Source organism: Phycicoccus mangrovi (assembly GCF_018729305.1).
Lineage (GTDB): Bacteria > Actinomycetota > Actinomycetes > Actinomycetales > Dermatophilaceae > Phycicoccus > Phycicoccus jejuensis.
This window is the reverse complement of the sequence record NZ_JAHHWP010000004.1, coordinates 111650-167962: the sequence shown is the minus strand read 5'-3', so window position 1 is coordinate 167962 and position 56313 is coordinate 111650. Positions and strand designations below refer to the sequence as shown.

The 56313-nt window shown below is 73.6% G+C and carries 53 protein-coding genes and 2 tRNA genes (2 of these 55 only partly in view); 19 read left to right on the top strand and 36 right to left on the bottom strand.

Annotated elements, in window-relative coordinates; all coding sequences use genetic code 11:
* Positions 1-1159: the 5' portion of a 3-isopropylmalate dehydratase large subunit gene (gene leuC, locus KMZ30_RS01860; protein ID WP_215511141.1), read on the bottom strand. It extends 254 nt beyond the left edge of the window; the window shows 1159 of its 1413 coding nt (coding positions 1-1159); the start codon lies at positions 1157-1159; the stop codon falls past the left edge of the window.
* Between the two features lie 152 nt (positions 1160-1311).
* Between leuC and KMZ30_RS01855 the strand changes: the two genes are divergently transcribed.
* Together KMZ30_RS01855 and KMZ30_RS01850 are read left to right on the top strand one after the other, a co-directional pair.
* The gene (locus tag KMZ30_RS01855) at positions 1312-2055 is read left to right on the top strand and encodes an IclR family transcriptional regulator (protein ID WP_030527924.1); all 744 of its coding nucleotides are present in this window, start codon (positions 1312-1314) and stop codon (positions 2053-2055) included.
* Positions 2056-2164: 109 nt separating this feature from the next.
* Positions 2165-2503: an NAD(P)-dependent oxidoreductase gene (locus KMZ30_RS01850; RefSeq protein WP_215511140.1), complete on the top strand. Its 339-nt coding sequence runs from the start codon at positions 2165-2167 to the stop codon at positions 2501-2503.
* A 4-nt stretch (positions 2504-2507) separates the two neighbouring features.
* Here KMZ30_RS01850 and KMZ30_RS01845 read toward each other — a convergent pair whose 3' ends face one another.
* Positions 2508-3005 (bottom strand): monooxygenase family protein, encoded by a 498-nt coding sequence (locus tag KMZ30_RS01845; protein WP_215511139.1) that lies wholly within the window; start codon positions 3003-3005, stop codon positions 2508-2510.
* An 87-nt stretch (positions 3006-3092) separates the two neighbouring features.
* On the opposite strand from KMZ30_RS01845, the gene KMZ30_RS01840 reads away from it, so the two are divergent.
* Entirely contained in the window at positions 3093-3722 is a 630-nt protein-coding gene (locus KMZ30_RS01840; RefSeq protein ID WP_215511138.1) for a MerR family transcriptional regulator, read from the top strand.
* 62 nt (positions 3723-3784) lie between these two features.
* Here KMZ30_RS01840 and KMZ30_RS01835 read toward each other — a convergent pair.
* The 4 genes from KMZ30_RS01835 to gltX all read right to left on the bottom strand — a co-directional run bounded on the left by KMZ30_RS01835 (position 3785) and on the right by gltX (position 6418).
* Positions 3785-3857, bottom strand: a tRNA-Glu gene (locus KMZ30_RS01835).
* A gap of 104 nt (positions 3858-3961) precedes the next feature.
* A tRNA-Gln gene (locus tag KMZ30_RS01830) sits at positions 3962-4036 on the bottom strand.
* Between the two features lie 97 nt (positions 4037-4133).
* Entirely contained in the window at positions 4134-4874 is a 741-nt protein-coding gene (locus KMZ30_RS01825) for an HAD family hydrolase (protein WP_215511137.1), read from the bottom strand.
* Positions 4871-6418, bottom strand: a complete 1548-nt coding sequence (gene gltX / locus KMZ30_RS01820) for a glutamate--tRNA ligase (RefSeq protein ID WP_215511136.1) — start codon at positions 6416-6418, stop codon at positions 4871-4873. The genes KMZ30_RS01825 and gltX overlap by 4 nt, the downstream gene beginning before the upstream one ends.
* Before the next feature lie 68 nt (positions 6419-6486).
* Here gltX and KMZ30_RS01815 point away from each other — a divergent pair, with 68 nt between their 5' ends.
* Complete coding sequence (locus tag KMZ30_RS01815) at positions 6487-7191, top strand: DUF2306 domain-containing protein (RefSeq protein ID WP_215511135.1); 705 nt, start codon at positions 6487-6489, stop codon at positions 7189-7191.
* A 32-nt stretch (positions 7192-7223) separates the two neighbouring features.
* On the top strand, positions 7224-7523 hold the full coding sequence (locus tag KMZ30_RS01810) for a DUF1905 domain-containing protein (protein WP_215511134.1): 300 nt from the start codon (positions 7224-7226) through the stop codon (positions 7521-7523).
* An 18-nt stretch (positions 7524-7541) separates the two neighbouring features.
* On the opposite strand, the gene KMZ30_RS01805 is transcribed toward KMZ30_RS01810, so the two are convergent.
* The 3 genes from KMZ30_RS01805 to KMZ30_RS01795 form a co-directional block, all read right to left on the bottom strand.
* Positions 7542-7820 (bottom strand): hypothetical protein, encoded by a 279-nt coding sequence (locus KMZ30_RS01805; protein ID WP_215511133.1) that lies wholly within the window; start codon positions 7818-7820, stop codon positions 7542-7544.
* An 85-nt stretch (positions 7821-7905) separates the two neighbouring features.
* Positions 7906-8676, bottom strand: coding sequence for a fumarylacetoacetate hydrolase family protein (locus KMZ30_RS01800; protein ID WP_215511132.1), 771 nt, complete (start codon positions 8674-8676; stop codon positions 7906-7908).
* Positions 8677-8705: 29 nt separating this feature from the next.
* Positions 8706-9632 carry an SGNH/GDSL hydrolase family protein gene (locus tag KMZ30_RS01795; RefSeq protein ID WP_215511131.1) on the bottom strand — a complete coding sequence of 309 codons (927 nt, stop codon included), beginning with the start codon at positions 9630-9632 and terminating at the stop codon, positions 8706-8708.
* 130 nt (positions 9633-9762) lie between these two features.
* Here KMZ30_RS01795 and KMZ30_RS01790 point away from each other — a divergent pair, with 130 nt between their 5' ends.
* Positions 9763-10683, top strand: coding sequence for a 3-methyladenine DNA glycosylase (locus tag KMZ30_RS01790; RefSeq protein WP_372447487.1), 921 nt, complete (start codon positions 9763-9765; stop codon positions 10681-10683).
* Here the strand turns inward: KMZ30_RS01790 and KMZ30_RS01785 are convergent.
* Positions 10636-12012, bottom strand: a complete 1377-nt coding sequence (locus KMZ30_RS01785) for a 13E12 repeat family protein (protein ID WP_215511129.1) — start codon at positions 12010-12012, stop codon at positions 10636-10638. The genes KMZ30_RS01790 and KMZ30_RS01785 overlap by 48 nt on opposite strands.
* A gap of 164 nt (positions 12013-12176) precedes the next feature.
* Between KMZ30_RS01785 and KMZ30_RS01780 the strand changes: the two genes are divergently transcribed.
* From KMZ30_RS01780 to KMZ30_RS01755, 6 genes are all read left to right on the top strand, one after another.
* Positions 12177-12596: a hypothetical protein gene (locus tag KMZ30_RS01780; protein ID WP_215511128.1), complete on the top strand. Its 420-nt coding sequence runs from the start codon at positions 12177-12179 to the stop codon at positions 12594-12596.
* 108 nt (positions 12597-12704) lie between these two features.
* Positions 12705-14015, top strand: coding sequence for an MFS transporter (locus tag KMZ30_RS01775; RefSeq protein WP_215511127.1), 1311 nt, complete (start codon positions 12705-12707; stop codon positions 14013-14015).
* A 128-nt stretch (positions 14016-14143) separates the two neighbouring features.
* Positions 14144-15397, top strand: coding sequence for an ABC transporter substrate-binding protein (locus KMZ30_RS01770; protein ID WP_215511126.1), 1254 nt, complete (start codon positions 14144-14146; stop codon positions 15395-15397).
* On the top strand, positions 15394-16332 hold the full coding sequence (locus tag KMZ30_RS01765) for a carbohydrate ABC transporter permease (protein WP_030527908.1): 939 nt from the start codon (positions 15394-15396) through the stop codon (positions 16330-16332). The genes KMZ30_RS01770 and KMZ30_RS01765 overlap by 4 nt, the downstream gene beginning before the upstream one ends.
* Positions 16329-17168, top strand: a complete 840-nt coding sequence (locus tag KMZ30_RS01760; protein WP_215511125.1) for a carbohydrate ABC transporter permease — start codon at positions 16329-16331, stop codon at positions 17166-17168. Before KMZ30_RS01765 ends, KMZ30_RS01760 begins: the two co-directional genes overlap by 4 nt.
* 32 nt (positions 17169-17200) lie before the next feature.
* Positions 17201-18385, top strand: a complete 1185-nt coding sequence (locus KMZ30_RS01755; RefSeq protein WP_215511124.1) for an ABC transporter ATP-binding protein — start codon at positions 17201-17203, stop codon at positions 18383-18385.
* 6 nt (positions 18386-18391) lie between these two features.
* Here KMZ30_RS01755 and cimA read toward each other — a convergent pair whose 3' ends face one another.
* Positions 18392-19984 carry a citramalate synthase gene (gene cimA / locus KMZ30_RS01750; protein ID WP_215511123.1) on the bottom strand — a complete coding sequence of 531 codons (1593 nt, stop codon included), beginning with the start codon at positions 19982-19984 and terminating at the stop codon, positions 18392-18394.
* A gap of 386 nt (positions 19985-20370) precedes the next feature.
* Here cimA and KMZ30_RS01745 point away from each other — a divergent pair, with 386 nt between their 5' ends.
* Complete coding sequence (locus tag KMZ30_RS01745; protein ID WP_215511122.1) at positions 20371-21174, top strand: LLM class flavin-dependent oxidoreductase; 804 nt, start codon at positions 20371-20373, stop codon at positions 21172-21174.
* 22 nt (positions 21175-21196) lie between these two features.
* Here KMZ30_RS01745 and KMZ30_RS01740 read toward each other — a convergent pair whose 3' ends face one another.
* Positions 21197-22321, bottom strand: a complete 1125-nt coding sequence (locus KMZ30_RS01740) for an MBL fold metallo-hydrolase (RefSeq protein ID WP_308279524.1) — start codon at positions 22319-22321, stop codon at positions 21197-21199.
* Positions 22322-22342: 21 nt separating this feature from the next.
* On the bottom strand, positions 22343-23485 hold the full coding sequence (locus tag KMZ30_RS01735) for a phosphotransferase (protein ID WP_215511121.1): 1143 nt from the start codon (positions 23483-23485) through the stop codon (positions 22343-22345).
* A 49-nt stretch (positions 23486-23534) separates the two neighbouring features.
* Here KMZ30_RS01735 and KMZ30_RS01730 point away from each other — a divergent pair, with 49 nt between their 5' ends.
* Positions 23535-23954, top strand: a complete 420-nt coding sequence (locus tag KMZ30_RS01730) for a MarR family winged helix-turn-helix transcriptional regulator (protein ID WP_215511120.1) — start codon at positions 23535-23537, stop codon at positions 23952-23954.
* Positions 23955-23967: 13 nt separating this feature from the next.
* On the opposite strand, the gene KMZ30_RS01725 is transcribed toward KMZ30_RS01730, so the two are convergent.
* The 11 genes from KMZ30_RS01725 to KMZ30_RS01675 form a co-directional block, all read right to left on the bottom strand.
* A complete protein-coding gene (locus tag KMZ30_RS01725) occupies positions 23968-24714 on the bottom strand; it encodes a gamma-glutamyl-gamma-aminobutyrate hydrolase family protein (protein WP_215511119.1) in 747 nt (248 codons plus the stop codon).
* An 8-nt stretch (positions 24715-24722) separates the two neighbouring features.
* Positions 24723-25490, bottom strand: a complete 768-nt coding sequence (locus KMZ30_RS01720) for a 3-oxoacyl-ACP reductase (protein ID WP_030527902.1) — start codon at positions 25488-25490, stop codon at positions 24723-24725.
* A gap of 51 nt (positions 25491-25541) precedes the next feature.
* On the bottom strand, positions 25542-26927 hold the full coding sequence (locus tag KMZ30_RS01715) for an aldehyde dehydrogenase family protein (RefSeq protein ID WP_215511118.1): 1386 nt from the start codon (positions 26925-26927) through the stop codon (positions 25542-25544).
* A 10-nt stretch (positions 26928-26937) separates the two neighbouring features.
* On the bottom strand, positions 26938-28323 hold the full coding sequence (locus KMZ30_RS01710) for a glutamine synthetase family protein (protein ID WP_215511117.1): 1386 nt from the start codon (positions 28321-28323) through the stop codon (positions 26938-26940).
* Positions 28324-28337: 14 nt separating this feature from the next.
* Positions 28338-29060, bottom strand: a complete 723-nt coding sequence (locus tag KMZ30_RS01705) for a FadR/GntR family transcriptional regulator (RefSeq protein WP_215511116.1) — start codon at positions 29058-29060, stop codon at positions 28338-28340.
* An 83-nt stretch (positions 29061-29143) separates the two neighbouring features.
* On the bottom strand, positions 29144-31609 hold the full coding sequence (locus KMZ30_RS01700; protein ID WP_215511115.1) for a GcvT family protein: 2466 nt from the start codon (positions 31607-31609) through the stop codon (positions 29144-29146).
* Positions 31606-32505: a phosphotransferase gene (locus KMZ30_RS01695; RefSeq protein WP_215511114.1), complete on the bottom strand. Its 900-nt coding sequence runs from the start codon at positions 32503-32505 to the stop codon at positions 31606-31608. The genes KMZ30_RS01700 and KMZ30_RS01695 overlap by 4 nt, the downstream gene beginning before the upstream one ends.
* An 11-nt stretch (positions 32506-32516) precedes the next feature.
* Positions 32517-34172 carry an amino acid permease gene (locus KMZ30_RS01690; RefSeq protein WP_215511113.1) on the bottom strand — a complete coding sequence of 552 codons (1656 nt, stop codon included), beginning with the start codon at positions 34170-34172 and terminating at the stop codon, positions 32517-32519.
* Positions 34173-34294: 122 nt separating this feature from the next.
* The gene (locus tag KMZ30_RS01685; RefSeq protein ID WP_215511112.1) at positions 34295-35389 is read right to left on the bottom strand and encodes a branched-chain amino acid aminotransferase; all 1095 of its coding nucleotides are present in this window, start codon (positions 35387-35389) and stop codon (positions 34295-34297) included.
* Between the two features lie 57 nt (positions 35390-35446).
* Positions 35447-36517 (bottom strand): 3-isopropylmalate dehydrogenase, encoded by a 1071-nt coding sequence (locus tag KMZ30_RS01680; protein ID WP_215511111.1) that lies wholly within the window; start codon positions 36515-36517, stop codon positions 35447-35449.
* 85 nt (positions 36518-36602) lie between these two features.
* On the bottom strand, positions 36603-36698 hold the full coding sequence (locus tag KMZ30_RS01675; RefSeq protein ID WP_030527893.1) for a hypothetical protein: 96 nt from the start codon (positions 36696-36698) through the stop codon (positions 36603-36605).
* A 423-nt stretch (positions 36699-37121) separates the two neighbouring features.
* Here KMZ30_RS01675 and KMZ30_RS01670 point away from each other — a divergent pair, with 423 nt between their 5' ends.
* Positions 37122-37532: a hypothetical protein gene (locus KMZ30_RS01670; protein WP_215511110.1), complete on the top strand. Its 411-nt coding sequence runs from the start codon at positions 37122-37124 to the stop codon at positions 37530-37532.
* On the opposite strand, the gene serA is transcribed toward KMZ30_RS01670, so the two are convergent.
* The 5 genes from serA to KMZ30_RS01645 form a co-directional block, all read right to left on the bottom strand.
* A complete protein-coding gene (gene serA / locus KMZ30_RS01665; protein WP_030527891.1) occupies positions 37519-39105 on the bottom strand; it encodes a phosphoglycerate dehydrogenase in 1587 nt (528 codons plus the stop codon). The genes KMZ30_RS01670 and serA overlap by 14 nt on opposite strands.
* Before the next feature lie 150 nt (positions 39106-39255).
* Positions 39256-39723 (bottom strand): DedA family protein, encoded by a 468-nt coding sequence (locus tag KMZ30_RS01660; protein ID WP_207023333.1) that lies wholly within the window; start codon positions 39721-39723, stop codon positions 39256-39258.
* 90 nt (positions 39724-39813) lie between these two features.
* Positions 39814-40845 carry a ketol-acid reductoisomerase gene (gene ilvC, locus KMZ30_RS01655; protein ID WP_215511109.1) on the bottom strand — a complete coding sequence of 344 codons (1032 nt, stop codon included), beginning with the start codon at positions 40843-40845 and terminating at the stop codon, positions 39814-39816.
* Between the two features lie 61 nt (positions 40846-40906).
* Entirely contained in the window at positions 40907-41419 is a 513-nt protein-coding gene (gene ilvN, locus KMZ30_RS01650; RefSeq protein WP_030527888.1) for an acetolactate synthase small subunit, read from the bottom strand.
* Between the two features lie 9 nt (positions 41420-41428).
* A complete protein-coding gene (locus KMZ30_RS01645; protein ID WP_215511108.1) occupies positions 41429-43309 on the bottom strand; it encodes an acetolactate synthase large subunit in 1881 nt (626 codons plus the stop codon).
* Between the two features lie 264 nt (positions 43310-43573).
* Here KMZ30_RS01645 and KMZ30_RS22200 point away from each other — a divergent pair, with 264 nt between their 5' ends.
* Positions 43574-44365, top strand: coding sequence for an FUSC family protein (locus tag KMZ30_RS22200; protein WP_215511107.1), 792 nt, complete (start codon positions 43574-43576; stop codon positions 44363-44365).
* Here KMZ30_RS22200 and KMZ30_RS01635 read toward each other — a convergent pair.
* From KMZ30_RS01635 to ilvD, 3 genes are read right to left on the bottom strand one after another with little or no spacing between them, the layout of a single operon-like run.
* Positions 44350-45921, bottom strand: coding sequence for a hypothetical protein (locus KMZ30_RS01635; protein WP_215511106.1), 1572 nt, complete (start codon positions 45919-45921; stop codon positions 44350-44352). The genes KMZ30_RS22200 and KMZ30_RS01635 overlap by 16 nt on opposite strands.
* 7 nt (positions 45922-45928) lie before the next feature.
* The gene (locus tag KMZ30_RS01630; protein ID WP_215511105.1) at positions 45929-46702 is read right to left on the bottom strand and encodes an ABC transporter ATP-binding protein; all 774 of its coding nucleotides are present in this window, start codon (positions 46700-46702) and stop codon (positions 45929-45931) included.
* Positions 46695-48395 carry a dihydroxy-acid dehydratase gene (gene ilvD, locus KMZ30_RS01625; RefSeq protein ID WP_226901533.1) on the bottom strand — a complete coding sequence of 567 codons (1701 nt, stop codon included), beginning with the start codon at positions 48393-48395 and terminating at the stop codon, positions 46695-46697. Before ilvD ends, KMZ30_RS01630 begins: the two co-directional genes overlap by 8 nt.
* A gap of 173 nt (positions 48396-48568) precedes the next feature.
* Here ilvD and KMZ30_RS01620 point away from each other — a divergent pair, with 173 nt between their 5' ends.
* Positions 48569-49159: a fasciclin domain-containing protein gene (locus tag KMZ30_RS01620; protein ID WP_215511103.1), complete on the top strand. Its 591-nt coding sequence runs from the start codon at positions 48569-48571 to the stop codon at positions 49157-49159.
* Positions 49160-49513: 354 nt separating this feature from the next.
* Here the strand turns inward: KMZ30_RS01620 and KMZ30_RS01615 are convergent, their stop codons facing one another.
* From KMZ30_RS01615 to KMZ30_RS01600, 4 genes are all read right to left on the bottom strand, one after another.
* Positions 49514-50326: an anti-sigma factor gene (locus tag KMZ30_RS01615; protein WP_215511102.1), complete on the bottom strand. Its 813-nt coding sequence runs from the start codon at positions 50324-50326 to the stop codon at positions 49514-49516.
* Positions 50313-50885 carry an RNA polymerase sigma factor gene (locus KMZ30_RS01610; protein WP_215511101.1) on the bottom strand — a complete coding sequence of 191 codons (573 nt, stop codon included), beginning with the start codon at positions 50883-50885 and terminating at the stop codon, positions 50313-50315. The genes KMZ30_RS01615 and KMZ30_RS01610 overlap by 14 nt, the downstream gene beginning before the upstream one ends.
* Positions 50886-50994: 109 nt before the next feature.
* Positions 50995-51645, bottom strand: a complete 651-nt coding sequence (locus KMZ30_RS01605; RefSeq protein ID WP_215511100.1) for a fasciclin domain-containing protein — start codon at positions 51643-51645, stop codon at positions 50995-50997.
* A gap of 120 nt (positions 51646-51765) precedes the next feature.
* The gene (locus KMZ30_RS01600) at positions 51766-53844 is read right to left on the bottom strand and encodes an MMPL family transporter (RefSeq protein ID WP_215511099.1); all 2079 of its coding nucleotides are present in this window, start codon (positions 53842-53844) and stop codon (positions 51766-51768) included.
* 74 nt (positions 53845-53918) lie between these two features.
* Between KMZ30_RS01600 and KMZ30_RS01595 the strand changes: the two genes are divergently transcribed.
* Both KMZ30_RS01595 and KMZ30_RS01590 read left to right on the top strand, forming a co-directional pair.
* Complete coding sequence (locus tag KMZ30_RS01595; protein ID WP_308279523.1) at positions 53919-54407, top strand: MarR family winged helix-turn-helix transcriptional regulator; 489 nt, start codon at positions 53919-53921, stop codon at positions 54405-54407.
* Between the two features lie 53 nt (positions 54408-54460).
* On the top strand, positions 54461-56313 hold the 5' portion of the coding sequence (locus KMZ30_RS01590) for an acyltransferase family protein (RefSeq protein WP_215511098.1). It continues 247 nt past the right edge of the window; only the first 1853 of its 2100 coding nucleotides appear in the window; it begins with the start codon at positions 54461-54463; its stop codon lies beyond the right edge, outside the window.

Sequence of the window (56313 nt, the reverse complement as noted above, 5' to 3'; positions counted from 1 at the left end):
CGGCCTCGGCCTGGAGGCGGACGCGCGCGGAGCCGGGGACGACGAGCATCCGCACGCCGTCGGCCACGTGGCGACCCTCGATGACCTCGGCCGCGGCGCGCAGGTCCTCGATCCGGCCGTTGGTGCAGGAGCCGACGAAGACGGTGTCGACGTGGATCTCGCGCAGCGGCGTCCCGGCCTCGAGGCCCATGTACTCGAGCGCGCGGCGCGCGGCGACCTTGTCGTTGTCGTCGCCCATCGACTCGGGGTCCGGCACGGCCTCGCCGAGGGGGCTGCCCTGGCCGGGGTTGGTGCCCCAGGTGACGAAGGGGGTGAGCGAGGCGGCGTCGAGCGTGACCTCGGTGTCGAACTCGGCGTCGTCGTCGCTGCGCAGCTCGCGCCAGGCCTCGACGGCGGCGTCCCAGTCCGCGCCGGTCGGTGCGTGGTCGCGGCCGCGGACGTACTCGAAGGTCGTCTCGTCGGGGGCGATCATCCCGGCGCGGGCGCCGGCCTCGATCGACATGTTGCAGACGGTCATCCGGGCCTCCATCGAGAGGGCGCGGATGGCGCTGCCCCGGTACTCGATGACGTAGCCCTGACCGCCGCCGGTCCCGATCTTCGCGATGACGGCGAGGACGACGTCCTTGGCGGTGACGCCCGGCGACAGCTCGCCGTCGACGTTCACCGCCATCGTCCGGAACGGCTTGAGCGGCAGGGTCTGCGTCGCGAGGACGTGCTCGACCTCGGAGGTGCCGATGCCGAAGGCCAGCGCCCCGAAGGCGCCGTGCGTCGAGGTGTGGCTGTCACCGCAGACGATCGTCATCCCCGGCTGGGTCAGGCCCAGCTGCGGGCCGACGACGTGGACGATGCCCTGCTCGGCGTCGCCCATCGGGTAGAGCGTGACGCCGAACTCCTCGCAGTTGCGGCGCAGGGTCTCGACCTGGGTGCGGCTCACCGGGTCGGTGATCGGGCCCGGGGTCGTCGGGACGTTGTGGTCCTCGGTCGCGAGGGTGAGGTCGGGGCGGCGGACCGGCCGGCCGGCGAGCCGGAGCCCGTCGAAGGCCTGCGGGCTCGTCACCTCGTGGAGGAGGTGGAGGTCGATGTAGAGGAGGTCGGGCTCCCCGTCGCCCCGTCGCACGACGTGCTGCTCCCACACCTTCTCGGCCAGGGTTCCGGCCATCCCACTCACCTCTCGTCCACGTGACCGCGGCGGTCGGCCGCGGGGTCGTCGGCGGCGGACGCGGCACCGCGTCGTCGCCGTCGTCCCGAGATTCGCACGGTGATGTCACGGATGGACTTGCGTCTCATCCGATGAGATAGCAATATCAAGACATGGACAACAGCAGTGGGGTCGGAGTGCTCGACAAGGCAGCCGTCGTGCTGTCCGCCCTCGAGGCCGGCCCGTCGACGCTCGCCCAGCTCGTGACGGCCACCGGCCTGGCCCGCCCGACGGCGCACCGGCTCGCCGTCGCCCTCGAGCACCACCGGCTCGTGACGCGCGACCTGCAGGGACGCTTCGTCCTCGGCCCGCGCCTCGGCGAGCTCGCGGCCGCCGCCGGCGAGGACCGCCTCCTCGCCGCCGCCGGTCCGGTCCTCGGCGCGCTGCGCGACCACACGAACGAGTCGGCGCAGCTCTTCCGCCGCCAGGGCGAGTACCGGGTGTGCGTCTCGGCCGCCGAGCGCCCCGTCGGCCTGCGCGACTCCATCCCGATCGGCGCCACCCTCTCGATGCGCGCCGGCTCGGCCGCGCAGATCCTCCTCGCGTGGGAGGAGCCCGACCGGTTGCACCGTGGCCTCCAGGGCGCGGCCTTCACGGCGACGGCCCTCTCCGGCGTCCGCCGCCGGGGCTGGGCGCAGAGCGTCGGCGAGCGCGAGCCGGGCGTCGCCTCGGTCTCGGCCCCCGTCCGCTCCCCGAGCGGGCGGGTCATCGCGGCGGTCTCGATCTCGGGACCCATCGAGCGCCTCTCGCGCCAGCCCGGCCGCCTGCACGCCGCCACGGTCATGGCCGGGGCGAACAAGCTGAGCGAGGTCCTCGCGCGGCACGCCGCGCAGCAGGAGGTCCAGAACAACGCCTGACCGGTGTCGCCCGTCGGCCGCCGCGCAACACGGATGTCACACGCGGCGCGCGCCGGGGCAACACGGCGCGGGCAGGCTGGGCGCACCGTCCATCGCAGGAGGAGCGCCCGTGACCCCGACCGCCGCCTCGCGCATCGCCCGTGACCGCACCCGGCTGCTCGCCTTCCCGCGCCCGGACCGACCGGCGCTCGTCGTCGGCGGCGGCGCGGTCGCGGCCCGGCGCGCGGCGGCGCTGACCCGGGCCCGGACGCCGGTCATCGTCTTCGCGCCGACGCTGTGCGACGACGTCTTCGACCTGCTCGCCGAGCGGCTCGTCACCTGGGAGAACCGCTGGCCCACGCTCGAGGACCTGCGCTCGGCGTGGCTCGTCCACGCGGCGACCGGCGACGCCCGGCTCGACGCCCGGGTGTGCGCGCTCGCCGCGAGCGCCCGGGTCACGGTCGCCTGACGCCTCAGGCGAGCCGGCTGCCGAGCCGCTGGCGGGCCGTCTCGCCGCGCCGACCGAGCGGGAGGACACCGGCGATCGACGCCAGCCCGAGCGGCTTCGGACCGGCGTACGCGCTCTCGGCACCGTGCGGCGTCACCTCGTACGTCTCGTGCCAGATGGTGACGGCGCCGGGGTCCTTCTTCGCGACGGCGTAGAACTCGGTCCACGCCGGCCGGTGCAGGTGGTCGGCGGCGTTCGCGTAGGCGTAGAGGTCCTCGGTGCTGCGCCACCACTGGACCATCGTCGTCGCCATGACGTGCACGGTCGAGCGGCTGCCGAGGTAGCCGAGCGACTCCTCCTCGCCGCGGGCGGCCGCGGCCTTGTTGCGCTCGAGCTCGGCGATCATCCGCGGCATCGCGCTCGCGGCCTGGCGCACGATGCCGACCCGCCAGGGGCGGTGGACGCGCAGGCCGATGAGGAAGACGGTGAGGGGGCCGTCGTAGGCGTGGGTCATGCGATCCATGGGACGCTCCTGACTGGATAGTGTCGCTGTCCGGTGACACCATGGTGGAGAGTGGCACTATCCGGTGTCAAGAGGGAAGGAGCGGGAGTGCGCATCTCGGAGCTGGCGGAGCGGACCGACGTGCCGGTGCACACGCTGAAGTTCTACCTCCGGGAGGGCGTGCTGCCGCCGGGCCGGGCGACGAGCCGGACCTCGGCCGACTACGGCGACGAGCACGTCGAGCGGGTGCGCCTGGTCCGGGCGCTCGTCGAGCACGGCGGCGTCGGCCTCAGCGGTGTGCGCGCGATCGTCGGCGCCCTGGAGTCCCCTCCCCCGTCCCGTCACGACCTGCTCGGCGCGGCCGCGGCCGTCATCCCGACGCCTGCCCCCCGCGGCCCGGTCGACCCCGAGATCACGGGGCTGCTCGAGGAGCTCGGCTGGTGCACGTGGTCGGGGGCCCCCGCCCTCACCGCGCTCGGCGACGCGGTGGCGGCGGCCCGGGCGGCCGGCGTCCCGCTGGACGCGGCGACCCTGCGGCGGTACGCCGCGGGGATGACCGTGGTCGCCGAGGCCGACGTCGATCTCGCCCTCGCGGCGCAGGACCCGGCCGAGGCGATGCGCACCGTCGTCGTCGGGACCGTGCTCGGCGACCCCGTGCTCGTCGCGATGCGACGGCTCGCCCAGGAGGCGGTGAGCAGCCGGCGTCAGGCGGCGGCCGACGGCCACGAGGACGCCTGAGGCGCAGCCCCGCCGAGACACGACGAAGGCCCGGTCCTGGTGGACCGGGCCTTCGCACGATGTAGCCCCGACGGGATTCGAACCCGCGCTACCGCCTTGAGAGGGCGGCGTGCTAGGCCACTACACAACGGGGCCTCGGTGTCGTCCGGACCGCGGTGGGGCGGGCCGGGCAACGAGGAGAAACCTTACCGAACGGGAGGGCTTTCTCCGAAATCGCCTCCGGCCGAAGCCGGGGGCGATGGCTGGGGTACCAGGACTCGAACCTAGAACGGATGAACCAGAATCACCAGTGTTGCCAATTACACCATACCCCATGGGGTATGCCGTCCGATGTCCCGCGAGCGGGCCGACCGAGCGGCGAACCGAGAGAGAACACTACCGGGCCTCCTCCCCCGACCCAAATCGCGGGGCTCACGCCCCCCGCAGACCGGCGATCTCGCGCAGCGAACGCACCACCGGCACACCGTGCTGCGCGACGAGCAGCCGCTCCCGCTCCCCCGGCTGGCCGTCGCGGACGAGCCACGCCGCGGGCATCCCGGCGCCGACGGCGCCCAGCGGGTCGGTGGTCAGCTCGTCGCCGACGTACCCGGTCCGGGACGGGTCGGCCCCGAGCCGCCGCGCGGCCTCGTGGAAGGCGCGCGCGTCCGGCTTGCCGAATCCGAGGGTGTCGCGGCTGCAGACGACGTCGAAGAGGTCCTCCAGCCCCGCGGCCCGGAGCTTGGCCTGCGTGTAGTCGCCCGCCGAGTTGGTGAGCACGCCCACGAGCACGCCCTGGTCCCGCAGCGCCCCGACCGCGGGCCGGACGTCGTCGAAGGCCTCGAGCGCGTCGAGGAAGGCCGGCTCGTAGGCCTCGTCGAACGGCGCCGACCACTCGCCGTCCGGCTGCCCGAGCCACACCGCGAGCTCGGCGAGCCGGGCCCGGCGCATCTGCGCGAAGTCGGTCTCGCCGCGCGTGTACGCGGCGAAGTGCCCCTCGGGGTCGTCGCGGAAGCGCACCCCGGCCATCGCGAGGCGCTCGGGGTCGGCGTCCGGCCAGATGCGCGTCGACGCCGCCGCGCCCGCCCGGTGCATCGCCGTGCGGGTGTCGTAGAGCGTGTCGTCGGCGTCGAGGAGGACGGCCTCGACGCCGAGGCCGTCCCACGCGGCCGTCACAGCGTCGCGCGCAGGGCCGCGAGACGGGCGAGCGTCGAGTCCTTGCCGAGGATCTCCATCGACTCGAACAGCGGCGGGCTGACGCGCTGCCCCGAGACCGCCGTGCGCAGCGGGCCGAAGGCGAACTTCGGCTTGAGGCCGAGGCCCTCGACGAGCGCGGACCGCAGCGCGGCCTCGATCGCCTCGGCGCGCCAGGTGCGCTCGGCGCCGAGCGGCCCGCCCCGCTCGTCCGGCAGGTCGGCCAGCGCGGCGGACGCGGCGTCGAGCGTCGCGGCGGCGTCGTCCTTGAGCTGGGCGCGGGCGTCGTCCGCGACGACGACGGCGTCGTCGGCGACGTAGAACGGCGCGACGAGCGCGCTCGCCTCGGTGAGGTGGGCGATGCGGGTCTGGATCAGCTCGGCGACGAGCTCCAGGCGCGCGAGCTCGGCGAGCGAGGGGTTCTCGCCGAGGACGCCGTCCCGCACGAGGTAGGGCAGGAGCCGGGAGGCGAAGTCGCCGAGCGCGAGCGAGCGGATGTGGACGCCGTTGAGCCAGTCGAGCTTCTTGAGGTCGAAGATCGGGCCGACGGGGTTGACGAGCGACCAGTCGAAGCGCTGCGCGAACTCCTCGAAGGTGAAGAACTCGACGTCGTTGCCCTCGGCGTCCTGGGCCGGCGGGTACGCGAGCAGGCCGAGGAAGTTGACGAGCGCCTCGGGCAGGTAGCCCTCCTCCTGGAACCACGTGAGGCGCGCCTCGGGGTTCTTGCGCTTGCTGATCTTGCTCTTGTTCTCGTTGCGCAGCAGCGGCATGTGCGCGAACCGCGGCGGCTCGAGCCCAAGGCGGCGGTAGAGCAGGACGTGCTTCGGGGTCGAGCTGACCCACTCCTCGCCGCGCACGACGTGGGTGATGCCCATCTCGTGGTCGTCGACGACGACGGCGAGGTGGTAGGTCGGGAACCCGTCGGCCTTGAGGATGACCTGGTCGTCGGGGCGCGGGGCGGTCATCCGGCCGCGGATGAGGTCGTCGAACTCGAGCTCGACGTCGTCCGGGACGAGGAGGCGCACGACGGGCGTCTCGGAGAAGCCGGGCAGCGCGCGCCGCTCCTCCTCGCTCTTGCCGAGGCAGAGACGGTCGTAGCCGGTCGGCTGCTTGAGCCGCTGCTGCTCCTCGCGCATCGCGGCGAGGCGCTCCGTCGAGCACCAGCAGAGGTAGGCGTGACCGTCGGCGAGCAGCCGGTCGACGTAGGGGCGGTAGGTCGTCAGCCGCTCGCTCTGGCGGTACGGCGCGCACGGCCCACCGACGTCCGGCCCCTCGTCCCACGTGAGGCCGAGCCAGCGCAGCGTGTCGAAGACCTGCTGCTCGGAGTCCTCGCGGAAGCGCGTCCGGTCGGTGTCCTCGATGCGCAGGAGGAACCGGCCCCCCTGCTGGCGCGCGAACGCGAGGTTGAAGAGGGACATGTACGCCGTGCCGACGTGCGGGTCACCCGTCGGGGACGGGGCGACGCGGAGGCGGACGGGACCGGGGAGGTCGCCGGCCGGCGGGGCTGCGGGGGTGTGCTCGCTCATGATGGGGCCAGCGTAGTGACGTCGTGGCGGGGGTGGCGCACGGGCGCCGGCGGGCGCAGACTCGCGGCATGGCGGGGGCGACGGCGGAGCGACCGACGCGACGGGTGCGTCCGGTCGGCGTCGTCGTGGCCGTGCTCACGACGGTCGTGCTCGTCTTCTTCGTCCTGCGACTCGTCACCGACGTGCCAAACCTGGTGGACGGCAGCGTCCCGGACGACGACCTCGCCGAGCTCTACGTCGCGCAACCGTGGATCGCCTACGGCCACATGGTGCCCGGCGTCGCCTACCTGCTCGGGACCCCGCTCCAGCTGTCGGCGCGCGTCCGGGACCGCCACCTGCTCCTGCACCGCCGGCTCGGTCGGGTGCTGCTGGCGTGCGGCCTCCTCTCGGGTGTCCTCGCCGTGGTGCTCGGGTTCGTGTTCGCCTGGGGCGGAGGTGCCGAGACGAGCGCGACGCTCGTCTTCGGCGCATGGTTCGTGCTCTGCCTCGTCCTCGCGCTGCGCGCCGTCCGCTCCGGGCGCGTCGCCGACCACCGGCGCTGGATGGTGCGGGCGTTCGCCGTCGGGCTCGGCGTCGGCACGATCCGCCTGTGGGTGGGGCTGTTCACCGGCGTCCAGCTGGGGCTGCTCGGGATGGGCGGGACGACGATGCCGCTGCGGGCCACGTTCGGCGTGGCCTTCTGGCTGGGTCTCTCGATGCACGTCGTCGCCGGTGAGTGGTGGCTGCGTCGCCGACCGATGACAACTGCGGCGTCCGGCGGTCGGTCCACGTGAGCCGGCAGGGAGCCGGCCGGGAGGAGCCCACCATGGACACCACGCACGACGCCACGCGACCGGGGAGGGTCGACCTGCGCTTCGACGCCGAGGTCGTCCGCAGCGACGCCCCGGGCGGCTGGTGCTACGTCGTCTGGCCGCGGTCCGCGGAGGTCTTCGGCACCCGCGGCCTCGTCAAGGTCACCGGCACGGTCGACGGGCACGAGATCCGCACGTCCTTCATGGCGCTCGGCGACGGTCGCCACAAGCTGCCGATGACGCAGGACCTGCTCCGCGCCCTCGGCAAGGACGTCGGGGACACCGTGTCCGTCCACCTCACCGAGCGGCGCTGACCCGGTCGGGCGGCCCGGTCAGGCCTGGTCCGCGGGCCGGGCGTCGCCGACGTCGGGCGAGCCGGCGGTCTCGTCGTCCTTGACCTCGTCGATCTCGTCGACGACGCGCTCGCGCTCGGCGGGGTCCAGGGCGACGCCGGCCTCGTCGAGGCCGCGGTCCAGCTCGCCCTCGATGGTCTCGCGCTCGCCGCTGTACTCCCACGACGTCACCTCGTCGACGACGTTCTGGGCGGCCTCGGTCGCGGCCTCCGCGGCGGAGGCGTCGTCGGTGGTCTCGGGGCGGTCCTGCTCGGTCACGGGATGCTCCTCGGGGGTCGGGACGTCGTCATCCCGACCATGCCCCCTGGCGCCCGGCGCGAAACGCGGCCGGGCGCACCGGCGCTCAGTGCCGGACGAACGGGTTGGACAGGACCCCGATGCCCTCGACCTCGACCTCGACCCGCTGGCCGGCCTCGACCGGCCCGACGCCCGCCGGAGTGCCCGTGAGGATGACGTCGCCGGGCAGCAGGGTGAAGGCCTTGGACGCGTACGACACGAGCGCGGCGACCCCGTGCACCATGTCGCTCGTCGTGCCGTCCTGGACGACCTCGTCGTCGCGGCGCGTGACGACCGAGAGGGACGAGACGTCGAGATCGGTCTCGATCCACGGCCCGAGCGGGCAGAACGTGTCGAAGCCCTTGGCGCGCGCCCACTGGCCGTCGGAGCGCTGCAGGTCGCGCGCGGTGACGTCGTTGGCGCAGGTGTAGCCGAAGACGACCGAGAGCGCGTCCTCCGGCTCGAGGTCCTTGCACATCCGGCCGATGACGACCGCGAGCTCGCCCTCGTAGTGGACCTCGCTGCTCTGCGGCGGCAGGACGACGGGGTCGCCCGGGCCGACGACCGCGGTGTTGGGCACGAGGAACATCAGCGGCTCCTCGGGCACGTCCGTCCCCATCTCTGCCGCGTGGTCGGCGTAGTTCTTGCCGATGCCGACGACCTTGCTCCGCGGGATGACCGGGGCGAGCAACCGCACGTCCTCGACGAGGTGCGTGGCGCCGGTCAGCTCGATCCGCTGGTAGAGGGGGTCGCCGGTGACCTCGGCGATCTTCTCGCCGGCCCCGTCGACCAGGCCGTAGACGGGGTCGTCCCCGGTGGTGAACCTCGCGATGCGCATGGCGCGAGCCTACCGACCGGTCCTGCGGGTCAGGAGACCCCGGCCTTGCGGGCGGCGTCCGCGACGACGCGGCCGACGACGGCCGCGCCCTCGTCGGTGAGGTGCACGTCGAAGGCGGTGCAGATGTAGGTGAGGGTGCAGACCTGCGCGACGTTGGTCGGGACCTCGCGGCCGTTGAAGGTCGTCGGCGACTCGTCGTCGAACGCGAAGGCGGCGTCGAGCCCGACGTAGCGCGCTCCGGCGGCCTTGGTCGCCTTCTCGATGGCGGCGTCGAGCCCGGAGTAGGCGGTCTTCGCGGCGTCGAGCTGGGCCTCGCCGGTGCCGAGGTACGAGGCCGCGAGCCACGGGTTGTAGTAGCCGAGGACGAGCACGGGGACGTCGGGGCCGGCGGCGGAGCGCAGCCGCTCGACGATGGTCGGCAGGTTCCTCGCGACGGTCTGCACGCCCTTCTCGGCGCAGGCCGCGTCGACCTGCAGCCGGGCCGCGCAGCGCAGCAGGTCGTTGCCGCCGATGTCGAGCGTCACCATCCGCACGTCGGAGCCGCGCTCACGGAGGAAGGTCTCGGCCTGGGCCAGCTGGCTGCCCTCGGCGTAGTCGCAGCGGCCGCCGTCGAGGAGGGTCCCGGTGGTCTCGCCGCTGCAGGCGAGGTTCGCGACGCCGAGATCGGTGCCGCCCTGGGACACCCGCGCCGCGGCGAGCGCCGGGTAGGCGGTGTCGCGCCGCTCGCTGCCTCCGGGCTGGTAGCCGGCGGCCAGGGAGTCGCCGAGGGCGAGGACAACGGGCCCGTCCGGGGCGGCCGACGCGGACGCGGACGGCGACGCGGAGGCGGACGGGGTGCTCGCGGCCGGCGCCGGGGCCGACGAGGTGGCGGGGTCCGGCTCGGAACCGCCGATGGTGCAGCCGCCGACGAGGGCGAGCGCGGCGAGCGCGGCGGTGAGAAGCGCGGGGCGGCGCACGGGTGGACCTCCGGGTCGGTGGCTGGACGCTGGCGGGGCGCGGCGGTGGCCGCACCTCCATCCTCACCCGCGTCCAACGCCCGAGGGCTCCCGGGTGTGCCCGGGGCGCGCGCCCGTCGCGGCTACCGTGGTGCGGGTGACCGTCGTCCTGGCCCGCGAGGAGTGGCGTGGGCTCGAGCGGGCCCACGCCGAGCGGGTCGACGCCGCGACCGCGGGCCACCGCACGCGTCGCGCCGACGGGCGGGCACACCCCGTCGAGGACTTCCTCTTCCGCTACTACAACCACTCCCCCGCGAAGCTGCGCCGGTGGCACCCCGGTGCGGGTGTGCTGCTCGAGGGTGCGGCCCAGACGGAGCGGGCCGGGTGGCGGCACCACGAGGTCGTCGGTGACGGCGTGCGGCTGGACCTCGCGTCGTTCCTCGGGGCGCGGGGCGGCACGGTCTCGTTCGTCCGTGGGCTGCTGACGGCCACGCTCTCGCGGCCCCCGCACCTCGGGTGCTTCGGGCTGCACGAGTGGGCGATGGTGCACCGGCTACCGGCCGACGACGTCCGCCACACCGGATGGCCGTTGCGCCTCGGCCCGCGGGGCACCGACGAGGTCGTCGAGCGGCACGCGGTGCGGTGCTCGCACTTCGACGCCTACCGCTTCTTCACCGAGTCGGCCGCCCCGCTCAACCAGCTGCGGCCGACGCGCGAGGAGCAGATCGCGCACGAGCAGCCGGGGTGCCTGCACGCGGGGATGGACGTCTACAAGTGGGCGTTCAAGCTCGCGCCGCTCGTCCCGAGCGACCTGACGGCGGACGCGTTCGACCTGGCACGCGACATCCGCGTCCTCGACATGCAGGCCTCGCCGTACGACCTGGTCGAGCTCGGGTACGAGCCGGTCCGCATCGAGACGTCCGAGGGGAAGACCGAGTACCTGACGCGGCAGCGTGAGTTCACGGTCCGGTCGAACGCGTTGCGGCGCAGGCTCGTCCAGGTGCTCGAGCAGGGAGTCGCGGGCTCAGGCGGCGGTCGCGAAGAACCAGTCGATGCGTCGCTCGAGCACTGAGCCGCCTCGCTCGTCGGCGCCCGGTGGTGGGTGCGGTTCGCTCCCCCAGCCGAGCAGGGGCGGTGCGAGGGAACGGTAGGAGTGCCCGGCCGGGGTGCGGGTGACCAGCTCGTGGGGTGAGCCGCGTGTGACGGTGACGAACCAGCCGGGCGCCTCCTTGACGAGGTTGCAGCGCAGGCACTTCCCGTTGCCGTTCCAGGCGCTGGTGGGCCCGCCGTCGTGGGCAGGGTGGGCGTGGTCGGCCTGGACGATCGGTGCGTCGCAGAACGGGGTGGTGCAGACGTCGTCGCGCAGCACGAGCATCCGGCGCAGCCCCCCGAGGAAGGTGCGGCGGCGGGAGTCCATCGCGACGAGGTCCCGCCCGTCGGGCGTCGTGTAGAGCCGGCGCAGCCACACGGACGCGGGGCCGGCACCTCGGACCCAGGCGCGGGCGACCGGCGCCGGCACCGACCCGTGGCCGGGGACGCGCCCGGGCTCGTCGAGCGGGCGGTCGGCGTCGCCGGTGCCGAGGAGGGCGCGGTCGGTCATGACGAGCTGCACCTCGACGGGCTGCACCTGCCCGTCCGCACGCCCGGAGAGCAGGCGCAGGGCGGTGTCGGCGCTGACCGCACCGACGCCCCGCCCGTCGGGCGCCTCGTCCTCGCACTGCCCACCGACCACGCTCCTGGCCCGGCGCAGGAGGGCGGCGTGCGCGCCGACGACCTCGTCCAGGGGTCCGAGCACCGTGAGGTAGGCCATGCCGTCGGGAGCGGGACGAACGCTCACCCGCCGGCTCCGCACCGCGGCCTCCATCCGGCGGACGACGGACGCGGCGTCCAGCTCGGCGGCCACCCGGGCGGCGGCCCGGCCGGCCGCTCGCGCGGAGAGTCGCGGGAGCGCGTCGGCGATGCGGCGGTCGACCTCGGCCCGGTCCTCGCGGGTCAGCGTCGCAGTCTCGCGGACCACCTCGACCGCGGCCCACTCGCTCGTCGTCCCGTCGGTGAGGGCAGCCATCAGGCAGGGCATCTCGTGCACGAGCGCCCGCGCGAGGCCGACGTACCGGTCCCCGCGGCTCGGGGCCTCGCGGCGGGCGAGGGCGACCTCCGAGCCCACCGAGCGGGCCACGTCGTGCGGCGCCACCACCTCGCGCGAGCGGCGGAGCGCGTCCGTGGCGCGGGCCTGGCAGGCCGCCGCCGCGGCCTTGAGCCGCTCCAGCTCGGCGACCAGCGCGACGCGCTCGTGGTCCGTCACGGCCCCGGCGTCGAGGGTGGCCAACGCGGCACGCAGGGAAGCGACGACGTCCGCGGGCGCAGCGGCACTTCCGCTGTCCTGCACCGAGATCGCGCCCATCGGTCGCCCCCTTTCCCTGTGCTCCACACTCTAGGAGAAGCCACCGACAACGGGGTCCGGGCCCGGCGAGGTCGACCAGGGGAAGATGGGGAGCTGAATGGTGAGACAGTCACGCCGGGAATCCGACCGTGGACCGCGCCGTGGATGGCTGTCACGATCGGGGGGTGATCCTCGACCGACTCGTCCCAGCGCTCGCGGCGGTGTGTGCCGGCTCCCTGCTCGTCGGCTGTGCGTCCGACTCGGGTCAGGTCCTGGACGCCGACGGGGTCACGGTGCTCGTGGCGGAACGGACCGACTCCGGGGACGACGCTCTGCTCTCGGGACGCCTCACGGACGTCGGCGGGTGCCTGGGCGTCGACGAGACGGTCGTCGTGTGGCCCGCCGGCACGTCGGTCACCACCGACGGCCCGGCGACGGTCCACGTGCCCGGCCGGCCGTCGGCCGCGCTCGGCGACCCGATGGAGGTCGGTGGCGGCGTGGCGCTCGAGCCGGGCGAGGAGCGCACCGACCACCGCGTCGCCGGTGTCGTCGTCCCCGCGGCCTGCGCCGCGCAGGGTGTGTGGGTGGCGTCTCCCGCCTCGTGACGGGCGTCCGCGCACCCGACGATCGACCCCGTCCCGCATCGCGGACCGCGTGGAACCCGTGCGCATCCGAACCACCATCGGCCGCGACGCGGTGCGAGGGTCGAGGCCATGGCCAGCACCGACCACCACGTCAGCACGTCGCACGACCGCCCAGGGGAGGCGTCGCCCGAGGCCGTCACGAAGGCTCGCAAGGCTGTCGTCGCCTCCTCGATCGGCAACGCCCTCGAGTGGTTCGACATCATCGTCTACTCGAGCTTCGCGGTCGTCATCAGCGAGCTGTTCTTCCCCGAGGTCTCCGGTTTCGCCGCGCTGATGCTCACCTTCCTCACCTTCGCGGTGTCCTACCTCATCCGCCCGCTCGGCGCCGCGGTCATCGGCAACTGGGCCGACCGCCACGGGCGCAAGCGCGCCCTGTCGATGACCATCCTCACGATGATGGTGGGCACGGGCCTCATGGCCGTCGCCCCGACCGCAGCCGTTGTCGGACCCGTCGCGGCCGGCCTCTGGCTGCTCGCCTCCCGTCTCGTGCAAGGGTTCTCGGCCGGTGGTGAGTTCGGGACCGCGACGACCTTCCTCGTCGAGTCGGCGCCCGACCGACGCGCCTTCTACGGCAGCTGGCAGGTGGCGACCCAGGGCGCGGCGATGTTCCTCGCCTCCGCGTTCGGCTTCGGGCTCACCACCTTCCTGTCCCGCGACGCGCTCTACACGTGGGGCTGGCGCGTGCCGTTCTTCGTCGGGATGCTCATCGGCCCGGTCGGCTGGTACATCCGCCGCAAGATGGACGAGACCGCCGACTTCGAGCACGCCGAGAAGCTCGACTCCCCGCTGGGCTCCACGGTCAGCACGCACCTCGGCCGCCTGCTCGCGGCGGCCGGCGCCGTCGCGCTCGCGTCGATCTCGGTCTACCTCATCCTCTACATGCCGACCTTCGCGGTGAAGAGCCTCGACCTGCCGGGCTACGCGGGCTTTCTCGGCGGGATGATCGCCGGCGTCGTCACCCTCGTCGGCACCCCCTTCGTCGGGCGGCTCGCCGACCGCGTCGGCCCGGCCCGCGTCATGACCGTCGCCGCCGTCGCCGGCCTCGTCGTCGCGTGGCCCCTCTTCCAGCTGCTCGTCGCGGTGCCGACCGTCGCCGTCCTCACGGTCGTCCAGGTCGTGTTCGGCGCGGTCATGGCCTCGTACTTCGGCCCCCTGCCCGGTCTGTACCACGACCTCTTCCCGACCAACGTGCGCACGACCGGGATGGCCGTCGGCTACAACCTCGGTGTCCTCGTCTTCGGCGGCTTCGCGGGCGCGATCTTCACGTTCCTCATCGACCGCACGGGCAGCCTCTCGGCCCCCGCGTTCTACTTCATGGCGGTGGCAGCGCTGTCACTCGTGACGATCACCGTGTGCCGCAAGCGCTTCCATCTGGCGTGAGAGGTCACGGCCCGGACACGGACCGCTCCCACCTGTTGCCCTGAGGCCCACCTGCACCTAGGGTCGCTCCACCGGCTGTGACCCAGGTCACCGTCGGGCACGGCACCCAACGGAGGGAGAGCGGGCCGATGCGACTGCGACGACTCACGGGCCTGGGGGTGGTCGCGGCCTCGGTGGCGGCGCTCGCGGCCTGCAGCGACGGCGACGGCGGCACTCCCGTCATCAACGTCTACGGCAGCACCTCCGACGCGGGGTGGAGCAAGATCCTCGACGCCTGCAACACCGCCGCCCAGGGCCGCTACACGATCCGCCCCAACCTCATCCCCAGCGACGCCGACAGCCAGCGCGAGCAGTTCGTCCGCCGGCTCGCGGCCCGCGACGAGGGCATGGACATCCTCGGGATGGACGTCACGTGGACCGCGGAGTTCGCGGAGGCCGGGTGGATCCGCGAGCTGACCGGCGAGCAGGCGCAGGCCGCCACGGACGGTGTGCTCCAGCAGCCGATCGACACCGCGACGTGGAAGGACAAGCTCTACGGCATCCCGCGGACGACCAACGTCCAGCTCCTCTGGTACCGCAAGTCGCTCGTGCCCGACGCGCCGACGACGTGGCAGCAGGTCGTCGACCGGGCCCAGCAGCTGAAGTCCGAGAACAAGCCCTACGTCATCGGCCTCACCGCCGCGCAGTACGAGGGCTACGTCGTCGGCTTCAACACGATCCTGTCCTCGCTCGGCGGCACGCTCGTCAACGAGGACAGCACGAAGCCGACCGTCGACGAGCGGACGGTCGAGGCGCTCGGCATCCTCAAGAGCCTCGCCACCGACGGGCTCGCGAGCGCCTCCCTCTCCAACAGCCAGGAGCCCGAGGTCTTCGCCCAGATGCAGAACGGCCAGGCGGCGTTCGCCATCAACTGGCCGTACATGCTCTCGGCGATGCGCGAGGCCAACCCCGAGGTCGCCGACGACCTCGGCTGGACCAAGCTCCCGCAGTTCAAGGAGGGCGAGCCCGCCCGCGCCACGCTCGGCGGGATGAACTACGCGATCAGCACCTACAGCACGCACCCCGACCTCGCCTTCGACGCCGCGATGTGCCTGCGCAACCCCGAGGCCGAGCTCAACGGCGCCCTCGACGCCGGCAACGTCCCGGTCCTGAAGGAGGTCTTCGACGACCCCGAGTTCCAGGAGGCCTACCCGATGTACGAGGACATCCTCGCCGAGCTCGAGACCGCCGTCCCGCGGCCCAAGACGCCTCTCTACCAGAACATCTCGACCATCGTGTCGTCGACGTTGTCGCCACCGTCGCAGATCGACCCACAACGCACGGCCGACACCCTGCGCACCGAGATCCAGGACGCCATCGACGGCAAGGGGATCCTCCCGTGAGCACCCAGACGCCGCCGGCGGTCGCCGCTCCCGAGCCCGACGAGGGCCTCGTCATCGCCCGCAAGCGCGCCAGCGAGGGCCGTCGCGCCGAGCAGCGCCTGGGGCTCATGCTCTGCGCCCCCGCCGTGCTCGTCATGCTCGCGGTCGCGGCCTACCCCATCGCCTACGCGATCTACCTGTCGTTCTTCAAGGCCGACCTGCGCAAGCCGGACGCCAACGAGTTCGTCGGCCTCTCGAACTACGTGACCGTGCTGACGAGCCCGATCTGGTGGCAGTCCTTCGGCATCACGATGTTCATCACCGTCATCGGCGCCGCCGCCGAGCTCGTGCTCGGGATGCTGCTCGCGCTCGTCATGCACCGCACGCTCGTCGGCCGCGGGCTCGTGCGCACCTCGGCCCTCGTGCCGTACGCCATCGTCACCGTCGTCGCCGCGTTCTCGTGGCGGTTCGCGTGGACGCAGGGCATCGGGTGGCTGGCGGGCGACTCGGCACCGCTGACGGACCGATGGCCCTCGATCTGGATCATCATCCTCGCCGAGGTCTGGAAGACGGTGCCCTTCATGGCGCTGCTGCTCATGGCCGGGCTGGCGCTCGTCCCCGAGGACCTCCTCAAGGCGGCGTCGATGGACGGAGCCAGTGCGTGGCAACGGTTCTGGCGCGTCACGGTCCCGCTCATCAAGCCGTCGATCCTCGTCGCGCTGCTCTTCCGCACGCTCGACGCCTTCCGCGTCTTCGACAACATCTTCGTGCTGACCGGGGGCAGCAACGACACCTCGTCGGTGTCGATGGTGGCCTACAACAACCTGATCCGCGGGCTCAACCTCGGCATCGGGTCGACGATGGCGGTGCTCATCTTCATCACCACCGCGATCATCGCCTTCCTGTTCGTCAAGCTGTTCGGGGCCGCGGCCCCGGGAGGGAGCGGGTCCCGATGACTGCAGTCCCCATCACCCCCCGGCGGCGCATCGGCTGGAGCGCGGCCAACGCGATCGTCCTCGTCTACGCCTTCGTCCCGATCATCTGGATCATCTCGTTGTCCCTCAAGGGCGACGACACCCTCAACGACGGCAACTTCCTGCCGCTCAACCCGGACACCACCGCCTACCGCGACATCTTCCGGAACAGCGACTTCATCCGGGCGCTGGTCAACTCGATCGGCATCTGCCTCATCGCCACCGGCATCGCCCTGACGCTGGCGACGATGGCCGCCTACGCCATCGCCCGGCTCGAGTTCCCCGGCAAGCGGGCGATCGTCGCGACGTCGCTGCTCATCTCGATGTTCCCCCAGATCGCCCTGGTGACACCGCTGTTCAAGATCGAGACGGCGATCGGCATCTTCGACACCTGGCCCGGGCTGATCCTCCCGTACATCACGTTCGCGCTCCCGCTGGGCATCTACACCCTGTCGGCGTTCTTCCGCGAGATCCCCTGGGAGCTCGAGAAGGCCGCCCAGATGGACGGCGCGACGCCCTACCAGGCGTTCCGCCGGGTCATCGCCCCGCTCGCCCTCCCGGGCGTCTTCACGACGGCGATCCTCGTCTTCATCGCCTGCTGGAACGACTTCCTCTTCGCGATCTCGCTCACCTCGACCAACTCGGCGCGCACCGTGCCCGCCGCGATGTCGTACTTCACCGGCGCGACGACGTTCGAGAAGCCCACCGCGGCGATCGCGGCCGCCGCCGTCGTCATCACCATCCCGATCGTCCTGTTCGTCCTGTTCTTCCAGCGGCGGATCGTCGCCGGCCTCACCTCGGGAGCGGTCAAGGGCTGACGCCCGCGACCCGGACCACGAAGGAGCACCCCATGGCAGAGATCGTCCTCGACCACGTCGTCAAGCGGTACCCGGACGGCGCCCTCGCCGTCGACGACCTCAACCTCGAGATCCGCGACGGGGAGTTCATCATCCTCGTCGGGCCCTCGGGCTGCGGGAAGTCCACGACCCTCAACATGATCGCCGGGCTGGAGGACATCACCCAGGGCGAGCTGCGGATCGACGGCCAGGTCGTCAACGACAAGGCGCCCAAGGACCGCGACATCGCGATGGTCTTCCAGTCGTACGCGCTCTACCCGCACATGACCGTCGCCGAGAACATGGCCTTCCCGCTCGTCCTCGCCAAGGTCGACCAGAAGACGATCGACCAGAAGGTCGGCGAGGCCGCCGAGATGCTCGAGCTGACCAACCACCTCGACCGCAAGCCGGCCAACCTCTCCGGCGGGCAGCGCCAGCGCGTCGCGATGGGCCGCGCGATCGTCCGCAGCCCCAAGGCCTTCCTCATGGACGAGCCGCTGTCCAACCTCGACGCCAAGCTCCGGGTGCAGATGCGCACGCAGGTCTCGCGCATCCAGAAGGCCCTCGGCACGACGACCGTCTACGTCACGCACGACCAGACCGAAGCGATGACCCTCGGCGACCGCGTCGTCGTCATGCGCGGCGGCATCGTCCAGCAGGTCGGCTCCCCCACCGAGCTCTACGAGCACCCGACCAACCTGTTCGTCGGCGGCTTCATCGGCAGCCCGTCGATGAACTTCCTCCCGGCGACGATCGAGGGCGACCGGCTGCAGACCGGCCTCGGCGAGCTGACCGTCCCGGACGCCGTCCGCCGCGCCGTGCAGGAGTCGAGCAGCAAGCAGGTGCTCATCGGGCTGCGCCCCGAGCACTTCGAGGACGCCTCCCTCGTCGGCGACAAGCCGGGCGCCACCGTCACGGTGCCGGTCGACCTCGTCGAGTCGATGGGCTCCGACGTCTACGCCTACTTCACCGTCCAGGGCGAGCAGGTCACCTCCGGCGACCTCGAGGACCTCGCGAAGGACACCGGGCAGGACATGGTCGGTGAGGGCACGACGGTCACGGCGCGGCTCGACGCCGCGGCGCGCGTCCGGGCCGGGCAGGAGGCCGAGCTGTGGGTCGACACCTCGAAGATGCACGTCTTCGACGTCGGCAGCGGCCGCAACCTCACCGCCGGCGTCGGCGAGCACGCCGACGCCTGACGCGCGTCAGCGGGGCGGCACCTGCGCGCGGACCAGCCCGTAGGTGACCGACTCGACGAGCGCGTCCCAGCTCGCCTCGAGGATGTTCGCCGCGACCCCGATCGTCGTCCACGACGTCGTGCCGTCGGAGGTCTCGATGAGCACGCGCGTCACGGCGTCGGTGCCGTGGGCGGCGTCGAGGATGCGCACCTTGTAGTCGATGAGCTCAAGGCCGGCGAGCTCCGGGTAGGTGGTGGCGAGCGCGGCCCGCAGCGCGTGGTCGAGCGCGTTGACCGGCCCGTTGCCCTCGCCGGTCTCGACGTGCCGCTCCCCCGCCGCGCGCACCTTGACGGTCGCCTCGGACAGCGCGTCCTCGTCGCCGCGGGCGTCGGTGATGACCCGCCACGACTCGGTCTCGAAGAACGCGGGCAGGCCGCCGTCGAGCTCGCGGCGCAGCAGCAGCTCGAAGCTCGCGTCGGCGGCGTCGAAGGTGTACCCGCGCAGCTCCTTCTCCTTGACGGCGGCGAGCACCCGGCGCAGCGTCGCGGCGTCGTCCGCGTCGGAGGCGTCGAGGTCGAAGCCGAGCTCGCGGGACTTCAGCTCGATGGACGCGCGCCCGGCCATGTCGGAGACGAGCATCCGCATGTCGTTGCCGACGTGCTTGGGGTCGAGGTGCTGGTAGAGGTCGGGGTCGACCTTGATGGCGCTCGCGTGCAGGCCGGCCTTGTGCGCGAACGCGCTCGAGCCGACGTACGGCTGGCGCGAGTACGCCGGCACGTTGGTCACCTCGGCGATGGCGTGCGCGATCCGGGTCGCCTCCTGGAGACGGTGCGGCTCGAGGAGCGTGCGACCCTGCTTGAGCTGGAGGTTGGCGACGACGGTCAGCAGGTCGGCGTTGCCGGTGCGCTCCCCGTAGCCGTTGACCGTGCCCTGCACGTGCGTGGCGCCCGCGTCGACGGCGGCCATCGAGTTGGCGACGGCGCAGCCGGTGTCGTTGTGGCAGTGGATGCCCACGCGCGCGCCGGTCGTGCGGACGACGTCGTCGACGATGCCGCCGACCTCGCCGGGCAGCAGCCCGCCGTTGGTGTCGCAGAGTGCGGCGACCTCCGCGCCGGACTCCATCGCGGCCCGGACGACCTCGAGGGCGTAGTCGCGGTCGGTGCGGTAGCCGTCGAAGAAGTGCTCGGCGTCGAGGAAGACCCGGCGGCCCTCCCCGACGAGGAACGAGACGGTGTCGCGGACCATCTCGAGGTTCTCGACGAGCGTCGTGCGCAGCGCGCGCTCGACGTGCCCGGTGTGCGACTTGGCGACGAGCGTGACGACCTGCGCCCGGCTGTCGAGGAGCGCGCGCACCAGCGGGTCGGTGTCGGCACGGCCGCCGGCCCGGCGCGTGGCGCCGAACGCAGCGAGCGTGGCGTTGCGCAGCCGCAGGTCGCGGGCGGCCCGGGCGAAGAACTCGGTGTCCTTGGGGTTGGCCCCCGGCCAGCCGCCCTCGATGTAGCCGACCCCGAGCTCGTCGAGGTGCGCCGCGATCGCCATCTTGTCGGCGACGGAGAGGTTGAGCCCCTCCTGCTGCGCCCCGTCACGCAGGGTCGTGTCGTACACGTGCAGGTCGGTCATCGGATCCATCCGCGAGTCAGGCCGGTCTCCCGGCGCCCGTGCCCCGGCCCGTGCGGGCCGGGGCGTCGACGCGTGGTGCTTCGTGCTCCATCATCGCCTCGCCGGTGCCCGGTCGCCCGCGGGGGTGGGCGGTCGACCGTCTCCGTCGGTCCGGCCGCACCCTCCCGGGTGACGTCCCTCCCAACGAAAAGACCTCCCGGGGTGCGGGAGGTCTGCGCGACGAGGAAGTGCTCTCGTCGCGCTACACGATGATGATCGCGGTGGTGGCCGCGTCACGGAACGTCACGAGCCCAGCGTGGCACGGGGCCGGGCGGGCGGCCAGCACCCGTCCACATCGTGGCGGCGACGGACGGCTCGATGTCACCGGGCCCTCCTACCGTGGCGGGATGAGGTACGGGCTCGAGCTCCCCTGCGGAGGCGACGACGTCCCGGCCGACCTGCTGGTCGAGCTGGGTGTCGAGGCCGAGCGCGCCGGCTGGGACGGCGTCTTCCTCGAGGACTACCTGGAGTACTACCGCGGTGAGAACCCCTCGACCTCCGACCCCTGGCTGGTCCTCGCCCTCGTGGCGGGACGGACGCAGAAGGTCACCCTGGGGACGACGGTCACCGGGCTGCTCGCGCGGGACCCCGTCGGGCTCGCCCGGGGGGCCATGACCCTGCAGGCCCTCTCCGGCGGGCGCGTGGTGCTCGGGGTGGGTGCCGGCGACCCCGGCGAGCGCGGCGCAGCGCTGAACCCGTTGTGGGACACCACCCGCGCGCGCGGTCCCCAGGTGGACGAGCGTCTCGACCTGCTGCTCGGACGGCTGTCTGGGCGGGTGCCCGTCTGGGTGGGCGGCAGCACCGAGGCCGGGGCGGTGGCCCGGCGGGCGGCCCGCGTCGACGGTGTCGTGCCCTACAAGCTCGCCGACACCGGGCGGTGGAGCGACCACACGACCGAGGACGTGCTCCGACTGCGCGAGGCGGTGGCGCGGCACCGCCGGGAGGCCGGCCGGGCGGACGCACCCCTCGACGTCGCCATCGGTGGACGGCGTCGGCTGTCCTCGATGGAGGCCGAGCGCGCCGCCGTCGACGCCGCGGCCCGGGGCGGTGCCACGTGGTGGCTGGAGTTCGTCCACCCGGGCCCGGCGGAGGAGATGCTGGCCGCGGTCCGTCGCGGCCCGGTACGGGCCACGGGCCGGGGTCCGGGCTGACCCTCCGGGGCCGGGGCGGTGCTCAGGCTCGCACGGGGAGGGCGGCCGCCGCCTCCCACCACGGGTCGAGGCCGGGCGGGTCCGCCACGTCGACCCGGTCGCCGACGCGCGGGACGGCGACCTGGACGCCCTCGGTCGCCGCGGCGACGAGCAGGCGCTCGACCGGCTCGGCCCACGGGTGCGGGGCGAGCACGAACGTGCACCAGTGGATCGGCAGCAGCAGGCCGCCGCCGAGCTCGACGGTCGCGCGGACCGCCTCCTCGGGGTCGAGGTGGATGTCGCGCCACGCGGCGTCGTAGGCGCCGACGGCCATGAGCGAGACGTCGAACGGGCCGTGCTCGGCCCCGATCCCCGCGTAGCCGTCGAAGTAGCCGGTGTCGCCGCTGAAGAAGACGCGCCCGCCGGGGCCGGCGAGCACCCACGACGCCCAGAGCGTCCCGTCACGGCGCAGGCCGCGACCCGAGAAGTGCTGTGACTCGACCGCCGTCACCCGCACGCCGCGGACGTCGTGGCCCTCGCCCCAGTCGCACTCGACGACCCGCGCCCCGGGCACGCCCCAGACGTCGAGGTGCGCGCCGATGCCGAGCGGCACGACGAAGACCGCGTCGGTGCCCGCGGCGAGCGCCTGGATGCTCGCCATGTCGAGGTGGTCGTAGTGGTCGTGCGAGATGACGACCGCGTCGATCCGCCCGAGCGCCTCGAGGGGCACGGGCGTCGCGTGGAGGCGTCGGGGCCCGACGTGCTGGCTCGGCGAGCAGCGCTCGCTCCACACCGGGTCGAGGAGGAGGCGGACCCCGTCGAGCTCGACGAGCGCGCTCGCGTGGCCGAACCACGTGACGTGCAGGCCCTCGGTCGCGGGCTCCCGGTGCGCGCTGACGACGGGGATGGGCCCCGCCGGCCGGCGCGTCTCGGCGTTGGCCCGGTAGCGCTCCAGCACGTCGCGCTGGCTCGTCGGCATCGACGCCGTCCCGCGGCGGCGGTTGTGGAAGGCGCCCGCACGGTAGTGCGGCGAGCGCCGCATCCGCTCGAGGCGGACCCCGTCCGGTCGGGCCCCCATGGCGGCGCCCACGCCGCGCCCGGCGGCGGCGAGGGCCCCGAGGGCGCTCGCGGCGCCGGCGGCGACGGCCAGTCTGTTGAGTCGGCTCACCGGCCCATTGTCACCCCGGCGTCAGCCGGTGGCGGTCTCGTCCACCCTGTCGAGACAGAACCGGGCGATGGCGGCCCGGTCGCGCGCGAGCGCGGTGAGCGCCGGCGAGGGCTCGGCGCCGAGGTGCTCCGAGGGCAGGCTCGACAGCCCGGTGAGCAGGAGGTGGTGCAGGGCGTGACCCCGGGCCACGACCTCCGCGGGCACGTCGCAGCCCTCCTCGCGCAGCCCCGCGACGTAGGCCGCGCGGTGGGCGGCGTCGCGACCGGCGAGGTCGCCGGCGGGCGCTCGGCCGGTCTGGACGTCACCGACGAGCAGCTGGCCGAGGTCGGCGCCGGCCGGCATCGGCATCCAGTAGCCGTAGTCGACGAGGACGAACCCGTCGACCCCTCGCACGGCGAGGAGGTTGTTCGGGCAGGCGTCCCCGTGGGCGGGCAGGTGCGGCAGGGCCATCGCCTCCTCGACGAGCTCGCCCGCGCGCCCGGCCGCCTCGAGCAGCCGCCCGCGCAGGTCGGCGTCGAACGCGTCGGCGACGAGCGGGTGGCGCCACACGCCGTCGTCCCGCAGCATCGGCACGACCTGGTGCGCCAGGCGCCCGTCGCGGTAGTCGCGCAGCGTGAACCGGACGCCGCCGACGCCCGCCAGCGGCGCGACGCGCGGGCTGCCCGACAGGCGGCCGAGCAGGCGCGCGGCGCGGGTCGACCGGTGCCCGTCCCACGGTTCGTCGACGACGTCGAGCTCCTCGAGCCAGACGGCGCACGACAGGTCGTCGAGGTCACGGACGGCGATCGCGGCCGGCATCGTCAGCCCCGCCGGCAGCCGGTGGGCGAGGTCCGAGCGGTAGGCGAGCGGCTCGGTGCGCCAGGGCACCCCGGCGGCCGCCACCGCCCGCAGGTGCTCGGGCACCTGCGCGAAGAGCGGCGAGCGCTCCCAGGCCTGGACGACCTTGACGAAGAGCCGGAAGGGCCGCTCCCCCTCCGACGTCACGAGCGTCCCGCGCACGAGGTGCCGCGACCGCGTCGTGATCGCCACGAGGTCGTAGGCGAACTCGCTCACCTCGACGTCGCGCACCGCGGCCGGGCCGTCGAGCGCGAGGTGGGCAGCGAGCATCCGGGCGAGCTCGTCGTCGTCGACGGCGGCCGGGCCGAGGGCGTCGGTGGCGACCATGCCCCCTCCTCGTAAAGTCGGTTTACCACCCAGACGGTAAAGTGACTTTGTGACCGACGTCAAGGAGATCCTGCCCGAGCTGCTGGGGCGGCTCTTCGGACGCCTGCGGTCGGAGGTCGCGAGCCTGCTCGGTCCCGGGCTGCGCTTCTCGCACGTCCGGGTCCTCGACGCGGTGCCGGCGGAGGGCGCCAGCGTCACCGCCCTCGCGGAGCGCCTCGGGATGACCAAGCAGGGCTGCGGCCAGTTCGTCACGCAGCTCGAGACCGCGGGCCTCGTGCGCCGCGACGCCGAGCCGGGCGACCGCCGCGTGCGCCGCGTCCGGCTCACGCCCGAGGGCGAGCGGCTCCTCGCCCGAGCCCGGGACGCCATGGCCCGGGCCGAGGAGACCTTCGCCGCCGAGGTGGGTCCGCGGCGCTACGCCGGCTTCCGCCGGGTGCTCGAGGAGCTCGGGCGCGACGCCCGCGCCTGAGCCCCGGTCCCGCTCAGGGCCGGAGCGCCGCCACGTCGGCGGCCGCGCGGACGAGCGCGACGAACAGGTCGGCGAGCTCCCCCTCCTCGGCGTGCCACTGCACCCCGAGGCGGAAGCGGGCCCGCGGGTCCTCCATCGCCTCGAGCGTCCCGTCGCCGTGCCACGCCGCCGGCACCCAGCCCGACCCCTCCAGGGAGGACGCGAGCACCGCCTGGTGGTGGTAGGTCGGCACGTCGAGCGGCAGCTCGCCGACGACGGACGCGAGGAGGCTCCCCGGCACCGGGTCGACGTGGTGCGAGGTGTAGACGCCGGGGCTCGGGCAGTGCGCCTCGTGCCCGACACGGTCCGGCAGGTGCTGCTCGAGCGCCCCGCCGTCCGCGACCGCCATCACCTGCATCCCCCGGCAGATGCCGAGGACCGGCAGGTCGACCTCCCCGGCCGCCCGGACCAGGGCCGTCTCCCAGGCGTCGCGGTCGGGCCGCGGCGCCTGGGAGGTGGGGTGCGGCTGCGCGCCGTAGCGGCCGGCCTCGACGTCCGCTCCCCCGGCGACGACCAGACCGTCCACCCGCTCGAGCACCGTTCGGGCGAGCGGCGCGTCGACGTCGGGTCGCGGGGGCAGGACGACGGCCACCCCACCCGCCGCCTCGACCTGCGCGACGTACCGGTGCGGCAGGACGACGCTGCGCTGTCCCACCCAGGGGTAGCGGTCGACGTCCTCGACGTAGCAGGTGATCCCGATGACCGGGCGGTGGGTGGGCACGGCCGGGCTCAGAGCGGCGTGACGTAGGCGCCCGAGATGCCACCGTCGACGAGGAAGGTCGAGGCGGTCATGAAGCTCGACTCGTCCGAGGCGAGGAAGAGCACCGCGTTCGCCATCTCCTCCGGCTCGCCGAAGCGACCCATCGGCACGTGGACGAGGCGGCGCGCGGCGCGCTCGGCGTCCTTGGCGAACAGCTCCTTGAGCAGCGGCGTGTTGACCGGGCCCGGGCAGAGGGCGTTGACCCGGATGCCCTCGCGGGCGAACTGCACGCCGAGCTCGCGGGTCATCGACAGGACGCCGCCCTTGGACGCGGAGTACGAGATCTGCGACGTCGCCGCCCCCATGACCGCGACGAAGCTCGCCGTGTTGATGATCGAGCCGCCGCCCTGCTCGCGCATCATCGGGATGACCGCCTTGCAGCAGAGGTAGACCGAGGTGAGGTTGACCTCCTGCACCCGGCGCCACGCGTCGAGGTCGGTGTCGAGGATCGAGTCGTCGTCGGGCGGGCTGATGCCCGCGTTGTTGAAGGCGATGTCGACCCGGCCGTGCTTCTCCTTCGCCGTGGCGAACAGGGCGTCGACGTCGTCCTTGGACGCGACGTCGCAGTGCACGTACGTGCCGCCGATCTCGGCGGCGAGCGCCTCGCCCGCCTCGTCGGCGAGGTCGGCGACGACGACGGTCGCGCCCTCCTCGGCGAAGCGACGCACGGTCGCGAGGCCGATGCCGGAGCAGCCGCCGGTGACGACGGCGACCTTGCCCGCGAGCCTGCCTGACATGTTCTCTCCTCGGTGCTGGGTGGTGCGGTGGGTGGTCGGGTGGAGCGGCGCTCAGTCCTCGGTCGAGATGAAGACGTTCTTCACCTCGGTGAACGCGTCGAGGGCGTCGGGCCCGAGCTCGCGGCCGATGCCGCTCTGCTTGAACCCGCCGAAGGGCGTGGAGTAGCGGACGGACGAGTGGCTGTTGACCGAGAGGTTGCCCGCCTCGATGCCCCGCGAGACGCGCAGGGCCCGGCCGACGTCGCGCGTCCAGATCGAGCCGGAGAGCCCGTAGGCGCTGTCGTTGGCCATTGCGACGGCCTCTGCCTCGTCCTCGAAGGGCAGGACGGCGACGACGGGCCCGAAGACCTCCTCGCGCCAGATCCGGTCCTCGGTGCCCGAGGGCAGGACGACGGTCGGCGGGTACCACCAGCCGGCGCCCTCGGGAGCGCTGCCCCGGAAGGCGACGTCGACCGCGTCGTGCCCGTCGGCGCCGTCGACGTAGCCGCGGACGGTCTCGCGCTGGCGCTCGCTGACGAGCGGGCCCATCTGGGTCGCCTCGTCGCCCGGGTCGCCGACGACGACGTCGCGGACGGCGGTCTCGAAGCGCTCCATGAACGCGTCGAGGACGCTGCGCTGCACGAGGATCCGGGTGCGGGCGCAGCAGTCCTGGCCGGCGTTGTCGAGGAAGCTCATCGGGGCCGCGGCCGCCGCCTTGTCGAGGTCGGCGTCGGCGAAGACGACGTTGGCGGACTTGCCGCCGAGCTCGAGCGTCACGCGCTTGAGGTGCTCGGCGGCGCCGCGCATGATGCCCTGCCCGACCCGGGTCGAGCCGGTGAAGGCGATCTTGCGGACGTCGGGGTGCGTGACGAAGCGCTCGCCGACGACGGCGCCGGCGCCGGGCAGCACCTGCAGCACGCCCTCGGGAAGGCCGGCCTCGAGCGCGAGCTCGCCGATGCGCATCGCGGTGAGCGGGGTGAGCTCGGCCGGCTTGAGCACGACCGTGTTGCCGGCGGCGAGCGCGGGGGCCATCCCCCAGCCCATGATCGGCATCGGGAAATTCCAGGGGACGATGATGCCGACGACGCCCAGCGCCTCGCGGAAGGTCACGTCGAGGCCGCCCGCGACCGGGATCTGCCGGCCGAAGAGGCGTTCCGGAGCGGCGGAGAAGTAACGCAGGACGTTGACGACGTTGCCGGCCTCCCAGCGGGCGTTGCCGATGGTGTGCCCCGCGTTGCGGACCTCGAGCCGCGCGAGCTCCTCGGTGTGCTCCTCGACGAGGTCGGCGAAGCGCCGCAGGAGCATCCCGCGGTCGGCGGGCGCGACGGCGCGCCAGGCCGGCCCGACCTCGACGGCCCGGGCGACCGCGGCGTCCGTCTCCTCGACGCCGGCCAGGGTGACCGTGGTGACGACCTCCTCGGTCGCCGGGTCGATGACGTCGTGCGTGGTGGTGCTCATCGCTGGGTGCTCACAGCCTCTCGAATCCGCGGACCCGCTCCCAGTCGGTGACCGCCGCGTTGAACGCGGTGATCTCGACGTCGGCGGCGTTGACGTAGTGGTCGACGACCTCGTCGCCGAACGCGGCGCGGGCCACCGCGCTGTCGGCGAGCAGGTCCCGCGCCTCGGCGAGGGTCGTCGGGACGTGGTCGTACTCGCCCGTGTAGGCGTTCCCCTCGCAAACCGGGGGGAGCTCGAGGCCCTCGCGGATGCCGTGCAGGCCGCCGGCCATCATCGCGGCCACCGTGAGGTAGGGGTTGACGTCTCCGCCGGGGACGCGGTTCTCGACGCGCAGGCCGGCGCCGTGGCCGACGACGCGCAGGGCGCAGGTGCGGTTGTCGGTACCCCACGCGACAGCGGTCGGGGCGAAGGACCCGGCGGCGAACCGCTTGTAGGAGTTGATGTTCGGCGCATAGAAGTAGGTGAGCTCGCGCATCGTCGCGAGCAGTCCGGCGAGGAAGTGGTCGAAGAGCTCGGAGCGACCGCCCTCGCGGTCGTCGTCGGCGAAGACGATCTCGCCGTCGGTGCCGCGCAGCGAGAGGTGCACGTGGCACGAGTTGCCCTCGCGCTCGTCGTACTTCGCCATGAAGGTCAGCGACTGCCCGTGCCGGGCCGCGATCTCCTTGGCCCCGGTCTTGTAGACGGCGTGGTTGTCGCAGGTGCGCAGGACCTCGTCGAAGAGGAAGCCGACCTCGTGCTGGCCGAGGTTGCACTCGCCCTTGGCCGACTCGACCGTCATCCCGGCGCGGTACATCTCGTTGCGGATCTCGCGCAGGACCGGCTCGACCTTGCTGCCGCCGAGGATCGAGTAGTCGACGTTGTAGCGGTTGGCCCCGGTCAGGCCCTGGTAGCGCCGGTCCCAGGCGCTGTCGTAGGAGTCCTCGAAGAGGATGAACTCGAGCTCGGTGCCGGCGAAGGCGCCCCAACCGTCCTCCTGCGCCGCGGCGACCTGCTTCTTGAGGATGGTCCGCGGCGACTGCACGACCTCGCCCGAGCCGTCGAGCCACGACAGGTCGCACTGGACGGTGACGGACCCCGGGTGAGCCGGGGTCCGCCGCAGCGTCGACAGGTCGAGGTCGAAGAACATGTCGCCGTAGCCGCGCTCCCACGACGAGATCGCGTAGCCCCCGACGGTGTTCATGTCGACGTCGACGGCGAGGAGGTAGTTGCAGCCCTCGGTCCCGCCGTCGAGGACGTGCTCGAGGAAGAAGGCCGCGTGGATCCGCTTGCCCTGCAACCGTCCCTGCATGTCGGTGAACGCGACGATGACGGTGTCGACGGTGCCGTCGGCCACGTCGGTCCGCAGCTGCTCGAGGGTCAGGCGCGGCGGTCCGCCGAGGTGGGTCGGGGTCGTCATGGTCGTCCTCCCGGTCATCCGATGAGCCCCCGCAGGAGTGCGGAGGTCGCGTCGCAGTGCTCTTCCATGGCGGTCCGCGCGTCGTCGGCCGCCCCGGTCAGGATGGCATCGACGACCGCCCGGTGCTGGTCGTGCGAGTGCTGGATGTTCTTGCGGAGCACGGGGATCGCCGAGAGCAGCTCGCCGAGCGCCGCCTGCGCCCGGGTGACGGCCTCGATGAGCATCGGCGAGCCGGACACCGTGGCCACCGCGAGGTGCAGCCGGCTGTCGGCGAGGCGGTGGGCCCCGGGGTCGGCGGCCTCCGTCGTCTCGCGCAGGCACGTCTCGAGCCACGCCCGCTGGTCGCCGGAGAGGTCGCGGGTCGCCGCGAGCCACGCGGCCCCCGGTTCCACGACCCGCCGGAAGTCGAGTGCGTCGAGCAGGGTCGCCCCCCGCCGGACGGGCCCACCGCTGCCGGGCGCGGGCGCGGTGTAGGTGACGACCGACCCGCCGCCCCGGCCGCGGCGCGTCGTGACGAGCCCGGCGTCGCGCAGGGCGGCGATGGCGTCGCGCAGCGTGCCGCGCGCCACGCCCATCCGCTCCGCGAGCTCGCGCTCGGGCGGCAGCTGGTCGCCGTCGAAGAACACACCGAGCCGGATGGCCGTCGCGAGCTGCTCGACGGTCGTCTCGAACGGGTTGCCGGGGGTCTGCCGGAGGATGGCCGACGGCAGGTGGGTCACGGGGGCGGGGTCGCCCATGCTCGGTCCTCCTTCCCGGTCAGCGGCGCCGGCGGCGTCGTCGGCAAAGGTCTCTTTCCGGACCTTTCGTGGCGTCGAGTCTGTCACGGCGTCACCGTCCGCGCCGCGCGTGGGCCGAGGGGCGGACGTCGCGACACCGTGAGGGGCAGCCGCTCCCCCGCCAGGTCGACCTCCCAGCGGCCGGTGCCGAGCCACCCGTCGTCGGCGGAGCCGGACGCCCGGTCCCCCACGAGGGCGAGGCCGACCGACGCCCCGACCGTGGCGCCCCACGCCGCGCTCGTCACCTGCCCGGCCGGCACGCCGTCGCGCAGGACGAGCTCACCGCCCCACAGCCAGGCCGCCGGGTCGCCGCACACGAGGGAGACGACCCGGCGGGCCGCACCCCGCCGCCGACGCTCCTCCAGCGCCGCCCGGCCGAGGAAGTCGGAGCCGCCCGCGAGGTCGCAGGCGAAGAGCAGCCCGGCCTCGACCGGGGTCACCTCGGGGGTCAGCTCGCGCCCGAACGCCCGGTACCCCTTCTCGAGCCGCAGCGCCTCGATGGCCGAGTAGCCCGCGGGCACCGCACCGAGGTCCGTCCCGGCGTCGAGCAGCGCGTCGTGGACGACCGCCGCCTGCTCGGTCGGTACGTACAGCTCCCACCCGAGCTCGCCGACGTAGGTCATCCGGGTGGCGCGCACCATCGAGCGGCCGAGCGGGAGGACGCGCGAGGTCCCGAACGGGTGCGCGGCGTCGTCGAGGGGCTCGGGGGTGAGGCGCGAGAGCAGCTCGCGCGAGCGCGGGCCCATGACCCCGAGGACGGCGTACGCGCTCGTGACGTCGACGACGCCCGGCCGGCCGACGCGGTGGCGCCGCAGCCGGTCGAGGTCGCGCTCGGTCGTCGCGGCGCTCGAGACGACGAGGAACTCCTCGGGCGCGGTGCGGGTCACGGTCACGTCGGCCTGGTACCCCGCCCGCTCGTCGAGCATGCCCGTGTAGACCGTGCGCCCCACCGGCACGTCGACGTCGGCCGTGCACGTCCACTGCAGCGTGGCCAGCGCGTCCGGGCCGGTGACGAGGTACTTGCTGAACGAGGTCTGGTCGAAGACCGCGACGGCCGAGCGGGTCGCGCACTGCTCCGCGTCGCACCAGTCGGCCCACGCCGGCCGCTCCCACGAGTACTCGAGCCGCGGCTCCTCGCCGGGCGGCGCGAAGACCAGCGGACGCTCCCACCCGTTGCGCGTCCCGAACACCGCACCCAGCGCGGCGACCCGGTCGTGCACCGGCGAGCAGCGCTGTGGCCGACCGGAGGTGAGCTCGCGGTTGGGCCACGGAACGGCGTAGTGCAGCCCCAGCACCTCGACCACCCGGGAGCGCAGCCACGTCGGGTTGGCCGCCACCGGCGGGAAGCGGCGCAGGTCGACGGCCAGCAGGTCCGAGGTCGCCTCCCCGGCGACGACCCACTCGGCGAGGGCCCGGCCGGCGCCGCCCGCCGACGCGATGCCGACGGAGTTGAAGCCCGCGGCGACGAAGAACCCGTCGCACGCGGGGGCCTCGCCGAGGATGAACTGGTTGTCCGGCGTGAAGGACTCGGGCCCGTTGTAGAACTTGCGGATGCCCGTCTCGGCGAGCACCGGGAGGCGGTGGACCGCGCTGTCCATGAGCACCGAGAAGTGCTCCCAGTCCTCCTCGAGCAGCTGGAACTCGAACGGGTAGGGGATGTCCTGCGGCGCGACCCACGGCTTGGCCTCGGGCTCGAAGCCGCCGACGAGCAGGCCACCGACCTCCTCCTTGACGTACGTGTAACCGTCGGGGTCGCGCAGCACCGGCAGGTCGCGGTGCACGCCCTCGACCTGGTCGGTGACGACGTAGAAGTGCTCGGCCGAGTGCAGGGGCACGCCGACGCCGGCCATCGCCCCGACGAGCGGCGCCCACTGGCCGGCGGCGTCGACGACCACCTCGCACTCGACCTCCCCACGGTCGGTGACGACACCGGTGACGCGCCGCCGGTCGCCACGCTGCTCCAGGTGCAGCCCGGTGACGCGCACCCGCTCGTGGATGCGCACGCCGAGCTGGCGCGCCCCGCGGGCGAGCGCCTGGGTGAGGTCCGCCGGGTCCGCGCGCCCGTCGCCCGGCAGCCAGATGGCGCCGACGAGGTCGTCGGTGCGCAGCAGCGGGTAGCGCTCCGCGGCCTGCGCGGGGGTCAGCAGCTCGCACTCGAGGTCGTAGGCGGCGGCGCTGGCGACCGTGCGCCGCAGCTGCACCATCCGCTCGGGGGTCCGGGCGACGGTGAGGCCGCCGCAGACGCGGTAGCCGGTCGAGAGCCCCGTCTCGGCCTCGAGCCGGCCGTAGAGCTCCGTCGAGTAGCGGACGAGCCGCGTCGCGGCCTCGCTCGCGCGCAGCTGACCCACGAGCCCGGCCGCGTGCCAGGTCGTGCCGCACGACAGCGTGCCCTGCTCGAGGACGACGACGTCGGTCTCCCCCAGGTGCGCGAGGTGGTAGGCGACGGAGGCGCCGATGACCCCGCCACCGACGACGACCACCCTTGCGCGGGAGGGCAGCTCGCCGCTCATGACCCCGCCGCCCCGGTCAGCAGGCGTTCCCAGCGCGGCCCTCCGGCGAGCTCCCGCGCGGCGTCGAGCTTCTCGGTGGCCCACGCCCGGAAGTCGAAGTCGATCTCGCCGCGCCCCTCCTGGATGACGCCCCACAGCGTCCAGCCGTAGCGGGCGAGGAACCCCCAGAGCTCGGCCCGCGCCGCGTCGCCGGGGTCGCGCCGGGCGTGGTAGACGGCGCACAGCTCGGCGAGCGCCTCGTGGTCGAGGCCGGCCTCGGCGGCCGCGTTGCCCAGCTCGAAGGACGGCTCGTTCATCCCGGAGTACTCGTAGTCGATGATGCGCAGGTCGCCCCCGTCGTCGAGGACGTTGGCGGCGAGCAGGTCGTTGTGGCAGGGCACGAGCGGCTCGGGCCGCGCGGCGAGGGCGGCCTCGGCGCGCTCGGCGGCGGGCTCGAGGTCGTCGTACCCGGGCGGGATCGCGAAGCCCTGCTCGTCGACGACCCGGCGGTACTCCCGGCGCAGCGCCGTCATGTCGAAGCGGCCGACGAAGCCCGGCGCGGAGTGCAGCCGGCGCAGCGCCGTCGCGAGCCGGGGCAGGTTGGCCGCGACGTCGGCGTCGCCCCACGTGCGCCCGGGCAGGAAGGCGACGACGAGGATGCCGCGGCCGCCGAGGTAGTCGACGACCGGTGCCCCGACCCCGGTGCCCGCCGCGGCGAGGGTGTTGACGAACTCGGCGTGCCGGTCGACCCCGAGCAGCCCGGTCCCAGGGTCCGAGAGGCGCACGACGACGTCGAGGCCGGTGCCGGTGCGCACCCGCAGGTTGGTGTTGGTCAGCCCGCCGGGCAGGCGCGTCACGTGGCGCGCCTGCCCGGCGAGGACGGGGATCCCGTCGAGGACCTCGTCGTGACCGGTCACGGAGGGGCCGGTCACTTCAGCGGGTCGCCGGGCTTCCAGTCGTGCTCCGCCCCGCCGTGGGCCGTCTTGCCGTGGTGCTCGAGCGCGATCTCGTCGGCGCCGGTCATGCCCTCGGGCAGGTCGATCGTCGTCTTCGGCCCGGTGAACCACTTCTTGGCCGACAGGTGCCACCCGACCCACAGCGCGACGAGCGTGCCGCCGGTGAGGATGGGGGCGTAGTTGACGAACTTCCAGCTGAACTCGTCGTTCAGCGGGTTCGCGGCCGGGGTGAACGGGAGGACGAAGTACACCGACACGACCGCGATCTCCGCGACCGCGAGCGGGGCCATCCACCGCCACTTGCTGCCGAGGTTCCACCGGCCCTGCTTGAAGGAGTCACCGGCCTTCCACCGCAGGTAGATCGGGATGGCGAAGGCGAGGTACAGGCCGATGACGGCCACCGACACGACGGCGTAGAAGGCCACCGGGACCGGGGCGCCGTTGATGTCGACCTCGACGAGCGCCGGGAGGGTGATGATCGCGGCGACGACGGACGAGACGAGGACCGCGTTGGCCGGCACCTTGCGGCTGTTGAGCCGCGCCCATCGGGACGCACCCGGCACCGCACCGTCGCGGCTGAAGGCGAAGAGCATCCGGCTCGTCGAGGTCATGCAGGCGGTGGTGCAGAAGAACTGGCCGATGCTCGCGATGAGGAGCACGGTGCCGGCCCAGCCCGACGAGAGCGCCTGGTTGAAGATCAGGGCGACACCACCACCGCCCTCGGTGACCGCCGCGGGGTCCTGGACGGCGAAGAGGAAGGAGAGCAGGAGGATCCAGCCACCGATGGCCGAGTAGAAGATCGAGCGCCAGATGCCCTTGGCCGCACCGTCGGCCGCGCCCTGCGTCTCCTCCGAGAGGTGGGCCGAGGCGTCGTAGCCGGTGATCGTGTACTGCGTGAGGAGGAAGCCCAGGGGCAGGACGTAGAACCAGAAGCCGAAGCCCTCGGTGTCACCCCCGGCCAGCCCGCCGCTGTTGTTGACCCGCATCGTGAAGACGTCCGCGACGCTCATGTGCTTGTCGGGGAGGAACACGAGGATGAGGATGACGGCCGCGGCGCCGATCACGTGCCACCACACCGAGACGTTGTTGAGCAGCGCGAGGAGGTGCCCGCCGAAGATGTTGACGAGCGCGGTCAGCACGAGGACGACGAGGAACATCCAGAACACGCGCTGGAGGCTGTAGCCCGCCGCCCACGACTCGCTCATCGTGCTGAAGGACAGGTCGAAGAACGTCGCGGCGCCGTAGGCCACCGACGCGTCGACGGCGAGCAGGCCGATGAGGTTGAGCCAGCCGGTGTAGTAGCCCGCCTTCGCGCCACCGAGCTTGGCCGCCCACCAGTAGATGCCGCCCGACGTCGGGTAGGCCGACACCAGCTCCGACATGCACAGGCCGATGACGAGGATGAAGGCCGAGATGATCGGCCAGCCGATCGAGATGGCGATCGGGCCACCGTTGTTCCACGCCTGGCCGAAGGTCGTGAAGCAGCCGGCGAGGATGGAGATGATCGAGAAGGAGATCGCGAAGTTGGAGAAGCCGGACCAGCTCCGGTTCAGCTCCTGCTTGTAGCCCAGCTCGGCGAGGAGGGCCTCGTCGTCCGAGTGGCCTTCGGTCGTCCGGGAAACGCTCACGTGCACCTCTTGGTGTGCAGAAGCGGACCGCGCGGGTCCGGGGCGGATCGAGTGGTGCACAGACAACACCCGGCGCTCCGGCGGTGTCAATGGTCCGTTCAGGAACCATTGATCCCGGTGGGTCAGGCCAGGCGGGTCAGCCAGCCGCGCGAGTCCTCGGCGCGTCCGTACTGGACGTCGAGCAGCGCCTGCCGGATGGAGCGCGTGACCTCGCCGCCCTCGTCGCCCGCGGTCGACGGCGCCTCGCCGCCGTCCCAGCACAGCTCGCCCACCGGCGTGATGACCGCGGCTGTGCCACAGGCGAACACCTCGCGGATGTGCCCGTCGCGCACGCCGTCCTTCCACTCCTGGATCTCGATGCGACGCTCCTCGGGCTCGAGCCCGAGGTCCTTGGCGAGCTCGAGGATGGAGCTGCGCGTCACGCCCTCGAGGATCGTGCCGGTGAGCTCCGGGGTGAGCAGCCGCCCGTCGTCGGTGACGAGGAAGAGGTTCATCCCGCCGAGCTCCTCGATGTACGTGTGCGTCGCGGAGTCGAGGAACACGGCCTGGTCGCAGCCGTGCTCGATGCCCTCGAGCTGGCCCGCGAGCGAGGAGGCGTAGTTGCCCCCGGTCTTCGCGGCGCCGGTCCCGCCCACGCCCGCGCGGGCGTAGTGCTCGGAGATCCAGAGGCGCACCGGCTTCAGGCCGCGCGGGAAGTACGCGCCGGCCGGTGAGGCGATGACCGAGTAGGTGACCTCGTTCGCCGGGCGCACCCCGAGGAAGGCCTCGCTCGCGTAGAGGAAGGGGCGCAGGTACAGGCTCGTCTCGCCCGTGCCGAACGCCGGCACCCACGCCTCGTCGACCTCGACGAGCGCGCGCAGCGAGGCGAGGAAGTCGTCGGTGGGCAGCTCGGGCAGGGCCAGGCGCCTGGCGCTGCGCTGCATCCGCTCGGCGTTGGCCTCGGGGCGGAAGGACCACACCGAGCCGTCCTCGTGCCGGTACGCCTTGAGACCCTCGAAGACCTCCTGCGCGTAGTGCAGCACGGCGGCGCTCGGCATGATCGTGATCGGGCCGTACGGGTGGATGCGCCCGTCGTGCCACCCGCCGTCGCGGGTCCACGTGGCGCTGGCCATGTGGTCGGTGAAGTACACGCCGAAGCCGGGGTTCGCGAGGATCTCGGCACGACGCCCGTCGCTCGCGGGGTCCGGGCGGCGCTCGAGGTCGAAGGTCAGGCTCATGGGACGAAGGTCCTTTCCTCGGGAAGCGACGGTGCTCCCGAGAGGCTAGCCGGTCGGTCAGAGGCGCGCCGCGATGGCGTCGCCCACGGCGCTCGTCGAGCGGGCGGCGGTGCCGCGCTCGGCGAGGTCGGCGGCGACGGCCCGCTCGACGCGGGCGGCGGCGTCCGCGAGCCCGACGTGCGCGAGGAGCATCGCGACCGAGAGCACGGTGGCGGTCGGGTCGGCGACGCCCTGGCCGGCGATGTCGGGGGCCGAGCCGTGGACCGGCTCGAACATGCTCGGGAAGCGGCCCTCGGGGTTGATGTTGCCGCTGGCCGCGAGGCCGATGCCGCCGGCGATGGCCGCGGCGATGTCGGTGATGATGTCGCCGAAGAGGTTGTCGGTGACGACGACGTCGAAGCGGCCGGGGTCGGTCGCGAGGAAGATCGTCGCGGCGTCGACGTGCTGGTAGGCGGTCTCGACGTCGGGGAACTCGGCGCCGACCTCCTCGACGGTGCGCCGCCACAGGTGGCCGGCGTGGGTGAGGACGTTGTGCTTGTGCACGAGGGTGAGGTGCTTGCGCGGGCGGGCCTGCGCGCGGGCGAACGCGTCGCGGACGACGCGCTCGACGCCGAAGCGGGTGTTGACGCTCACCTCGGTCGCGATCTCGTGCGGCGTGCCGACGCGCAGGGCGCCACCGTTGCCGGTGTACGGGCCCTCGGTGCCCTCGCGGACGACGACGAAGTCGATGCCCTCGGGCGCGACGCGCTCGACGGCCAGCGGGCTCTCGACGCCCGGGTAGAGCTTGGCCGGACGCAGGTTGACGTAGTGCTCGAGGGCGAACCGCAGGGGCAGGAGGACGCCGCGCTCGAGGACGCCGCTCGGCACGCCGGGGTCACCGATCGCGCCGAGGAGGATGGCGTCGTGGCCCGTGACCTCCTCGAGGACGGAGTCGGGGAGGGTCTCGCCGGTCGCGTGCCAGCGCCGGGCGCCGAGGTCGTACTCGGTGCTCGTGACCGTGGGCCCGTCGGCGCCGACCGCCGCCTCGAGCACCTTGAGCCCCTCGGCGACGACCTCCGGGCCGATCCCGTCGCCGGCGATGACGGCGAGGTCGAGGGAGGTCGGGGTCGTCGTGGCGGCGTCGCTCATGTGTTCCAGCCTAGGGAGGTGGGTCCGGGATGCGGACGGCCGTCCCAGCCCGTGGAAGGGCGGGACGGCCGTCGGGTCGCGTCTCTCAGTCGTCGCTGTGGCCCTGGTCGCGCAGGTCCATCGACTCCTGCAGGGCCTGGCGCGCCAGGGTGGCCTCGTCGAACGTCGTCTCGGTGTTCATCGCGTCTCTCGCTTCCGCGGCAGGTGCCGCTCGGGGTTCGTGGGTGGTCCGGTGCTCGAGCCGGGGTGAACCGGCGAGCGCGTCAGCGACGTCGCGGGGTCTCCGCGGCGAGGGTGCTGACTAGAGGACCTCGCCGCGGCCGGGAATGAGGAGTACGCGCCGCGTCATGCCTCCACGGTAGGAGGACGTCCTACTACCCGTCAGGTCGATCCCACGATGCGGACCACGTGACGCACGAGATGCGCGTCACACCGCCCGTGGATCTGCGGAATCAAGCGTCCTGACGACCCGGGAGCGCGCTGATCCGCAGCGGAGACGACGGATCGAGTGCGCCGGACGGCTCTCCTCCCACCACGGCGCCCCCGGGTCCGACCGGGGTCCTCCCCATGCCGCGCCCGTGCGCCCGCCCGTAGCGTCGACACCGTGCCTCTCCGCCCCTCCGTCCCGCCCGCCCTGGTGCTCGCCGCCGCGCTCGGGACCGTGCACGCCGTCTCCAGCCTCGCGTGGGCGGCCGGCTCCCCCGTCCTCGTCGCCACCCTCGGCGAGTGGGCGACGTCGTGGCGGGCCGAGTCCCCCGTGGCCGCCGGCCTCGCCCTCGCCGCCATCGTGCTCTACGGCCTCGCGAACACCGTCGCGGCCAACCTCGCCCTGACCGGGGCGCTCGGCCCGGTCGACGACCTCGTGGCCGTCCGCGGCCACGCCTGGCTGTGGGACCCCCTCTTCCTCGCGTGGGGGCTGGCCCTCGGGGCCGGGCTGCGCCGCACACGACGACGGCGGCCCACCCCCGAAGGGGCGGACCGCCGTCGCGGGGTGCCGGTGGTCAGCCGAGGTTGACGACGCGCACGGTGTCGGCGCCGATCTCGCGGCCGATCGCCGCGACGACCTCGTCCGGGATGGCACGGTCGACCGTCAGCGCCACCATCGCGGTGCCGTCGGCGTCGTGCGGCGAGACCTGCATGGCGGCGATGTTGACGTCGGCGTCGCCGAGGAGGCGGCCGATCGAGCCGATGACGCCCGGCCGGTCGACATAGGAGAAGAACGCGAGGTGGCGGCTCAGCGGGACCTCGAGGTCGTAGCCGTGGACGCCGGTGACCTTCTGGACGAGCTTCGGGCCGGTCAGCGTACCGGCCACGGAGACGACCGTGCCGTCGGCGAGCGTGCCCTTGAGCGTCGTGACGTTGCGGTAGTCCTCGCTGCTGCCGTCAGTGACCAGGCGCGACTCGAGGCCGCGCTCCTTGGCGAGCAGCGGGGCGTTGACGTACGTCACCGGGTCCTCGGTGATGTCGGTGAACAAGCCCTTGAGCGCCGACAGCTCCCAGATCGAGACGTCGTGCTGGGTGATCTCGCCGCGCACCTCGACGTCGAGCTGCACCGGCACGGAGCCGGCGATGGCGGTGAAGACGCGGCCCAGCTTCTCGACGAGGTCGATGCCCGGGCGGACCTCCTCGGCGACGGCGCCGCCGGAGACGTTGACGGCGTCCGGCACGAGGTCGCCGCCGAGCGCGAGGCGCACCGACTTCGCGACCGCGACACCGGCCTTCTCCTGCGCCTCCTCGGTCGAGGCGCCGAGGTGCGGCGTGACGACGACCGACTCGAAGGCGAAGAGCGGGCTGTCGGTGCACGGCTCGGACGCGAAGACGTCGAGGCCGGCGCCGGCGACGCGGCCGTCGGCGATGGCCTCGGCGAGGGCCGACTCGTCGAGGACGCCACCGCGGGCGGCGTTGATGATCCGCACGCTCGGCTTGACCTTCGCGAGGGCCTCCTTGCCGATGAGGCCGAGGGTCTCGGGCGTCTTCGGCAGGTGGATGGTGATGAAGTCGGACTCGGCGAGCAGCTCGTCGAGGGTGACGAGGCGCGCCCCGAGCTGGCCGGCGCGCTGCACCGACACGTAGGGGTCGTAGGCGAGGATCTCGACGCCGAAACCCTTGAGCCGCTCGGCGACCAGCTGGCCGATGCGCCCGAAGCCGACGATGCCGACCTTCTTCTCGAGCAGCTCGACGCCGCCGTACTTGCTGCGCTTCCACGCGCCGTTCTTCAGCGCCTCGTTGGCCGGCGCGATGTTGCGGGCGCAGGCGAGGAGCAGGCCGACGGCGAGCTCGGCGGCGGAGGTGATGTTCGAGGTCGGCGCGTTGACGACCATGACACCGGCCTTCGTGGCGGCGTCGACGTCGACGTTGTCGAGACCGACACCGGCGCGGGCGACGACCTTGAGGTTCTTCGCGGCGGCGAGCGCCTCCGCGTCGACCTTGGTCGCGGACCGGATGAGGATCGCGTCGACGTCGGCGATGGCCGGCAGGAGCTGGGAGCGGTCCGCGCCGTCGGTGTGGCGCACCTCGAAGTCGGGTCCGAGGGCGTCGATGGTCGCGGGCGAGAGCTCCTCGGCGATGAGGACGACGGGCTTGGTCACGTGAAAGGTCCCTTGCGTGCGTGGGTGGTCGGGGGTCCGCCGATGCGGTGACGTGCCGTCCGGCACGCCGCTGTGCCGGGACCTCCATGGTAGGCAACCGCCAGCATGTGGACACCGGTGACCACGATGTGATCGTCGTCGCGTCGGGGGTCAGGCCGCGGCGTCGACCCGACGACGCAGCCGCCGCGCCGCGAGAACGACGAGCAGCACGACACCGGCGGCCACGAGGAGCCACCACCAGGGCACCCGGCCGAGCGCGGCGTCGACGACCGTCATCCCGACCGTCGTGTAGATCGCCGCCCAGAGCAGGGCTCCGAGGACGACGGCGGGCAGGAAGCGGCGCAGCGGCATCCGGAGCATTCCGCTCGAGGCGTTGATCGCGCTCTGCAGGCCGACGGTGAGGAAGCCGAGGGTGACGGCGGGCGGGCCGACCCGGCGCACGAAGCGCTCGGCGCGCGCGACGGCCGGCCGGTCGAGGTGGTGGGCCCAGCGGGTGCGCCCTCCCCCGGCCCGCACGCCGCGCCCGACCCAGTACGTCGCGACGCCGCGCGCCGTGGCGCCGGCCCAGAACGCGACGAGGACGACCCAGAAGGGCCACCCGTCGACGAGGTCACGCATGTGTCGAACGTACAGAACACGCCGTGCGCGAGGAGTCGCGCACGGCGTGTTCTGCTCACTCGACGGGTGGGTCGAGGCGGTGGTGTCGCGTCAACGCGCGGCGGAGCCCTCGACGTAGTCGCTGTCGCGGTCGGTGTCGACCCACGCCATGAGCTGGCGCAGCTCGCGACCAGTGCCCTCGATGGGGTGGGCGGCGCCCTTGGCGCGCAGCTCCTTGAACTCCGGTGCGCCGGCGTCCTGGTCGTCGATGAAGCGCTTGGCGAAGTTGCCGTTGCGGATGTCGTCGAGGACGGCCTTCATGTTGTCCTTGACGTGCGGGTCGATGACGCGGGGACCCGAGACGTAGTCGCCGTACTCGGCGGTGTCGGAGACCGACCAGCGCTGCTTGGCGATGCCGCCCTCGATCATGAGGTCGACGATGAGCTTGAGCTCGTGGAGGCACTCGAAGTACGCGACCTCGGGCTGGTAGCCCGCCTCGACGAGGGTCTCGAAGCCGTACATGACGAGCTGCGAGGCGCCGCCGCAGAGGACGGCCTGCTCGCCGAACAGGTCGGTCTCGGTCTCCTCGGTGAACGTCGTCCTGATGCCGCCGGCGCGCAGGCCGCCGATCGCCTTGCCGTAGGACTTCGCGAGGTCCCAGGCCGAGCCCGACGCGTCCTGCTCGACGGCGAGGAGCACGGGCACGCCGCGGCCGTCGACGAACTCGCGGCGCACGATGTGGCCGGGGCCCTTCGGGGCGACCATGAGCACGTCCGAGCCGGCCGGCGGCTCGATGTAGCCGAAGCGGATGTTGAAGCCGTGGCCGAAGAGCAGGGCCGCACCGTCCCGGAGGTTCGGCTCGATCTCGGCGGCGTAGAGGCCGCGCTGCACCTGGTCCGGCGTGAGGATGACGACGAGGTCGGCCTCGCGGACGGCGTCGGCGACGGTGTGGACGGTCAGGCCCTCGGCCTCGGCCTTGGCGCGGCTCTTGGAGCCCTCGGCGAGGCCGACGCGCACGTCGACGCCGGAGTCGCGCAGGTTGAGGGCGTGGGCGTGGCCCTGGCTGCCGTAGCCGATGACCGCGACCTTGCGGCCCTGGATCACCGACAGGTCGGCGTCGTCGTCGTAGAACATCTCGGCCATCGGAACAGGCCTCTCCTTCGGGTCGGGTGTGCTGCTGGATGGGACTCTAGGGGGGTGCGGCTCAGGCGCTGCGGAGCGCCCGGTCCGTGATCGAGCGCGGCCCTCGGCCGATCGCGACCATCCCCGACTGCACGAGCTCGCGGACCCCGAAGGGCTCGAGGACCTCGAGCAGCGCGTGGAGCTTCTCGGTGGTGCCGGTCGCCTCGATGGTCAGCGACTCGGTCGCGACGTCGACGACCTTGGCCCGGAACATCTGGACCATCTCGAGGACCTGGCTGCGGGTGGCGGCGTCGGCCCGCACCTTGATGAGCATGACCTGCCGCTGGACGGCCGAGCCGGGCTCGAGCTCGACGACCTTGAGCACCTCGACGAGCTTGTTGAGCTGCTTGGTCACCTGCTCGAGCGGGAGGTCCTCGACGTCGACGACGACGGTCATCCGCGAGACCTCGGGGTGCTCGGTCTCGCCGACGGCGAGGCTGTCGATGTTGAAGCCGCGGCGCGAGAAGAGCGCGGCGATGCGCGCGAGGACGCCGGGCTTGTTCTCGACGAGGACGGACAGCGTGTGCTTGCTCATGGTTCTCCCTCAGCGGCCGTCGTGGTCGGCGTCGGTGTGCTGCTCGATGGCCTCGGACTCCTCGCGGTCCCACTGCGGTGCGGTGTCGCGGGCGACCTGGATCGCGTCGTTGCTCACGCCGGCGGGGACCATCGGCCAGACCATCGCGTCACGCTCGACGACGAAGTCGACGACGACCGGGCGGTCGGTGACGGCCATCGCCTGCCGGATCGTCTCGTCGACGTCCTCCGGTCGCTCGCACCGCAGCCCGACGCAGCCGTAGGCGTCGGCGAGCTTGACGAAGTCGGGGACGCGCGAGCCGACCGAGGTGTGCAGGTCGGTGTTCGAGTAGCGCTCGTTGTAGAAGAGGGTCTGCCACTGGCGGACCATCCCGAGGCTGCTGTTGTTGATGATCGCGACCTTGATCGGGATGTTGTTGATGACGCAGGTGGCGAGCTCCTGGTTGGTCATCTGGAAGCAGCCGTCGCCGTCGATGGCCCAGACCGTGCGGTCGGGCTCGCCGACCTGCGCGCCCATCGCGGCCGGGACGGAGTAGCCCATCGTCCCGAGGCCGCCGGAGTTGAGCCAGGCGTTGGGCCGCTCGTACTGCACGAACTGCGCGGCCCACATCTGGTGCTGCCCGACGCCGGCGACGTACACCGACTCCGGACCGCTCAGCGCGCTGAGCCGCTCGATGACGTACTGCGGTGCGAGAGCGCCGTTCTCGGGCGCTGTGTACCCGACGGGGAAGGTCTCCTTCCAGCCGGCGACACGCTCGCGCCACGCGGTGTAGTCGCCGCCCTGCCCGGCCTCCATGTCGGCCTCGACCGCCTCGGCGAGGTCGGCGATGACGGCGCGCGCGTCGCCGACGATCGGCACCTCGGCGACGCGGTTCTTCCCGATCTCGGCCGGGTCGATGTCGGCGTGGATGACCTTGGCCTCGGGCGCGAAGGTCGACAGCTGACCGGTGACGCGGTCGTCGAAGCGGGCGCCGAGCGCGATGATGAGGTCGCTCTTCTGGAGGCCGGTCACGGCGGCGACGGAGCCGTGCATCCCCGGCATGCCGAGGTGCAGCGGGTGGCTGTCGGGCAGCGCGCCGCGGGCCATGAGCGTCGTGACGACGGGGATCCGCGTCAGCTCGACGAAGCGGCGCAGCTCCTCGCTCGCGCGAGCCCGGATGACGCCGCCGCCGACGTAGAGGACGGGCCGCTCGGCCGCCGCGACGAGGCGCGCGGCCTCGCGGATCTGCTTGCCGTGCGGGCGGGTCACCGGGTGGTAGCCGGGCAGGGCGATCTTCGGCGGCCACGAGAACGTGGTGCGCGCCTGGAGCGCGTCCTTGGAGATGTCGACGAGGACGGGCCCGGGCCGGCCGGTGCTCGCGACGTGGAACGCCTCGGCGATGACCCGCGGGATCTCGGCGGGGTCGGTGACGAGGTAGTTGTGCTTCGTGACCGGCATCGTGATGCCGCGGATGTCGGCCTCCTGGAACGCGTCGGTCCCGATGGCGGTCGAGCTGACCTGCCCGGTGATCGCGACGATCGGCACGGAGTCCATGTAGGCGTCGGCGAGCGGCGTCACGAGGTTCGTGGCGCCGGGGCCGGAGGTGGCCATGCACACGCCGACCCGCCCGGTGGCGGCCGCGTACCCCTCGGCCGCGTGGCCGGCGCCCTGCTCGTGGCGCACGAGGATGTGGCGGACCTTGACGGAGTCCAGGAGCGGGTCGTAGGCGGGGAGGATCGCGCCACCCGGGATGCCGAAGACCGTGTCGACCTCCATCGCCTCGAGCGAGAGCACGAGGCTCTGGGCGCCGGTCACCTCCACGGGCGCCTTGGCGCGCGCCTGCTCGGCCACCCGGGCCGGGCTGGGAGCCGGTTTCAGGGGTGCCGGGGTCGCCGGTCGGGTGTCGCTCACGTTCGTGTCACCGCTTCCTTCTCGCCGAAAGGGTCGTGCCGGGGTCCGCGCACAAAAAAACCCTCCAGTCCCGTGGTGGGACGACGGAGGGAGCGCGCCTGGTCGCGGGTGCGTCAGGCGCGCTGTGGAAGTACGAGGATCCGGGCCACGCGACAACTGTCTCCCCCACCCCCCGGTGTGTCAACCGGCGAGACGGCCGGTCCCAGCATCCGGGACCGTGGCGTCCGTCACCCCGGCCCCTCCGGGCCGCGCTAGCCTCACGCCGTGTCCGTCCCGTGGCCGACGCGCCGCGTCCTCGCCCTCGCGGCCGCGCTCGTCGTCGCCGTCGCGGCCCTCGCCGCGCTCGTCGGTGCGGCCGCCGGGCCCGGGCCGGCCCTCGGCCTGCTCCTCGGGGCGCTGGGTGCGGCGAGCGCGGCGGGGACCGACGTCGGCGTGCGCCCCCGGGTCGTCGTCGTGGTGCTCTGCGCCGCCACCTTCGGCCTCGGTGTCCTCGCCGCGGGGCACCCGCTCGCCGCCGGTGCGGCGGTGGCCGCGGCGTCCCTCGCGCAGGTGCCGCTGACCCGACGGGCCGCCCGCATCGCGACCTTCCTCCCCGTGCTCGCGGCCCTCGGCGCCGGGCTGCCGCTCGGGCGGGCCGGTGCCGGCGTGACCCTGTGGGTGGGCCTCGGCGCGCTGCTCGTCGTGGCGGCCGCCACCGCCGCCCGGGCCGGCGCCGCCCCGCAGCCGGTGCCCCTGGCCGAGGCCGGTCGGCACGCGCTGGCCACGGCCGTCGTCGCCGGGGCCGGAACCACCGTGACGAGCGCCCTCGGCCTCGGCCACGGCTACTGGCTCGTCGTCGCGGTCGCGATGGTGCTGGCGGTGTCGCGTGACGAGACCGCCGGCCAGGCCACCGCGCGGGTCGTCGGCACCGTGGTCGGTGTCGTGCTCGCCGTCCTCGCCGTCGCCCTGGAGCGGCTGCTCCTCACCGTGGCCGGGGCGGGGCTCGCCGCGCTGCTCGCGGCGCTGCTCTGGCGGGTCGAGTCCGCCGGGTCGGACCGGCGTCAGACCTGGACCTGACCGAGTCGTCCGAGCATCTCGGGGGCGGTGCGGTCGAGGTGGCGCCCGCCGAGCACGACCCCCGCGGCGAGCAGTCCGGCGCCGTAGACGACCGAGACCACCACGACGACGACACCGAGCAGGACGCTCCCCCGCGACAGCACCGCCCCGACGACGACCGGCAGCACGAGCACCACGGGGCCGACGAACGAGACGAGGGCCGTGAGGCAGCCCTGGGCGGCGCCGCCGGAGGACGCCGCGAAGGGGTTGCCCCCGGTTCGCGGGGCGGTACCGGGCAGGACGGCCCCGACCCCGGCGGCGAGGCCGAGGCTCGCGCCGAACGCCGCCACGACCACGGCGAGCCAGGCGAGCACCGCCTCGATCGCGCCGATCCCCACCGACACGACGAAGGTGAGGGCGACCACCGGACCGAAGACGACGGTCGAGGCGACGACCCGCCCGAGCCGGTCCTCCCAGCCCCGCACCCCCGTGCTCAGGTGCAGCCACCACGCCGGCCCGTCGAAGGCGAGGTCGTTCATGAGGGTCAGCCCGGCGAAGACGGCGAGGGTCACCACCCCGGTCCCGGCGAGGGCCCCCGTCCCGGTCACGGCCGCCTGGACGACGAAGAACACCGGCAGCACCGCCGTGCGCAGCGCGATGCTCACGAGGCGGCTGTCGCGGTACCAGGCACGCACCCGGCGCGCGGCGACCGTGGCCGTCGGCGAGTGCCCGAGCAGGCGCGGCAGGAGCCGGCCGCGGCCGATGTGCTGGCCGCCGCCGCTCGTCATCGGTGAGGTGAGGACCCGGTCGAGCTGCCGGACCCACACCCGCCAGAGGACGGCGAGCAGGCCGAGCGCGAGGGCGAGGTGGGCGAGCGCCGAGGCCCACCGACCGGTCGCGACGTCGAAGGGCAGGCCCCAGGCCCAGCCGACCGGCGTCCACGACGCGACGACGGCGGCGCCGCGGGCGTCGAGCGAGCGCAGCGACAGGCCCGGCTCCCCCGACGTGACGAGCAGGTTGAGGACGAGCGGCAGCAGGGTCGCGAGCGCGACGACGGCCGCCCCGAGCAGCCGCCCGGTCCGGCTCGTCATCACCCCGGCGAGGGCGCTCGTGACCGCGCGCGTGAGGAGCACGGCCGTGAGCGGCCCGAGCACGGCCGCCGCGAGCGCCGCCGGGACCGCCGCGGGGTGGGCGGACCACGCGAGCACCTGGGCGAGCGCGAGCAGGGTGAGCACGACGGCGGGGATGCCCGTGAGGGTCGCGGCGAGCAGGCCCCGCGCCAGCTCGGGCGCGCGCAGCGGCAGGACCGTGAAGCGGGTGGGGTCGAGGACGTTGTCGACGCCCGTCGCGACGAGGCTGAGCACCAGCCAGAGGAGCGTGACCCCGGCGAAGAGCGGCACCGTGACCGCCGTGAGCGCGAGGGGACGCGCCGCGAGGAGCGCGATGGACGGCCCGAGGAGGCCGACGACACCGAGCGCCACCAGCCCGCCGATGATGGCCGACACCAGCTGGACCGAGCTGCGCGAGAGGGCGGTCCGCCACATCCGCAGCCGCAGCCGGACGACGAGCAGCGTCATCGGCGGCTCATCCCCCGAGCCAGGTGAGGCCGTCCTCCGAGACGTCGCCCGCGCCGACGAGCTCGAGGAAGCGCTGGTGCAGCGACCCGGTCGCGGTGAGGGCGGCGACCGTGTCCTCGGCGAGCACCCGACCGCCGGCGACGACCGCCACCCGGTCGCAGAGGCCCTCGACGAGCTCCATGACGTGGCTCGACAGGACGACCGTGCCGCCCGTCGCGACGTAGCGCCGCAGGATGGTCCGGATGGCCTGGCCCGACACGGGGTCGACGGCCTCGAACGGCTCGTCGAGCACGAGCAGCCGCGGGGCGTGGATGAGCGCCGCCGCGAGGCTGATCTTCTTGACCATCCCCGCGCTGTAGTCGGCGACGACCGTGTCGGCGTCGGCGGCGAGGTCGAGCACGGTGAGGAGCTCCTCGGCCCGCGGGCGGCTCACGTCCCGGGGCATCCGGCGCAGGTCGGCGACGTAGTGCAGGAGCTCGCGCCCGCCGAGCTGCTCGAACAGGCGCAGCCCGTCGGGGGCGACCCCCATGACCGCCTTGGCCGCCGGCGGGTCCGCCCACACGTCGTGACCGAGGACGCGCGCGGTACCGGCGGTCGGGCGCAGCAGGCCGGTCGCCATCGACAGCGTCGTCGTCTTGCCGGCGCCGTTGGGGCCGACGAGTCCGTAGAGGCAGCCTCGGGGCACCGCGAGCGAGAGCCCGTGGACCACCCGCCGCCCCCGGAACTCCTTGACGAGGCCGACCAGCTCGAGCGCCGGCGCCTCCCCCGGTGCGTCAGTCACACACCGCCCCCGTGCTGGCGCTCTGCACCAGCCGGCGGTACTTGGCGAGGACCCCGCGGGTGTACTTCGGCTCGGGGTGCGTGACGCCCTCGGACCGGCGGCGCTCCATCTCCGCGTCGTCGACGAGGAGGTCGAGGGTGGCGTTCGCGACGTCGAGCCGGATGCGGTCGCCGTCGCGGACGAACGCGACCGGGCCCTCGTCGACGGCCTCGGGCGCGACGTGGCCGACGCACAGGCCGGTCGTGCCGCCGCTGAAGCGGCCGTCGGTGAGGAGGAGGACGTCCTTGCCGAGGCCCGCGCCCTTGATGGCCCCGGTGACGGCGAGCATCTCGCGCATCCCCGGGCCGCCCTTGGGGCCCTCGTAGCGGATGACGACGACGTCGCCGGCGGTGAGGGCGCCCTGCTCGACGGCGTCCATCGCGGCGCGCTCGCCGTCGAAGACGCGGGCGGTGCCCTCGAAGACGTCGGAGTCGAAGCCGGCCGACTTGACGACCGCACCCTCGGGGGCGAGCGAGCCCTTGAGGATGGTCAGGCCGCCGGTGCGGTGGATCGGCTCGTTCATCGCGCGCACGACGTGGCCGTCGGGGTCCGGCGGACGGATGTCGGCGAGGTTCTCGGCGACGGTGCGACCGGTGACGGTGAGGCAGTCCCCGTGCAGCAGACCGGCATCCAGCAGCGCGCGCATGACGACGGGCACGCCGCCGACGCGGTCGATGTCGGTCATGACGAAGCGGCCGAAGGGCTTGACGTCGGCGAGGTGCGGGACCCGGGCGCCGATCCGCTGGAAGTCGTCGATGGTGAGGTCGACCTCCGCCTCGTGGGCGATGGCCAGGAGGTGGAGCACCGCGTTGGTCGAGCCGCCGAAGGCCATGACGACGGCGATCGCGTTCTCGAACGCCTCCTTGGTCATGATGTCGCGCGCGGTGATGCCACGGCGGAGCAGCTCGACGACCGCCTCGCCGGACTTGCGGGCGAACCCGTCGCGGCGGCGGTCGGTGGCCGGCGGGGCGGCCGAGCCGGGCAGCGACATCCCCATCGCCTCGGCGACGGACGCCATCGTGTTGGCGGTGTACATGCCGCCGCAGGCGCCCTCCCCCGGGCAGATGGCCCGCTCGATGGCGTCGACGTCCTCGCGGCTCATCTTCCCGGCGAGGCACGCGCCGACCGCCTCGAAGGCGTCGATGATCGTCACGGTCTTCTCGGTGCCGTCCGACAGCTTGGCGATGCCCGGGAGGATCGAGCCCGCGTAGAGGAAGACCGAGGCGAGGTCCAGGCGCGCGGCGGCCATGAGCATGCCGGGCAGGGACTTGTCGCAGCCGGCGAGCAGGACCGAACCGTCGAGGCGCTCGGCGCTCATGACGGTCTCGACCGAGTCGGCGATGATCTCGCGGCTGACGAGCGAGAAGTGCATCCCCTCGTGGCCCATCGAGATGCCGTCGGAGACGGAGATGGTGCCGAACTCCAGCGGGTAGCCACCGCCGGCGTGCACGCCGTCCTTGACCGCCTTGGCCAGCCGGTCGAGCGAGAGGTTGCACGGGGTGATCTCGTTCCACGAGCTCGCGACGCCGACCTGGGGCTTCGCGAAGTCGTCGTCGCCCATGCCGACGGCGCGCAACATCCCTCGGGCGGCGGTCTTCTCGAGACCGTCCGTGACGTCGCGGCTGCGGGGCTTGATGTCGGGCGTCGTCGTCATGCCGGTCATCCTAGGTTCGCCGCCGGGGTCGCGCCCGGGTGTCCCGCCGATCGACCCCGGCCACCCGGGCGACGGGTCTCGTCGAAAGTTTGTCGAAGGAAGTGCATCCACCGGCGGGGTGGCGACGGAAGAGGAGGTGTCAGGACCACCACCCTCTCCGGAAGGACCCCGTCATGCGACGCACCCTCGCCGCCACCGCCGCCCTCTCCCTCGCGCTCGTCGTCAGCGCCTGCGGGTCGGACTCCGACACCGACGCCGGGGCGAGCACCCCCGCCACCTCCTCGGCCGCTCCGACCTCGGCCTCGCCGAGCGCCTCGGAGTCGGCCGCCGCCTCGGCCGACATCGTCGACACCGCCGTCGCGGCCGGCAACTTCACCACGCTCGCCACCGCTCTCGAGGCCGCCGGCCTCGTCGAGACCCTCAAGGGCGAGGGCCCGTACACGGTCTTCGCGCCGACCGACGAGGCGTTCACGGCCCTGCCCGCCGGCACCCTCGACGACCTGCTCGCCGACCCGCAGGGCGCGCTGACCGACGTCCTCACCTACCACGTGGTGCCGGGCAAGGTCATGGCCGCCGACGTCGCGACGATGGACGGCCAGGAGGTCGAGACGGTCAACGGCGACACGCTGACCGTCGGCGTCGACGGCGACACCGTCACCCTCACCGACACCTCCGGCGGCGAGGTCACGGTGACGCAGACCGACATCGAGGCCACGAACGGCGTCATCCACGTCATCGACGGCGTGCTCGTCCCGAAGGGCTGAGCGACCGACCGACGCTGACGGGCCCCGGGTGCACCAGCACCCGGGGCCCGTCCGTGGTCGCAGTCCTGACGCGCCACGGATCCTGCACGATGACCGCGCAACTCCCCGGCCATCCGGCAAGATCCCCGTCGCCGGAGGGGTGCCGCCGACCATCCGTGCGGGTGACGCGAAGTTCCGCGCCATCACGGTGACGGCCCAGAACTTCAGCCATGGCAGGGATGCATCCGCGCCACCAAAGAATTACCGTGCCACTACTGGGACGACGCAGACGTTCCCGCCGCACCGGGAAACGTCTGCCTGCCGGTCGGGGTGTTCCGGCGTCGGAGGTGCCCGTCCGTGTGCGCCGGACTCTCGTCAGAGGGCGAGGGTGCCGCGCGCGATGCTGTCGCCGGAGTGCTCCGGCTTGTCGTCGTACCCCTCGCGGGAGATGTCGACGATGACGTAGCCCTGGTCGATGAGCGACTGGTCGATGGCGAAGCGCTGGTTGCCCTCGCCGGGCCGCAGCACGCCGACCGAGACCATCCGCTTGAGGTCCTTGTTGATGAGCCACACCTCGAGGTAGCCCGTGCCCGGGTCGAGCGCCGGGGTGTCGACGTCGAGGTCGAGGTGGCCGTCGACGCGGACGGCGCTGGCCGCCCCGAGGACCTGCTGCGTGTCGAGGGTGTCGAGCTTCGTCTCGCCGAGCACGACCGCGGACGGTGTCGGCTGCGGCTCCGGACCGTCCAGGGCGCGCACCCCGACCCCCCCGACGACGACCCCGGCAGCAGCGGCGGCGACGAGCCACCCGCCGGCGAAACGGCGCCGGCGAGACCGGGCGGGCACCACGGAGGCCGCGGGCGCCGGGTCGGGCAGCGGAGCGACGGAGCCGCGCGACGGGGCGGGCGGCGTCGCGTCGTCGGCGACCGCGCCGTCGACGACGGTGAGGACGGGACGCCCCTCCTCGTCACGGTCGATCTCGGCGGCGACCCTGTCCCAGAGACCGGCCGGGGCGGCGACGAGGTCGACCGGGTCGCGCAGCAGCTCGGAGACGGCGCGCAGGGCGGCGAGCTCGTGGGCGCAGCGGGGGCAGGTCTCGACGTGGGCGGACACCTCGGCCGGGACCGGGTGACCGGTCGCGAGCAGCACGAGGTCGTCGTCCGGGTGGACGGCGTGCTCAGGCGTGGTCATCGGTCACCTCCTCCAGGTGGCGTCGCAGGGTCGTGAGTCCTCGGCGGATGTGGCTCTTGACGGTGCCGAGCGGGAGGCCGAGCCGCTGCGCGACCTCCTCGTGGGTGAGTTCGTCGACGAGGGCCAGACGGATGGCGCTCGCGCGGGGTTCGCCGAGCCGGTCGAGCGCGTCGGCCAGCAGGAGCCGGGCCGCGAGCCGCTCCTCGGGGGGCGGCGCGTGCGTGTCGGGCAGCGCCTCGCGGGCGGCGGCCTCCGCGTCCCGCGCCTGGCGGGCTCGCTGGGCGTGCAGGTCCGCGACCTTGTGGCGGGTGATGCCGACGAGCCATCCGGGCACCGAGCCGCGCGCCGGGTCGAGGGTGTGCCGGCCGCGCCACGCCGCGACGAAGACCTGCTGGGTCACGTCCTCGGCGTCGTGGTGGTTGCCGAGCGAGCGCACCGCCAGCGTGTGGACCAGGCCCGACCACCGGTCCCAGGCCTCCTCGAGCGCCTCGCGCGACCCGGCGACGAGACGGGCGGCGACGTCGTCGACCTGCGCCCCGGTCTCGGCGTCCACGCTCACCCCACCCACCCTAGGGCGTGGCGCCCGGCGCGGCACCGACGGCGGCGCCGCGCCGACGGTGGGGTCCTATCCCCCCACCACCGACGCGACGCCCGTCGCGAGCGACACCTCAGAGGTCGAGGGGCCGCAGGACGAAGACGATCCCGTGGGCGATCTGCTTGTTGCCCTTGTTGATGTCGAACCGGCGGGGGTTGACGAACGGGTTGACGTCGTTGCGGTCCTGGTCCTTGAGCTCGACGAGCGGGATCCACTTGTTGCGCACCTTGACGGTGATCGTCCCGCCCTGCGCGGTCGTCAGCGCGGCCCCGTCGGCCTTGACGGCGTCCCGCTTGGCGATCGTGGCGCCCGGGACGACGTGGTAGAGCAGCACCTGCTCGATCGCGTCGACACCGACGGCGGCGACGAGGGCGTCGAACGTCTTCTTCTCGGTCGAGGGCCACCGCTTGGTGAGGTCGTACGCGAGGACCTGGAACGAGCGGTCGTCGGGCAGGAACGCGGTGACCGGCGTCCTGCCGTCCGCCAGCACCTTGACGGGGCTGTCCGGCTTCGCGGCGAGGACCGCGAGGACCGCCTCGGTGACGATGTCGTAGTCGTACCAGTTGCGGTCGAACGTGTTGCCGTCGCTCGTGAGCACGGCCGCGAGGCTGCGGGTGCCGGTGGGAGCGGACGAGCCGGACGACGCGCTCGCCGGCGCGGCGGCGAGGGTGGTGGCACCGAGGGCGACGGCCACGGCGGCGGTGACGAGGCGACGGGTTCGCATGGAGGACCTCCTGGTCGAGGGTGGGCCGCCCCGGTGGCGACCCACCCCCTCTTCCGCCGCTCTCCCGGGCCCGGATGCACCGGGCGGGAGGAAATTTCCGCCTCAGGCCCGGGCGTGTCCTCAGGCGCTCGGCGCCCCCGCCGCGACGGGCTCCTGGTCGCGGCCGGCGTCCGGCTCGTCGTCGTGGCGCTGCAGCCTGCGGGGCCACCAGAACCGGTCGCCGAGCAGCACCGCGGCGGCCGGGACGAGCAGGGTCCGCACGATCAGTGTGTCGAGGAGGACACCGACGCAGATGATGACGCCGAGCTGCGCGAGGACGACGAGCGGCAGCACGCCGAGGACGGCGAAGACCGCGGCGAGCAGGATGCCGGCGCTCGTGATGACGCCACCGGTGGCCGCGAGGGCGCGGAGCATCCCCTCGCGCGGCCCGTGCCGGCGGGCCTCCTCGGACGCCCGGGTCACGAGGAAGATGTTGTAGTCGACGCCGAGCGCGACGAGGAAGACGAACGCCAGCAGCGGGACGCCCTCGTCGAGCCGCTCGAACCCGAGCACCTGGGTGAAGAGCACCCAGCTGATGCCGAGGCTCGCGAGGTAGGTGCCGACGACGGTGGCCACGAGCACGACCGGGGCGACGACGCTGCGCAGCAGCCCGCCGAGCGCGACGAGCACGAGCCCGAGGATGAGCGGCAGGATGAGCGCGCGGTCGCGGGAGGACGCGTCGGCCGTGTCGACGGCCTCGGCCTCCGTGCCCCCCACGTAGGTGCCGGGCTGGTCCGCGAGCGCCTCGCGCAGGGCACGGACGTTGTCGCGCACCTCGTCCGAGCCGGGGTCGCCGGTGAGCACGGCGTCGACCTCGGCCACGCCACCACCGCTGGCCGCGACCCGGGCGGACTCGACGCCGGGGACCTCGGCCACGCGCTGCGCGAGTGCCTCACCGTCACCGCGCGTCATGACGACGACGGGGTCGACCGAGCCGGCCGGGAACGACTCGCCGTAGCGCTGCGAGGCGGTGATGGACTCGGGGGTGTCGAGGAACTGGTCGGCGGTCGAGAGGCCGGCCTTGACCTGACTGATGCCACCCGCGGCGACGGCGAGGCCGACGACGACGACCGCGACGACCGCGACGGGTCGGCGGGCGACCGCGTCACCGACCCGGCGCCAGGCCGAGTGGCCGTCGGCGAGGCCGGTCTGGCCGACCCGCGGGACCTTGGGCCAGAAGATCCACCGGCCGAAGACGACGAGCGCGGCCGGCAGGACGACGAGCACGAAGAACGCCGCGACGACGACGCCGACGGCGCAGGCGAGGCCGAGCCCGCGGGTCGCGGGGAAGGCCGACAGCAGGAGGGTGAGGAGGCCGAGGACGACGGTCGAGGCGCTCGAGAGCACGGCCTCGGTGGTGCGCCGCAGCGCGTGGGCCATCGCCGCGCGCCGGTCCTCGGTGGTGCGCAGCTCGTCGCGGTAGCGCGAGATGAGGAGCAGCGCGTAGTCGGTGCCCGCACCGAAGACGAGCACCGAGAGGATGCCGACCGTCGACTCGTCCCAGGCGACGTCGAAGAGCGCCAGCGTGTGCGTCGCCACGACGGCGGCGAGCTGGTCGGCGACGCCGACGACGGTGAGCGGCACGAGCCAGAGGACGGGGCTGCGGTAGGTGAGGACGAGCAGCAGCGCGACGACGCTCGCCGTGGCGAGCAGCAGCCGGGTGTTGGCGCCGTCGAAGACACCGGCGAGGTCGGCCTGGATCGCGGCCGGACCGGTGACCTGCGCCGTCAGCCCGTCCGGCAGACCGGACTTCGCGGCCTCCCGGATCTGCGCGACGGTGTCGGCCGTCCGGGTGGCGTCACCTTCCTGCACCGGGACGACGACGACGGCGGCCGTCCCGTCCTCGCTGCGCTGGGCGGGGATGCCCGCCGCGCCCGGCAGGTCGCGGGCCTTGGTCTCGATGGCCTGCGTGTCGGCGTCGGTCAGCTCGCCGTCGCGCGCGAAGAGGACGACCGCGGCCGACCCCTGCTCATCGGGCAGCTGCTGGCGCAGCGCGGCCGCCTCGCGGCTCTCGGAGTCGAGCGGCAGGGCGGTGAGCGTGCCGTCGGGCTTCTCGGCCTGCCCGACGACGCCGACGACCGCGCCGGCGGCGAGGAGCGCGACGAGCGCCAGCAGGCCGGCGACCCACCGGCGGGTGACGAGGTCGGCGATGCGTCCCACGGTTGAGCCTCCGTTGCTGTTGACTGGAATTGCTAAGATCGCAGCAACAGGTGATTCACCTAATTGCTAAGTTGGTGAGTGATATTACGGACCACGACCCTCAGGACGCAACCCGCGCCGTCACCGAGCTCGTCCCGGCCTGGACGGGCTCGAGCACGCTCGACACGCTCCAGGAGCTGACCGACGTGGCCGCGCAGGTCCCCCACGAGGTGGCGCGGCGGGCGGGCCTGTCGACCTCCGAGCTGCACTCGCTGCGGCACCTCGCCATGGGCTCGATGGGCCCCGTCGACCTCGCGCGCGCCCTCGGTGTCACGTCGGCGGCCTCCTCCCAGGTCATCGACCGCCTCGTCGCCCGTGGTCACGCCGAGCGCCGCCGCCACCCGGGCGACGGACGGCGCACGGAGGTCGTCATCACCGAGTCCGGGCGCCGCGAGGCCGTGCGCCACCTGGCCCCGATGTTCGAGGGCCTCGCCCGCACCGACGCCTCGCTCACCCCCGACGAGCGCGTCGTCGTCGAGCGCTACCTGCGCGGTGCCATCGCCGCCATGCGCTCGCTCACCTGAGCCCCCGGCGCGCGGTGCCGGGCCCCGGCACCACACCTCGCTACCGTGGTCCTGTGCGCACGGAGTGGACCCTGGCCGGGACCACCCGGAGCGGTGCCGACCCCCGCGACCGTGCCGGTCTGCGACGCGACGTCGAAGGCCTGCGAACCCTCGCGGTCGGTCTCGTCCTCGCCTACCACCTCCTCGGCGGCCCGTCCGGAGGCTTCGTCGGGGTCGACGTCTTCTTCGTCGTCAGCGGCTTCGTCATCACGACGGGTCTGGTCCGCGAGGTCGAGGCCACCGGCCGGCTGTCGCTCCGCCGTTTCTACGCGCGCCGGGCCCGTCGACTCCTCCCCGCAGCGGGCATCGTCCTCGGGCTCACCGTGCTGGCGGCCTGGTTCCTCGCACCGCGCGCCGAGCGGATGGTCGTCGGCGGCGACGTGGCCGGCGCGGCGGGCTACGTCGTCAACTGGGTCTTCGCGTCGCGCTCGGTCGACTACCTCGCCGAGGACGTCGGCCCCTCGCCCGTGCTGCACTTCTGGTCGCTCTCGGTCGAGGAGCAGTACTACCTCGTCTGGCCCCTCCTGATCGTCGCGCTGCTGTGGCTCCGCGCCCGACGTGGCGCGCGACCGGACCGGTGGCACCTCGCCCTCGGCCTGGGGGCACTCGTCGTCGTTCCCAGCCTCGCCCTGTCGGTCTGGTACACCGCTCGGGCTGCCGAGGAGGCCTTCTTCGTCACCCCGACCCGCCTGTGGGAGATGGGCGTCGGGGCCCTCGTCGCGCTCGGGGCCGGGGTCTGGGCGCGCCTGCACCCCGCCGGGGCCGCCGCGCTCGGCTGGGCCGGTCTCGCCGCGCTCGTCGCGTCCGCGGTCGTCGTCGACGAGGGCACGGCGTGGCCCGGCACCGCCGCCCTCCTGCCCGTGCTGGGGACGGCCGCCGTCGTGGTCGCCGGCTTCGCGGCCGGCCGGCTGGGGCCCGAGCGCGTCCTCGGCGTGGAGCCGGCGATCCGCGTCGGCGCGCTGTCGTACTCCCTCTACCTGTGGCACTGGCCGCTGCTCGTCGTCGCCGGGTGGCTCGGGCTCGGGGACGGGCTCGACGTCGGCCTCGGCGTGCTCCTCGCGACCTCGCTGCTCGCGCTCGCCTCCTTCCACCTCGTCGAGGACCGGCTCCGGCGCGGCATCCTCGCCGGTCGCACGGGCGCCGCGCTCGCGACGGGGGCCGCCGTCACCGTCGGCGGGGTCGTCCTCGGTCTCGTGCTCGCCGCGGACGCCCGCGCCGAGGCCGCCGCTCGCGGCGAGCGGACGACGGCGCCCCTCCCTCCGGCCGTCCTCGAGGTCCCCACCGAGCTGACCGGCGCCGCGCCGGCGCCGCTGTACGACCGCCTCACCCCGTCCCCGGCCGGCGCACCGCTCGACCTGGGTCCCCTCCGGGACCGGGGCTGCGACACCGTCCTCGCGTCGGCGGAGCTGTCCGAGTGCGTGGTCGGCGACCCGGAGGGCGACCTCGAGGTCGCCGTCGCCGGGGACTCCAAGGTGCTCCAGTGGGCCGCCGTGGTCGCCGCGGTCGGTGAGCGTCGAGGCTGGCGGGTGCGGGTGCTCACCAAGAGCGCCTGCCCGCTCCTCGACCCGGCGGTCGGGCTGCCGCTCAGCCACCCGACGTGCCGGCCCTGGCGCGCCGCGGCGCTCGACCGGCTCGAGCGGTCGACCCCCGACGTGGTGGTGACGACCTCGCTGGTCAGCCAGGCGCTGGACGGCGACCGGCGCAGCACGGTCACCTACCGGGACGGGCTGGCCCGCACCTGGCAGGACCTCGTCGGCCGCGGGGCGGTGGTCGTCGCGCTCTCGGACACCCCGCACCCGCCGACGGGGATGGATCCCGCGTACGAGTGCGTCGCCGACCACGAGGACGACCCGGCGGCGTGCACCTG

Coding starts and splice junctions, on each gene's coding strand:
- KMZ30_RS01855 (WP_030527924.1), top strand. CDS start 1,312: ATGGACAACAGCAGTGGGGTCGGAGTGCTCGACAAGGCAGCCGTCGTG.
- KMZ30_RS01845 (WP_215511139.1), bottom strand. CDS start 3,005: ATGGATCGCATGACCCACGCCTACGACGGCCCCCTCACCGTCTTCCTC.
- gltX (WP_215511136.1), bottom strand. CDS start 6,418: ATGAGCGAGCACACCCCCGCAGCCCCGCCGGCCGGCGACCTCCCCGGT.
- KMZ30_RS01815 (WP_215511135.1), top strand. CDS start 6,487: ATGGCGGGGGCGACGGCGGAGCGACCGACGCGACGGGTGCGTCCGGTC.
- KMZ30_RS01810 (WP_215511134.1), top strand. CDS start 7,224: ATGGACACCACGCACGACGCCACGCGACCGGGGAGGGTCGACCTGCGC.
- KMZ30_RS01800 (WP_215511132.1), bottom strand. CDS start 8,676: ATGCGCATCGCGAGGTTCACCACCGGGGACGACCCCGTCTACGGCCTG.
- KMZ30_RS01785 (WP_215511129.1), bottom strand. CDS start 12,012: ATGGGCGCGATCTCGGTGCAGGACAGCGGAAGTGCCGCTGCGCCCGCG.
- KMZ30_RS01775 (WP_215511127.1), top strand. CDS start 12,705: ATGGCCAGCACCGACCACCACGTCAGCACGTCGCACGACCGCCCAGGG.
- KMZ30_RS01770 (WP_215511126.1), top strand. CDS start 14,144: ATGCGACTGCGACGACTCACGGGCCTGGGGGTGGTCGCGGCCTCGGTG.
- KMZ30_RS01760 (WP_215511125.1), top strand. CDS start 16,329: ATGACTGCAGTCCCCATCACCCCCCGGCGGCGCATCGGCTGGAGCGCG.
- KMZ30_RS01755 (WP_215511124.1), top strand. CDS start 17,201: ATGGCAGAGATCGTCCTCGACCACGTCGTCAAGCGGTACCCGGACGGC.
- cimA (WP_215511123.1), bottom strand. CDS start 19,984: ATGACCGACCTGCACGTGTACGACACGACCCTGCGTGACGGGGCGCAG.
- KMZ30_RS01745 (WP_215511122.1), top strand. CDS start 20,371: ATGAGGTACGGGCTCGAGCTCCCCTGCGGAGGCGACGACGTCCCGGCC.
- KMZ30_RS01735 (WP_215511121.1), bottom strand. CDS start 23,485: ATGGTCGCCACCGACGCCCTCGGCCCGGCCGCCGTCGACGACGACGAG.
- KMZ30_RS01720 (WP_030527902.1), bottom strand. CDS start 25,490: ATGTCAGGCAGGCTCGCGGGCAAGGTCGCCGTCGTCACCGGCGGCTGC.
- KMZ30_RS01715 (WP_215511118.1), bottom strand. CDS start 26,927: ATGAGCACCACCACGCACGACGTCATCGACCCGGCGACCGAGGAGGTC.
- KMZ30_RS01710 (WP_215511117.1), bottom strand. CDS start 28,323: ATGACGACCCCGACCCACCTCGGCGGACCGCCGCGCCTGACCCTCGAG.
- KMZ30_RS01705 (WP_215511116.1), bottom strand. CDS start 29,060: ATGGGCGACCCCGCCCCCGTGACCCACCTGCCGTCGGCCATCCTCCGG.
- KMZ30_RS01700 (WP_215511115.1), bottom strand. CDS start 31,609: ATGAGCGGCGAGCTGCCCTCCCGCGCAAGGGTGGTCGTCGTCGGTGGC.
- KMZ30_RS01685 (WP_215511112.1), bottom strand. CDS start 35,389: ATGAGCCTGACCTTCGACCTCGAGCGCCGCCCGGACCCCGCGAGCGAC.
- KMZ30_RS01680 (WP_215511111.1), bottom strand. CDS start 36,517: ATGAGCGACGCCGCCACGACGACCCCGACCTCCCTCGACCTCGCCGTC.
- KMZ30_RS01675 (WP_030527893.1), bottom strand. CDS start 36,698: ATGAACACCGAGACGACGTTCGACGAGGCCACCCTGGCGCGCCAGGCC.
- KMZ30_RS01660 (WP_207023333.1), bottom strand. CDS start 39,723: ATGCGTGACCTCGTCGACGGGTGGCCCTTCTGGGTCGTCCTCGTCGCG.
- ilvC (WP_215511109.1), bottom strand. CDS start 40,845: ATGGCCGAGATGTTCTACGACGACGACGCCGACCTGTCGGTGATCCAG.
- ilvN (WP_030527888.1), bottom strand. CDS start 41,419: ATGAGCAAGCACACGCTGTCCGTCCTCGTCGAGAACAAGCCCGGCGTC.
- KMZ30_RS01635 (WP_215511106.1), bottom strand. CDS start 45,921: ATGACGCTGCTCGTCGTCCGGCTGCGGCTGCGGATGTGGCGGACCGCC.
- ilvD (WP_226901533.1), bottom strand. CDS start 48,395: ATGACGACGACGCCCGACATCAAGCCCCGCAGCCGCGACGTCACGGAC.
- KMZ30_RS01620 (WP_215511103.1), top strand. CDS start 48,569: ATGCGACGCACCCTCGCCGCCACCGCCGCCCTCTCCCTCGCGCTCGTC.
- KMZ30_RS01615 (WP_215511102.1), bottom strand. CDS start 50,326: ATGACCACGCCTGAGCACGCCGTCCACCCGGACGACGACCTCGTGCTG.
- KMZ30_RS01605 (WP_215511100.1), bottom strand. CDS start 51,645: ATGCGAACCCGTCGCCTCGTCACCGCCGCCGTGGCCGTCGCCCTCGGT.